The sequence below is a fragment of the Methylomonas defluvii genome (assembly GCF_033949435.1).
Taxonomy (GTDB): Bacteria; Pseudomonadota; Gammaproteobacteria; order Methylococcales; family Methylomonadaceae; genus Methylomonas; species Methylomonas defluvii.
Genome location: NZ_JAXARY010000012.1, coordinates 115,343 through 163,451, shown reverse-complemented (window position 1 = coordinate 163,451; position 48,109 = coordinate 115,343). Strand labels below are relative to the sequence as shown.

General features: G+C 52.9%; 36 protein-coding genes and 1 pseudogene (1 of these 37 only partly in view). 25 read left to right on the top strand and 12 right to left on the bottom strand.

The annotated features are described in order from the left end of the window. Nucleotides 1-240: 240 nt before the first annotated feature. Complete coding sequence (locus QLH52_RS14250) at nucleotides 241-597, bottom strand: Imm51 family immunity protein (protein ID WP_033155298.1); 357 nt, start codon at nucleotides 595-597, stop codon at nucleotides 241-243. Nucleotides 598-861: 264 nt separating this feature from the next. Here QLH52_RS14250 and QLH52_RS14245 point away from each other — a divergent pair, with 264 nt between their 5' ends. The 11 genes and pseudogenes from QLH52_RS14245 (at nucleotide 862) to QLH52_RS14200 (ending at nucleotide 17,772) form a co-directional block, all read left to right on the top strand. Then, complete coding sequence (locus tag QLH52_RS14245) at nucleotides 862-1,902, top strand: M14 family metallopeptidase (protein WP_205450687.1); 1,041 nt, start codon at nucleotides 862-864, stop codon at nucleotides 1,900-1,902. A 102-nt stretch (nucleotides 1,903-2,004) separates the two neighbouring features. Further along, nucleotides 2,005-3,375, top strand: coding sequence for a hypothetical protein (locus QLH52_RS14240; protein WP_319962000.1), 1,371 nt, complete (start codon nucleotides 2,005-2,007; stop codon nucleotides 3,373-3,375). A gap of 9 nt (nucleotides 3,376-3,384) precedes the next feature. Further along, the gene (locus QLH52_RS14235) at nucleotides 3,385-4,866 is read left to right on the top strand and encodes an N-acetylmuramoyl-L-alanine amidase (RefSeq protein ID WP_319961999.1); all 1,482 of its coding nucleotides are present in this window, start codon (nucleotides 3,385-3,387) and stop codon (nucleotides 4,864-4,866) included. Nucleotides 4,867-5,100: 234 nt separating this feature from the next. Further along, on the top strand, nucleotides 5,101-6,243 hold the full coding sequence (locus tag QLH52_RS14230) for a response regulator (protein WP_319961998.1): 1,143 nt from the start codon (nucleotides 5,101-5,103) through the stop codon (nucleotides 6,241-6,243). Between the two features lie 48 nt (nucleotides 6,244-6,291). Further along, nucleotides 6,292-10,215, top strand: a complete 3,924-nt coding sequence (locus QLH52_RS14225) for a PAS domain S-box protein (RefSeq protein WP_319961997.1) — start codon at nucleotides 6,292-6,294, stop codon at nucleotides 10,213-10,215. A 555-nt stretch (nucleotides 10,216-10,770) separates the two neighbouring features. Next, complete coding sequence (locus QLH52_RS14220; protein ID WP_171695860.1) at nucleotides 10,771-11,697, top strand: LysR substrate-binding domain-containing protein; 927 nt, start codon at nucleotides 10,771-10,773, stop codon at nucleotides 11,695-11,697. Between the two features lie 231 nt (nucleotides 11,698-11,928). Beyond that, nucleotides 11,929-12,444, top strand: coding sequence for an RNA polymerase sigma factor (locus QLH52_RS14215; protein WP_319961996.1), 516 nt, complete (start codon nucleotides 11,929-11,931; stop codon nucleotides 12,442-12,444). A 68-nt stretch (nucleotides 12,445-12,512) separates the two neighbouring features. After that, nucleotides 12,513-12,671 (top strand): annotated as a pseudogene (locus tag QLH52_RS24635) (FecR/PupR family sigma factor regulator); the annotation flags it as partial. 135 nt (nucleotides 12,672-12,806) lie between these two features. Continuing rightward, entirely contained in the window at nucleotides 12,807-13,784 is a 978-nt protein-coding gene (locus tag QLH52_RS14210; protein ID WP_425257523.1) for a FecR family protein, read from the top strand. Nucleotides 13,785-14,142: 358 nt separating this feature from the next. Further along, a complete protein-coding gene (locus QLH52_RS14205; protein WP_319961995.1) occupies nucleotides 14,143-16,572 on the top strand; it encodes a TonB-dependent siderophore receptor in 2,430 nt (809 codons plus the stop codon). An 18-nt stretch (nucleotides 16,573-16,590) separates the two neighbouring features. Then, a complete protein-coding gene (locus QLH52_RS14200) occupies nucleotides 16,591-17,772 on the top strand; it encodes a PepSY-associated TM helix domain-containing protein (RefSeq protein ID WP_319961994.1) in 1,182 nt (393 codons plus the stop codon). Nucleotides 17,773-18,215: 443 nt separating this feature from the next. On the opposite strand, the gene QLH52_RS14195 is transcribed toward QLH52_RS14200, so the two are convergent. Together QLH52_RS14195 and QLH52_RS14190 are read right to left on the bottom strand one after the other, a co-directional pair. Further along, the gene (locus QLH52_RS14195) at nucleotides 18,216-18,503 is read right to left on the bottom strand and encodes a type II toxin-antitoxin system RelE/ParE family toxin (protein ID WP_319961993.1); all 288 of its coding nucleotides are present in this window, start codon (nucleotides 18,501-18,503) and stop codon (nucleotides 18,216-18,218) included. Between the two features lie 15 nt (nucleotides 18,504-18,518). Next, nucleotides 18,519-18,791 carry a type II toxin-antitoxin system ParD family antitoxin gene (locus tag QLH52_RS14190; protein ID WP_319961992.1) on the bottom strand — a complete coding sequence of 91 codons (273 nt, stop codon included), beginning with the start codon at nucleotides 18,789-18,791 and terminating at the stop codon, nucleotides 18,519-18,521. Between the two features lie 296 nt (nucleotides 18,792-19,087). On the opposite strand from QLH52_RS14190, the gene QLH52_RS14185 reads away from it, so the two are divergent. After that, nucleotides 19,088-19,330, top strand: a complete 243-nt coding sequence (locus QLH52_RS14185) for a DUF2281 domain-containing protein (protein ID WP_033155290.1) — start codon at nucleotides 19,088-19,090, stop codon at nucleotides 19,328-19,330. Then, complete coding sequence (locus QLH52_RS14180) at nucleotides 19,330-19,728, top strand: type II toxin-antitoxin system VapC family toxin (protein WP_033155289.1); 399 nt, start codon at nucleotides 19,330-19,332, stop codon at nucleotides 19,726-19,728. The genes QLH52_RS14185 and QLH52_RS14180 overlap by 1 nt, the downstream gene beginning before the upstream one ends. Before the next feature lie 9 nt (nucleotides 19,729-19,737). Here the strand turns inward: QLH52_RS14180 and QLH52_RS14175 are convergent, their stop codons facing one another. Together QLH52_RS14175 and QLH52_RS14170 are read right to left on the bottom strand one after the other, a co-directional pair. Further along, nucleotides 19,738-21,159 (bottom strand): Nramp family divalent metal transporter, encoded by a 1,422-nt coding sequence (locus QLH52_RS14175; protein WP_225892873.1) that lies wholly within the window; start codon nucleotides 21,157-21,159, stop codon nucleotides 19,738-19,740. A 119-nt stretch (nucleotides 21,160-21,278) separates the two neighbouring features. Further along, nucleotides 21,279-22,241, bottom strand: a complete 963-nt coding sequence (locus QLH52_RS14170) for a helix-turn-helix domain-containing protein (RefSeq protein WP_033155288.1) — start codon at nucleotides 22,239-22,241, stop codon at nucleotides 21,279-21,281. 320 nt (nucleotides 22,242-22,561) lie between these two features. Between QLH52_RS14170 and QLH52_RS14165 the strand changes: the two genes are divergently transcribed. Continuing rightward, nucleotides 22,562-23,020 carry a hypothetical protein gene (locus QLH52_RS14165; protein WP_033155287.1) on the top strand — a complete coding sequence of 153 codons (459 nt, stop codon included), beginning with the start codon at nucleotides 22,562-22,564 and terminating at the stop codon, nucleotides 23,018-23,020. 12 nt (nucleotides 23,021-23,032) lie between these two features. Further along, on the top strand, nucleotides 23,033-23,593 hold the full coding sequence (locus QLH52_RS14160; protein ID WP_101055304.1) for a hypothetical protein: 561 nt from the start codon (nucleotides 23,033-23,035) through the stop codon (nucleotides 23,591-23,593). A gap of 98 nt (nucleotides 23,594-23,691) precedes the next feature. Here QLH52_RS14160 and QLH52_RS14155 read toward each other — a convergent pair whose 3' ends face one another. After that, complete coding sequence (locus tag QLH52_RS14155) at nucleotides 23,692-23,898, bottom strand: DUF1289 domain-containing protein (protein WP_101055306.1); 207 nt, start codon at nucleotides 23,896-23,898, stop codon at nucleotides 23,692-23,694. A gap of 420 nt (nucleotides 23,899-24,318) precedes the next feature. Between QLH52_RS14155 and QLH52_RS14150 the strand changes: the two genes are divergently transcribed. From QLH52_RS14150 to pbpC, 4 genes are all read left to right on the top strand, one after another. Continuing rightward, nucleotides 24,319-26,718, top strand: coding sequence for a TonB-dependent receptor plug domain-containing protein (locus QLH52_RS14150; RefSeq protein ID WP_319961991.1), 2,400 nt, complete (start codon nucleotides 24,319-24,321; stop codon nucleotides 26,716-26,718). A gap of 420 nt (nucleotides 26,719-27,138) precedes the next feature. Next, nucleotides 27,139-33,567, top strand: coding sequence for an alpha-2-macroglobulin family protein (locus QLH52_RS14145; protein WP_319961990.1), 6,429 nt, complete (start codon nucleotides 27,139-27,141; stop codon nucleotides 33,565-33,567). A gap of 158 nt (nucleotides 33,568-33,725) precedes the next feature. After that, nucleotides 33,726-33,857, top strand: a complete 132-nt coding sequence (locus QLH52_RS24630; RefSeq protein ID WP_319961989.1) for a BrnA antitoxin family protein — start codon at nucleotides 33,726-33,728, stop codon at nucleotides 33,855-33,857. 301 nt (nucleotides 33,858-34,158) lie between these two features. Continuing rightward, nucleotides 34,159-36,459 (top strand): penicillin-binding protein 1C, encoded by a 2,301-nt coding sequence (gene pbpC / locus QLH52_RS14135; protein ID WP_319961988.1) that lies wholly within the window; start codon nucleotides 34,159-34,161, stop codon nucleotides 36,457-36,459. Between the two features lie 96 nt (nucleotides 36,460-36,555). Here the strand turns inward: pbpC and cysZ are convergent, their stop codons facing one another. Together cysZ and mtnA are read right to left on the bottom strand one after the other, a co-directional pair. Beyond that, entirely contained in the window at nucleotides 36,556-37,290 is a 735-nt protein-coding gene (cysZ, locus tag QLH52_RS14130) for a sulfate transporter CysZ (RefSeq protein WP_319961987.1), read from the bottom strand. After that, nucleotides 37,284-38,321 carry an S-methyl-5-thioribose-1-phosphate isomerase gene (gene mtnA, locus QLH52_RS14125; protein ID WP_319961986.1) on the bottom strand — a complete coding sequence of 346 codons (1,038 nt, stop codon included), beginning with the start codon at nucleotides 38,319-38,321 and terminating at the stop codon, nucleotides 37,284-37,286. The genes cysZ and mtnA overlap by 7 nt, the downstream gene beginning before the upstream one ends. A 399-nt stretch (nucleotides 38,322-38,720) precedes the next feature. On the opposite strand from mtnA, the gene QLH52_RS14120 reads away from it, so the two are divergent. The 6 genes from QLH52_RS14120 (at nucleotide 38,721) to QLH52_RS14095 (ending at nucleotide 43,901) form a co-directional block, all read left to right on the top strand. Beyond that, nucleotides 38,721-40,043 (top strand): TRZ/ATZ family hydrolase, encoded by a 1,323-nt coding sequence (locus QLH52_RS14120; protein ID WP_171695847.1) that lies wholly within the window; start codon nucleotides 38,721-38,723, stop codon nucleotides 40,041-40,043. Between the two features lie 142 nt (nucleotides 40,044-40,185). After that, a complete protein-coding gene (ubiG, locus tag QLH52_RS14115; protein WP_171695846.1) occupies nucleotides 40,186-40,893 on the top strand; it encodes a bifunctional 2-polyprenyl-6-hydroxyphenol methylase/3-demethylubiquinol 3-O-methyltransferase UbiG in 708 nt (235 codons plus the stop codon). Between the two features lie 6 nt (nucleotides 40,894-40,899). After that, nucleotides 40,900-41,571 (top strand): HAD family hydrolase, encoded by a 672-nt coding sequence (locus QLH52_RS14110; RefSeq protein ID WP_033155278.1) that lies wholly within the window; start codon nucleotides 40,900-40,902, stop codon nucleotides 41,569-41,571. After that, nucleotides 41,562-42,290 carry an SDR family NAD(P)-dependent oxidoreductase gene (locus tag QLH52_RS14105; protein ID WP_033155277.1) on the top strand — a complete coding sequence of 243 codons (729 nt, stop codon included), beginning with the start codon at nucleotides 41,562-41,564 and terminating at the stop codon, nucleotides 42,288-42,290. The genes QLH52_RS14110 and QLH52_RS14105 overlap by 10 nt, the downstream gene beginning before the upstream one ends. 7 nt (nucleotides 42,291-42,297) lie before the next feature. Beyond that, nucleotides 42,298-42,846, top strand: a complete 549-nt coding sequence (sufT, locus tag QLH52_RS14100) for a putative Fe-S cluster assembly protein SufT (RefSeq protein ID WP_033155276.1) — start codon at nucleotides 42,298-42,300, stop codon at nucleotides 42,844-42,846. 167 nt (nucleotides 42,847-43,013) lie between these two features. After that, nucleotides 43,014-43,901 carry a GGDEF domain-containing protein gene (locus QLH52_RS14095; RefSeq protein ID WP_033155275.1) on the top strand — a complete coding sequence of 296 codons (888 nt, stop codon included), beginning with the start codon at nucleotides 43,014-43,016 and terminating at the stop codon, nucleotides 43,899-43,901. Between the two features lie 40 nt (nucleotides 43,902-43,941). Here the strand turns inward: QLH52_RS14095 and QLH52_RS14090 are convergent, their stop codons facing one another. The 4 genes in view from QLH52_RS14090 to kdpB are tightly spaced (at most 24 nt apart) and all read right to left on the bottom strand, a layout consistent with a single transcriptional unit that may run on beyond the window. Continuing rightward, the gene (locus tag QLH52_RS14090; protein WP_101055320.1) at nucleotides 43,942-44,640 is read right to left on the bottom strand and encodes a response regulator; all 699 of its coding nucleotides are present in this window, start codon (nucleotides 44,638-44,640) and stop codon (nucleotides 43,942-43,944) included. Nucleotides 44,641-44,664: 24 nt separating this feature from the next. Continuing rightward, complete coding sequence (locus QLH52_RS14085; RefSeq protein ID WP_319961985.1) at nucleotides 44,665-47,403, bottom strand: sensor histidine kinase KdpD; 2,739 nt, start codon at nucleotides 47,401-47,403, stop codon at nucleotides 44,665-44,667. Beyond that, nucleotides 47,400-47,990: a potassium-transporting ATPase subunit KdpC gene (gene kdpC, locus QLH52_RS14080; protein WP_319961984.1), complete on the bottom strand. Its 591-nt coding sequence runs from the start codon at nucleotides 47,988-47,990 to the stop codon at nucleotides 47,400-47,402. The genes QLH52_RS14085 and kdpC overlap by 4 nt, the downstream gene beginning before the upstream one ends. 10 nt (nucleotides 47,991-48,000) lie before the next feature. Continuing rightward, nucleotides 48,001-48,109, bottom strand: partial view of a potassium-transporting ATPase subunit KdpB gene (gene kdpB / locus QLH52_RS14075; protein ID WP_319961983.1) — the end only. 2,003 nt of this gene lie beyond the right edge of the window; only the last 109 of its 2,112 coding nucleotides appear in the window; its start codon lies beyond the right edge, outside the window — the gene reads right to left on this strand; the stop codon is at nucleotides 48,001-48,003.

Genomic DNA, 48,109 nt, shown 5'->3' with positions numbered 1-48,109 from the left:
CCAAATCAGCGGTTTGTACTTCTTCTTCGGCCCAATTGCTCATCGCTGTTCTCCATCATCTATATGCCTCATGCCTCCTGGTAGTTTAGTCGTTGGGAGACTTGTGTATAACGATGAGCGCTCCGGCGTGGGAACAGGGGCTCGACGCTCCAGCGTCCTGGTGCGTACCGCTGGAGCGGTGCGGGCTACATTCCCACGCTGGAGCGTGGGAATGATAAACAACTGTTCTACGCCAACCGATCAATCAAGTTCAGCCCGTGACAGCAGATCTCGAAGTACCTCTTCGTTGTTAAAGGCCAATGACATTGCTTTTCCGAGACGTTCCAGCGCGGAACGTGATCCTTGTGCGGAAAACATTCCCGCCTCCGGATCGAAATCGAGCTCATCTTGTAAATCGGGCAGTTGTTCGAATAGTATGACTTGAGCAATTGAGTTCCAGTCGTAACCGTTGCCATTCCAGCCTTCGTCAGCCCGCTCTTCGAATACATGCAATTTCTCAACCATATCCTGGTCGGAAAGTATTAGAGACCGGTATTCTCCCGAGTCCAGAAGAATGAACGGCGCATAGGTAGTCTTGTCTGTATTGTCTTTATCCATAAGGACCTCGGGATGTAAATTTAGTGAAATGTAGCGGGTGCGTAGATCGGAAATGCCATTCGCCTTTGCCCTGAGGATACTGAGTTTAACGAAGGGCCAGCCACCTCAGGCTTCGACGAGCTCAGCCCTAACGGGGCACCAGAGATAAATAGGGCCGGGTTAATAAGGCTGTGGCCGGGTAAGCATAGGTGGTTTTCCCGGTTTCATTTATGTCAGCCTGAAAATAACGATAGAATCGCTCCAAGCAAATCAGTTAAATTCGTTATGCCACAGATTTCACGCGCCAATTGCATCCCCAAACAATTCGACAGCCTGCCAAACGGTTTGCTGGATATTTCGGTTAATAACCTACACACCCTAATCGCCGAACCAACACTATTCCACCTCCCCGGCAAACGCCCGGAAACGTTATTCGTCTCGGTGCTGCTGCACGGCAACGAATTCACCGGCTTTCTGGCAGTACAAAAGCTGCTGCAAAAATATCACGGCCAAAGCTTGCCGCGCGGCTTGACGCTGTTTTTCGGTAATACCCAGGCGGCGCGTTTTAACCTAAGACGGCTGGATGGCCAGCCGGATTTCAACCGCATCTGGCCCGGCACAGCGCTACCCGAGTCGCCGGAGACGGTTTGGGCGGCGCAGATCTGCCAGATTATGCGTGAACGCAAGGTGTTTGCCAGTGTGGATGTGCATAACAATACCGGCCTGAATCCGCATTACGCCTGCATCAACAAATTGGATAAGGATTTTCTGCATCTGGGTGCGCTGTTCGGCCGTTTGCTGGTGTATTTCACCCATCCCAAGGGTACCCAATCCAGCGCCTTTGCCGAGTTTTGCCCGGCGGTGACCTTGGAATGCGGCCGTCCCGGCCAGCCGCACGGTACCGAACATGCTTTTCAATTTCTGGACAGTTGCCTGCACTTGCATGAATTTCCGGCCCAACCAGTCGCGAAGCAGGATGTGGATATTTATCACACGGTGGCGCAAGTGACTGTTGCCGAAAATGTCCGTTATAGCTTTAGCGATGCCACTGCCGATCTGCTTCTTGATCCGGAATTGGAAAGTCTGAATTTCACGGAGATTCCGGCCGGTACGGTGTTGGGCACAACCGACTGCGCCAGGATGCCCTTGATTGCCAAAGACAACGACGGTAAGCCGGTTACGGAGCAATTCCTGACTGTTACGGATGGCCAAGTGCAAATCACTCGGCAAACAATGCCGTCCATGCTAACGCTGGACGCACGAGTCATCCGCCAGGACTGTTTGTGTTATTTGATGGAGCGTTTGGCTGTGGAGACTGGCATTTGAGTTTGTGCTGCTGCTGGATCGGCAGAGCCAAAATCCTGGACGCCGCCTTTGCGGGAATGTTAGATTCATTCGGCCGCAACGGCCTTCCAAAGGAGAAGAATAATGTTGAAGTCACTCGACGTGTTACTGGGTTTATCGGTGGTGATGTTGATCGTCAGCATGGCGGTGACCTTAATCAGTCAGGGCATTTTGAATTTACTGGCCAGCCGCGGCCGCAATCTGCGCACCGGTTTGGCCGACTTGCTGGAATTGTTGGATGCCCGCTTTTCCCGAACCGAGGCCGAGGCCATCGCCGCCTTAACCCTGACGCAACGGACTATCGGCGGCCGCTGTCGCTGCCGACTGCCGGCGTGGTTGCAATTTTTTCAGTTCGGCGAAGTGATCCATCGCGAAGAATTTATCAAGATTTTGCTGGATTTAGCGGCTGGCTACGATGTGTCGATCAAAACGGAATTTGAACAGATCAAAGCCAGGCTAGCCAATAAAACCATCAATGTTGGCCAGGCCACGGAAGCGTTGGAAAGCAAACTCCTGGAATATCCGCTGTTTTTTAAGCGCCTGGATATTGAAGCTTTGCTTGCCAAGATCAAAAAAGAAAAGGCCGAAACCAAAAAACAACAGTTTCAGCAGTTGGAGAAAATCGTCGCCGGACAAATCGATCTGCTGGACAAGTTGAAATCGGTATTGCACGACAATGGTATCGAAGATCCGGCCGCTACCTTAAAAAATGCGCGGATGCTGGCGCTGGAATTTGAAAAATCCAACCCGGAACTGGCGCACGACGTGCGCGAGGCCAATGCCTTGCTACAAGAAGCATCCAGCGATTTTCTGGCGAACATTTGTTTGAATTTCGACCATTTGCTTGACCGGGTCAGTGTCAGATTTATCGCTACTACCCGCGTAGTCAGCGTGATCAGCGCCACCCTGGTAGCGATTGCGTTGCAGTTGGACACCGTGTATTTGATCAATCGGCTGTCCATGGACGAGCAAATGCGCGCGACTTTTGTGGCATTGGCCCCTTCGCTAACGGAAGATCAGCAAATAAAAGAGGCGGTTCAACCGGCTACCGCCAAAGCTACCGGAGAGCAGGATACCGAGACCTCGGCTGACGAGACTGTTAAAGCCAAAGAAGGCCTCGAGATGGAAAAGCAAAAGTATTATCTGAATTTTCTAGCTCAACAGGGCTTGATCAGTTTGCCTGTTGATCGGGAGAGTTGGTGCAAGCATTGGAAACTGGTAAGCATTCCCGGTTTGATTCTGTCGATTTTTCTACTGAGTCTGGGCGGGCCGTTTTGGTATAACGCTTTGAGTAAGCTGGTGCAATTGCGCTCCGGCCTTGCCCGCAAAGATGATGAGCAGAAAGCTATTCGCCAAACCACGCAGACTGCGGGCGGCGAACCTCAAACCCCCGGCACTTTGCCGGCATCCAATCCGTTACACGGCGAACGTGGCGATCTGAAGGCGCAGGGCTGAGGAGGCCGTATGGATAAGCAATGGATAGGCTGCGCGCCGGGTAATTTTCGGGTCGGTCGCCCGGCTGGCTTCAAACCGGAAATTATAGTTTTGCATACGACTGATAGCACTTTGGCGAATGCCGCTATGTGCTACAACAAGCCGGGCACGTTGCAGTCTGTGCATTATGCCATCGGCAACAACGGTGAGATTCATCAATACGTCCAGGAAGCCGACACGGCATTTCATGCCGGTTTGGTGGTCAATCCGGCTGCCGAATTTATCAAGCAGCGGCCCAACACCAATCCCAATTTTTTCTCGATTGGTGTTGCCTTAGAAGTGTCGGTGCTTGGCCCGCCTACGGCCACGCAATTAGCGGCATGCTCGAAATTAATCAGGGAAATTGCCGACCGCTGGCGGATTAGCGTCGATGCGGATCATGTGTTGTCGCATAGCGCGATTCGCGCCTCGGTAAACTGTCCCGCTGCCAATGTCGATATTGCCCAGCTGATTGCCACTGCGGTGCCGGATCCGGCAACCAATTTAGTGGCCGGCAAGCCAATCGGCTTGCTGAGTAAAGTAAATCTCCGCAGTAGCGCGTCTGTCAGCGCACCGGTGCTGCGCGTCTTGGATGCCGGCAGTAAAGTCGAGGTTGTCAGCTTTACGGCGGGTGATGTGGTGTCCGGCAACGGCTATTGGTATCAGGATAAAGACAATTGTTTTTTCTGGGCGGGGGCCACAGATCGGCCCAATCCGCGGATATTGCTAACGCCGAACGAAGACGAGGCGAGCACCGATACTATGCTGCTCATTGACCAAGCTGCCGCTACGGCTGCAGGTTTGCAGATCAATCGCTCCCGATTCCGTTTGCCGGCTGGGCAGTTTTTTCCCGAGCGGCCGAAAAAAGATCTGATTGTTTTGCACTTCACGGCGGGTTCGTCTGCCAAGTCGGCGTTCGATACCTGGATCGGCGATGCCCAACATATCGCCGCAGCTTATCTGGTGGATGTCGACGGCACGGTCTATGAAGTGTTCGATCCGACGCAGTGGGCTTATCATCTGGGGGTGAAGGGATTTAACGGCCGGCTGGATCAGCGCTCGATAGCGATAGAAATTGCCAATGTCGGGCCATTGCGGCCGGCGCCGGATAATCCGGAAGTCTTGAATTGGTGGCCGCCGCGTCGGGGCCAAACCCAGTTATTCGGTACTCAATACTGCGACAAAACCCAAACCGATAAATATAGGCAAACCAGCTATCGGGGCGAGCAGTATTTCGCTACTTTTCCCGCGCAGCAGGTAGGAGCGATTCGCTTGCTGCTGAACGATTTATGCGGGCGATTCTCCATACCGAAAACCTTGCCTCCCAAAGCCAAGCAATTCGAACGCGATCTGGATTTTTTCCAAAGTTATTCCGGTATCGCCAGTCATGTGAATTTTCGTAGCGATAAATGGGATATAGGCCCGGCCTTCGATTGGGCGGCGTTGGCTATTGCCAATGCGCACGGCGCCTGATTCGCGCTTGTATACGCCAATCCCGCTGGTGATCAGGTATTTTTGGCGCCTTATCACAAGCTTATTATCACAACCGATGCGGCCGTCACAGTTCTGCCCGGCCGCCGGCATGAATGTTCGCTGCGGCTGTTAAGATGGTTTAAGTAAGCGGTCGGGCAATTTTGGCCCGGACCGCTATGCTTATTTGGCACACGCTATCGCCTCACCCGCAAATCCAGCAACCCAGGAAATATCATGCCCGAAAAACCGTTCTGTATTTTTGTAGTGGATGACGATGCTCTGTTGCGTTTGGTCATAACCGACCAATTGCAGGGGCATGGCTATCAACTCCACGAGTTTGCCAATGGCGAGGAATGTTTGGCCGCCATGGATTTGGCCCCCAATCTGATTTTGTTGGATATTGAAATGCCGGGCCTCAGCGGTATCGAGGTATGTCGGCAGATTCGCGCTGACGGCAATGACGATGTGCAGGTCATGTTTGTGTCTGCCCACGACGATCTGGAGATTTTACTGACCGCGTTCGATGCCGGCGGTAACGATTTTATTCCGAAAAATGCCAAAAAAGACGTGCTTCTGCGCAAGGTCGATTTGGCCATCGAAGCCGAGCAGCAAAAACGGCAACTGCAATCGCAACTGTCTTATGCGCAAAAAACCGCATTTACCGCTATGTCCAGTTTGGGCGAAACCGGCACGGTGTTGCAGTTCTTACGCTCATCGTTTCAATGCAATACGTTTCAGCAATTGGGTAGTTTGTTAATCGAGACCTTGCAGCAATACGATCTAAACGGTTTGGTGAAATTGACCGATACCGTGAACGAATACGACTTTAGTCCGGAAACAATCTGTACGCCGCTCGAAGCCTCCATCCTTACCTACGTGGCTAAGTTGGGCCGGATTTATCAGGCTGGTGATCGCTTGGTGTTTAATTTTCCGCACGTAACGCTATTGGTGACCGGCCTGGATACCGACGATCCGGATGCGATTGGCCGATTGCGCGATCATCTGGCGATACTTGCCGAAGGTGCCGGTGCCCGTATCGAAGCCATGATCAGCGAACAACAACGCCTACAGGAAGCGAATGCCCGCCTGGAAGGCGTGAGAGAGTTGACCGATTTATTGATCGAAATCGAGGCCAATCAACAAAGTAATCACTCGCAGATGGTGAATTTAGCCGAACAGCACAAAATGAACATGGAAAGCGCCTTTATTCATTTGGGGTTGACCGATAGCCAGGAGTTTTTGCTACATGGTTACGTGGACGAACTCACTTCGCAAATGGACAACCTGTTCGAGAACGATAACAGGCTGGCCTTACGTTTGAACAAAATTGTCGAAAAACAAAAAGCCTTGCTGTTATCGGCCCAAGATCGCCGCTAACTCCCGTCCGAATCGCTACCGATCTAATATTCGCATCGAGGATTGCCTATGCAAGCTTTGTTTTCGCCCGCCGTGGCGCTGATGAATCGATTGAGTTTCAGCAAGAAGTTTGTGGTGATAGGTTTTCTGTCGTTGCTGGCGGTTGCCGTGGTGTTTTACGCTCTGTATCAAAGTCTGAACCGGGTGATATTGGATTCAGAGCGCGAGCTGCAGGGACTGTTACAAATCAAGCATATTACGCAGACCATGCAATCTGTGCAGCAGCATCGCGGTATTACCGTGGCGGTGCTCGGCGGCATAGAGAGTTTGCGGGATAAACTTGACGTATCGGAAGCCAAAGTCGCTGCGGCCTTATCGGCTTTGGGGCCAACGCTGGCGGCGGATTCGTTGACCGCTGCGGCATACGCGGATATAAAAAACGATTGGGAGCAACTCCGGCAAAACGCCGCCAACCAAAGCATTGAAGAAAGCTACCGCTTACACAGCCGTTTGGTCGAGAAGTTATTGGATTTAGAAGAACTGATTGGCGAGGAATCTTTGTTGTTCACCGACTCGAATCTGGATTCCTACCATCTGATCATGCTGGTAACCGAGCAAATGCCAAAGGCCCTGGAAGGCGTTGCGCAATTGCGTGCGTATGGCATTGGGATACTGGCCAAAAAGCAGATTAGCGCTCAGGAAAAAATCGAAATTTACCTGATTAAGGACAGAATCGAATCCGGCATCAGGGTCATTGAAGAAACGACTCATGATTTTAAACGCTATAAACCGGAATTGCACCCAATACTCGCCACCACCAGGGAAAATATTGTCAACGCAGCCAGGCTGATTACTCAGCATGTCATTGCCGATATTGTGGAGGAAAAATTCTCCATCAATCCGGAATACTTTCATTCCACCGTTACCTTAGCGCTGGATACAGCGTATGCGGAAATTTACGACAGTTTTATCCCTGCCGCCGAACAACTGATCGAGGCCAGAATTGGCGTGGCGAAAACCACGCTAGCGCTGAGTATCGGCATCCCCGGCTTTATATTTATGCTGATCATTTACTTTGCGATTGGCGCGCATCTTGCAGTGAGCCGATACGTGGAGAGGCTGGCGAAAACGGCAAAAGCGTTTGCCGGCGGCGATTTTCAGCAAAGAATGCCGTTAACCCTGCGTGATGAAATCGGGCAGGTTGCGGAGAGCTTTAACGAGATGGCTGATGGCTTTGCGGCGCTGTTGGCTGCGAGGCGCGAGGACGAGATCCGCATCCGCAGTATTGTCGATACCGCGTTGGATGCTTTGGTGCAGATGGATGCCGATGGTTTTATCAATGGCTGGAATCGCCAGGCCGAACAGATATTCGGTTGGCCGGCCACCGAAGTCTTGGGCCGCTTGTTGCATGATGTGATTATTCCGGAGCGTTACCAACAAGCTCATCAGCAAGGCATACGGCGCTATTTGGATACCGGGCGCGGAACGGTGTTAAATCAGCGAATTGAAGTGGTGGCGCTGCACCGTGACGGGCATGAGTTTCCGATTGAATTGGCCATCACCCCTAATAAATTGGCAAATGCTGTCGAGTTCAGCGCCTTTATCAGAGACATTTCCGCGCAAAAACAGGCCATACAAACTTTGCAAGCCAGCGAACAGCGGCATCGGGCGCTGTTCGAATCGTCGCGGGATGCGCTGATGACCCTCAGTGCCAGCCGTGGCTTTATCTCGGTTAACCCAGCGGCACTCAATCTGTTTGCTTGCCGGGATGAACAAGCGTTTTTAGCGCAAACCCCGGCCTCATTGTCGCCGGAATTTCAACCAAACGGCCTATCATCCGCCGAGCTGGCCAATGAAAAGCTCGAGCAGGCCATCGCCGAAGGCTCGGTGATCTTCGAATGGTTGCACCAACGCTTAACCGGCGAAACCTTTTACGCCGAAGTGCAACTCAGCCGGGTGGAGATCGACAACGAAATTGTGCTGCAAGCCACGGTGCGCGACATCAGCGAAAAAAAACGTGCCAAAGCGGCACTGATGACCAGCGAAGCCAGGACTAGGGCGGTACTGCGGACCATGTCCGATGCCGTGGTGTTGATTGATAACAAAGGCATCATGCTGCTGGTTAACGACGCCATTAGCGATTTGTTTGGCTATGAGGAAGACGAGTTATTGGGGCAAAATGTGAAGATGTTGATGCCGGAGCCTTACTATTCCGAGCATGACGGTTATTTGCGCCGGCATCTGGACAATATCAAGGAACGGGTGATGATCGGCCGGCGAATCGAAGTGGAAGGCAAGCGTAAGGATGGGCTGCTGGTGCCGATAGAGTTGAGCGTCAACGAATTGATGGACGATTTTGGTAGCACTTACATTGGGGTTATGCGTGACATTAGCCATCGCAAAGCGGTAGAGCAAGCGCACGAAGCCGCGCGTTTGGAAGCCGAACACCTGGTGCATATGAAAAGCGAGTTTCTTGCCAATATGAGTCATGAAATTCGTACCCCATTAAATGCCATTATCGGCCTGGCCAAAATGAACCTGCGCGACAATGCCGGGCGCAATATGCAGGAAAACAGCGCCCGTATTCATGATGCCGGCATGCATTTACTCAGTGTGGTCAACGACATCTTGGATTTCTCCAAAATAGAGGCCGGCAAGATGACCTTAGACGAGCATCCGTTTCGTCTGGATGCTTTGATACAAGACGCCCTCAGTCTGGTGGATATGCGTGCCAAGGAAAAGCAACTCGATTTAATAGTGCATCGTCCCCAAGATTTGCCGGAATGGGTCAATGGCGATCCGTTGCGCTTAAGGCAGATTTTGGTCAATTTATTGTCAAATGCGGTGAAGTTTACCGATCATGGCTATGTCAGCCTGGAAATTTATCGGCAGAAAGATATGACGGACATCAGCGTCACGGACAGCGGTATCGGCATGACCGCCGAGCAGATTGGTCGCCTATTTACCGCTTTCCAGCAAGCGGACAACTCTACCACCCGTAAATTCGGCGGCAGTGGTTTAGGTTTGGCGATTAGCCGGGATCTTGCCAACTTGATGGGCGGCGATATTGTCGTTAAAAGTACCTTGGGCGCAGGCAGCAAATTCACCCTGACTGTACCGCTACCGGCCACGGATGCCGGTGTCGAGCATTCGGTCAATTATCATCAGGATAATGGCGGGCGTCTGCGCGGCTTTAGAGTATTGGCGGCGGAAGATGTCGCTTTAAATCGATTGGTGTTGGAGGATTTGCTGAGCCACGAAGGCGCGCACGTGACTTTTGCTGAAAATGGCCAACAGGCGCTGGATCGCTTGGAAGAAGTCGGCTATGCCGGTTTCGACGCGGTGTTGATGGATATTCAGATGCCGGTGATGGATGGCTATCAGGCGGCGCGGCGTATTCTGGAAATTGCCCCGGATTTACCAATCATCGGTTTGACTGCTCACGCCATGCCCGAAGAGCGGCAACGCTGCCTGGAAACGGGCATGCGGGATCGCGTTACCAAACCGATCGATGCCAACGCCCTGGTCGCTGCATTGCGGAAGCATGTCTCCGTGATCAAAGTATCTGACGAAGTAAGCGGAAAAGGCGCCGCAGCTGTAATCGAAAATCCGGAAACAGCAAATGAGCCAATGGCGGCGGTAATTACTGAAGGCTTGATCGATTGGGTGGCCTTGCAGCAACGTTTTGATGGTCGTCAGGCCTTTATAGACAAGTTGATTGACAATGCGCTGGACGGCGCGCAGCAGGCGAATGTCGATAAACTAAGACTGGCCTCTCAGCAGCGCGACTATGCCGCCATTAAATTTGTCGCGCATAATTTGAAAGGTTTTGCCGGCATTTTCGAGATTCAGCAAATACAAAGCTTGGCGCAGCAAGCCGAGTTGGCCGCCAAGGATCAAGCCGATGAGGCGATGGTGCTGGCGGAGGCTTTGGCCAATGCGCTGGAAACGACTCTGGCGGAGTTGCAGCGTAAACGGACTGTCGCTGGTTAGGGTCTCCGAAACTATTTTGCCATCAGCCAATTCGTTCGCAGCCTCGGAGAGGCCGCTTTCACGGTAGTGGCGAAATTTAAGGGGCGACCGCTCGTCATCATCCCAGGAAAGGATTTCTCGGTCCTATATTGCACACCGTTATCCCTTTCGTATCCTCAGGGGCATAAAGGCTGAGCTCGTTGAAGCCCCGGCTGGTTTGCATTCCGCAGGTTCTGTACCCGCAAGGGCATTAAGGCGAACGGTAGTTAGTGGCCGGGTTAATAATCATCGCTTGATTGCCCCGATGTGCTCAGACTGGTGACGAAAAAAATGGCGGGTCTATGCAACCCGCCATCAAAACATCCCTGTCGCTAGGAGGAGGTTTGCCTCTCACTAACAAAAGCCGACAAAATCACCTGGTCGATTTGTCATGTTAATGAACGGAACCTCTAAATTAAAACGATATAATGTGATTTTTATATCGAAAGAATAGATTGTCATTGCAACGTCGAATTACAGTATAGGTTAGTAATAAAATTTTGCTTTGAATCCCGGAATTTTTTTAGGAGCACGCCTATGAATCTTAATCAATTGGAATTGCTGCGAGTTTTGCAGGAAACCGATTGCAACTTGAGCAAAGCCGCGGAAAAAATGCACGTGGTGCAGTCGGCGGTCAGTCGGCAACTCCAGTTGTTTGAAATAGAAGTGGGCTCGCCGCTGTTCGTCAGACAGGGAAAAAAGCTGACGGGTCTGACGCCCTTGGGCGAAAAGATCATGGAAGAAGTGGATTTAATCAATCAGGCTAAAAAAAATATCCAACTGATTGCCGACGACTTTCTGGAAAATAGTAACGGCACCTTACGGATAGCGACTACTCATACGCAGGCTAAATATTTACTGCCGGAACCGATAGGCCGGTTTAGGCGCAAATATCCGGGCATTAAAATCTATATGGTGCAATCGTCGCCGGATAATCTGATTAATTTGTTACATAGGCATCAAGCCGACATCGCCATCTGCACCGAAAAACTGGACGAAGACGACAAATTAGTGGTCAAGCCCTGTTATCACTGGCATCACGTTGCCGTGGTGCCACTCGGTCACCGGCTGGCGGAAGGCGAAATAAGCCTGCAACGGCTATCAGCTGAGCCGATTTTGACTTACACCCCTGGTTTTACCGGTCGCTCGACGATAGAAAAAGCCTTTCATAACGCCCATTTACCACTGGATATTACCTTGGCGGCGGCCGATTCCGATGTGATAAAAACCTATGTGCGTTTGGGAATGGGCGTGGGGATTATTGCCGGTACGGCTTACGAAGCCAGCAAGGATGCCGATTTGGTCGCTCTAGACCTGTCGGGCTTGATACCCAGTTCCACAACTAAGATTGCTTACCTGAAACAACTGTACGTACCCAATTACTGTCGATATTTTATCGATGAATTGCTGGCGGAAGCCGCGCGGAAAAGCCGGGAAAGAGGCGAGGGGTTTGACGAATGTTAAGCTGTCGGACCATGGCTGTGGGTGGGCCGTCTCTGTCGGTTAGGTGTAGCAAATATGTGTGAAACGGGGGGCTAGATCAGCTTTATTTAACATAGATTAATAAAAAACTATCGGATTTGGCGTCTTGCCAATTTTCTAGCTGTTTGATTGCGCAAAATATTTCTAGTCCGGCTTTAAATTTGCTGGTTACTTTCGGTTTAAGCCCTGATACCGAAACCCTTAAGCCGGCAAATGTCTTTTCCAGCCCATCAATCTCTCCAAGAGCTATACGTCAGTTGCCACGGCGAGTTGGAGACTGTGCTGTATTCGCGTGTACGCTGCCGGGAAACCGCCGCCGACATTTGCCAGGAAGCGTTCGTGCGCTTATGCCGCAGCGAGGACTTGGGTAACGTCGGCAATCTAAAAGCCTATCTATTCCGTACCGCGCAAAATCTGGTGATTGATTACTATCGCAGTCAAACCGTGCGCCATGCCACGCTAGTGTCGTGGCCGGACGATACGCCGCCGGAAGTGGAAGACCTGCGCTGCGCGGAAACCGTGGCGCTGGGCGAGGAGGATTTGGACCGCCTGATAGAGGGCATGAGCAGCCTGTCCCCGTTGTGCCAACGCATTTTTTACCTGAACCGCTTCGAAGGCCTGAAGCAGCGCGAAATCGCCGAAACCCTGAATATCTCGGTTCGCACCGTCGAAGAGAACATCAAAAGGGCATTGCTGCAGTGTGCTAAAACCCTGGATGGATTCGAATAGCGACTGTGGTTTAGGCCTCCGGCCTCGTCTATGATATATCTCCCCCACCGTTTAACCAGGAATTAACCATGTCCACCGAACCGATGCCGGATGATGCCGAGCGTTTGCTGGAACAGGCTTGCGCTTGGTTAAGCCAATTGCATTCCGGTGATTTTTCCACGTCCGCGCGGCAAGAGCTGAATGCCTGGCGCGCCGCCGACAGCGCCCACGAACAAGCGTGGCAACGCGCCCAAGCGCTGTGGGCAGGTTTGGGACAACTGCGCGGCCGCCGCAGCATTCCCGGTGCGCAACCCTTGCCGGGGGAGGGAAGCTTAGCAGCCAAAATACAACCCTCTCTCTCTGGGAGAGGGCAGGGTGAGGGGATGCAAACTAACGCTTTGACGCATTTTGATTCCCTCGCTCCAAGCCTCTCGGTAATCGATCCCGACATTACCCTATCTTCTGTATCGATGCAGTCGTCCCGAGAAGAAAGCGAGCTTTTACGACAGTCTCCAGGGCGAGGCGGCAGGCAAGCTAAGGCAGCGGATGCGCTGGCCGCAAGTCCGGTTGCCATGCTGGATTCCCGTCGACGCGGAAATGACAGCCCCAGGGATTTTAAAGTCCGGGTCAATACCAGAACCCGCCACCGTGGCCGATCTTTCCGTTTGGCTGTCGCCTGCTGTGCAATGCTGGCAGTCACGCTCACCGCGCTGTATCCGCCGGCATTCTGGCGGGCAGACTATCTCACCGGTAAGGGCGAGCAGCGCAGCGTGACCTTGGCCGACGGTTCGCGAGTAATGCTCAACACCGCCACGGCCCTGGCCATCCACTTCGATGCCGGCACGCGCCGGGTGGAGCTATTAGCCGGCGAAGCCTTTTTTGACGTGGCTAAAAATCCGCAACGGCCGTTCGTGGTCACTGCTGCCGGCAGCGAAGTGCGGGCAGTGGGCACCGCCTTCGCCGTAAAGCGACAATCCGAGCAAACCGAAGTCGAACTGGTCGAAGGGATTGTTGAAATACAAGACGCGGGGCAGCAACACCAAGAACGCCTGACGGCGGGACAGTCGGCGTCGATAGGCGCCAACAGCATTGCCCTAAAAAGCGCCGGCCAACCGGACAGCATGGCGCTGTGGCGGGCCGGCTATCTGCAATTCGACGGCTTGCCGCTAAGCGATGCCATTGCCCAAATCAACCAATACCGTCCCGGCCGCGTCGTGTTGCTGAATACCGCGTTGGCTGACAAACGCATCAGCGGTCTGTTTCGCTTGGACGCGCTGGATCAAGCCATCGCCAGTTTGAAAGCAGCAGTACCGGAGCTGCAGATTGTAAGTATTACGCCCTATTTGGTGGTGCTGCGCTAGACGTTGTTACTTCCCCCTTTGAAAAAGTACCCTCGGGGGCATAAAGGGGATTGAGGGGGGATTTATCTAAAAAATCTCCCCTGGCCCCTCTTTTTCAAAGAGGGGAAATAAAACCATCGAATCCGAGCCAGCGACGTCCACTTCCCCCTTTGAAAAAGGGGGACCGAGGGGGATTTAGTCTCAACTACTTAGGTAAACACTGTCCCGCTTTGCCATCGCCAATTCAATTTTCCATTGCCTATTTCCCCCCAATGTAAAAAATTCAATGGCCGACTGATGTGGGTTTTCAAAAAGTTTCCGTCTTAACTAACACCAGCCCAATTGCTGCCGTGTAATCAGACCGAAACCAGGAGAATCCATGTCCAACGCAAAGCATTGCAAACCCGTCTCAGCCGGCAAAATCCGGCGCCATGCTGCCAAAGCCGCCTTGCTCGCGGCGCTGATCTCGCAAACCGCCCTCGGCGAAGCCGCCGGCAAACACCATTTTGACATCCCCGCCCAATCGCTGAACCAGGCCTTGCTGATGTTCGGCAGGCAAAGCCAGCAGCAACTGATGTACGGCACCGACATTGCCGACCATCTGCGCAGCCGCGCCCTACAAGGCGACTACACCGCCGACGAGGCGATCAGGATATTATTGGGTGACGCGCCGCTACAGGCCGTGACGACCGGCGAAGGGGCTATCACCTTGCAGCCGCGAGCGGCGGAACTGCACAACAATCTAGGGCCGCAGACCATGCCGGCGGTGCAGGTGGTAGGGAAGGCGGTTTATGATTCAACGGATCCATATAACCCGGATTACCGTTTGCCCAATGCTTCTACAGCAACTAAGACTGATACGCCGATTATGGAGACACCGTTCTCGGTACAGGTGGTGCCGAAACAGGTACTGGAAGATCAGCAGGTAGTGCGTTTGGATCAAGCAGTACGCAACGTCGCCGGTGTTAATACCAGTTCGTTAAATCAAGGGACCACCGACGGATTCATTATTCGCGGATTTCAAAACAATATTACGTACCGAGACGGCATGTTGTTGCCAACCATTTTGGGTGGCGGAACAACCAAGCGCGAGATGGCCAATCTTGAACGAGTAGAGGTGCTGAAAGGTCCGGGATCGATATTGTTTGGCCGTTCCGAACCGGGTGGAATTATCAATATGGTTACTAAGCAACCGCTGTCGACGCCATATTATTCGCTTCAACAACAGTTCGGTTCTTACGACTTTTACCGAACCACAATTGATGCCTCCGCGCCGCTAACCAATGACGATACCTTGCTGTACCGGTTGAACCTGTCGTACGAGAACGCGGGATCGTTCCGTGATTTTGTCGACAATGAGCGCGTGTTCATTGCGCCGGTCTTAAAATGGAATATCAGTCAGCGCACGCAAGCGACGTTTGAATTGGAATACCAACACTTTGACGAAACCAATGATCCAGGAATTACAAACATTGGCACTCGTCCAGCCAATGTACCAATTAATACCGCTTTGCACGAGCCGCTTCTGAGTAAAAACAAAGGGGACAGGGTATTAGTTGGGTTTAATTGGTCGCATGAGTTTAATGACAACTGGAAAATTAGCCATCGGTTTAACTATGAAAATTATGATTTCAGCACCATGTCTTTATTTTTTGGTGCCGCCAGTAATAACGGGGATGTTGACAGGTTTTTGAATCTTGGGCCGGAAAATGACTCCGGTCGATATTTTAATAGCTTAAATTTGTCCGGCAAAATTGATACAGCTGGCGTGCACCATCAGCTTCTGCTTGGGTTTGATCATTTTATAATTGATGATAAATTTGTTGGCAACTGCTGCCAATCCGCACCAAGTTATAATATTTTTAGTCCGTCATATTTAGCCAATGTGCCGGTGCTGGATTCCGCAAATTCATTTAAAGGCAGCTATACCCAAGACTGGTACGGTTTATATATTCAAGATCAAATTGAGTTGCCTTACCATCTGCATGCATTGGCCGGAGTTCGATACGACAGCGCTCAGGGATCAGATAACATACTTGGCAAGGTGACTTCCGATGAAGATTATCTGAGCCCAAGAGGGGGATTACTCTGGCATCCTATGAAGTGGTTATCAGTATACGGAAGTTACACTGAAAACTTCGGCCCCTCCAGCACCTTATTTAGATCTGACGGTTTAAGGCTACCCCCGCAAACAGCACAACAGTGGGAAACCGGCATCAAAACCGAGTTTTTTGACGGACGATTAAGCAGTACGATTTCCTATTTTGATCTGACAAAACAGAATATTCGCGTAGCCGGCATTCAGGCACCGCTATTTCTCCCACGTGCCGCCGGCGAAGCGGAAAGCCGTGGTGTCGAGTTCGAGCTGTCCGGCGAGATAATGCCCGGCTGGAATATGATTGCCGCATACGCCTACACGCCTTTCGCAAAAATCACCAAAGACAATGACAGTAACGGCGGCCCGGCTAATACCGGAAAGCGGTTGTTTCTCGCCCCCGAACATTCAGGTAGTTTTTGGAATACCTACGAATTTCAAACAGGTTCTTTACACGGTTTAAAGTTTGGAGCCGGGGTATCTGGTGTGGATCAGCGTCAGGGCGATGCGGATAATTCTTTTCAATTGCCTGGATATATGACAGTGGGTTTGCTAGCTAGCTATCAAATGAAGATTGGAAAAACCAAACTCACCACGCAAATCAATGCCGATAACTTATTGGATAAAGGCTATTACGGGGGCACTAACAGCGGCAACTTTATCGCAATCGGTGCACCGAGAAGTTTTATGGGGTCGATTCGTCTTGAGTATTAATTTCAGCATTTTATATTTATGTTGATACCGGCAAGAAAACACCGCCGAAAATTCTGGCTGTTCCTGCATCGTTACTTGGGTTTGTTTGCCGGGGCCATATTCGTGATTATCGGTTTGACCGGCAGTATTTTGGCTTTTGGACATGAACTGGACGAGTGGCTGAACGCGGATGTCAGGGCCATTAGCCGGCAAGCGTCCACTGGCCGGGCGCCACTGGACGCCATCGTCGCGGCGGGCATCAAAGCCCTGCCGACCGGCGCGAAAGCCATCAATCTGGATTATCCGCGGCACGAAGGTTTAGCTTTTGCGCTGTGGTTTGAGCAAACTTCGCCGGGCCGGGATTATCCGGAACGCCACCAAATCTTCATCGATCCCTACCGCGCGCAAGTTACCGGCCAACGTCTGCTAATCGATTTTCACAGGATTTGGCGCGATCCGCTGCTGGATTTCGTATTGCGGCTGCATTACTCGCTGGGTTTCGGCGAAAATGGAATGACACTGATTGGCTGGGTGGGCATTGCGATGTTGTTGTCGGTACTGGCGGGGTTGATCGTCTGGTGGCCGCTAACCGGCAAGTTTCGCTCGGCATTGACCTTAAAACCTAAAACCAGCCGTGAGCGCTTGGTTTACGACTGGCACAAGATATGTGGTGTCTACGGCAGCATCGTTTTGCTCGTGATCGTCGCGACTGGCATTTATCTGGAATTTCCCATTTATGGCCGAGGCTTGGTTGGTTTATTCTCACAGGTTGCCTCGCCGTGGCCGGAATATGCCAGCCGACCGCCGCAGAATCTCGACACTCCCAAAACCATCAGCTTGTCCGAACTGGAACAGATCGTTGACGCAAATTGCCCCGAGGGCGACTTTCGTTACATCGTGTTCCCAAACGATGCAACCGGCAGTTACGAAGTTGGTAAACGAGCGCCCGGTGAACCGAATCGGCTTCAAGCGCAACGGCGGATTTGGATCGATCAATATAGTGGTGAGGTTCTGGCGTTACGGGACCGATCCTCACAATCCAGTGGTGATGTTTTTGTCGAATGGCTTTATCCATTACATACAGGTGAGGCATTTGGCCTAACCGGGCAGTTAATCATTCTACTAATAGGCTTCGTGCCCTTGTTGCTGTATGTCACCGGTGTAATACGTTGGCTGCAGAAATGCCGCGTCAAGCGCTTGGAGGGAGGCGGATGCCGCTAGGGCGCCCACGTACCTAGAGGTGATTTACCGCGTACTTTGAGCTGGCGCATATACAGTCCCCCAATCTTGTTTACAACAATCCATTGCGGCCAAGTCCGCGACGGTTAGACTGTGTAGGGCATTATTTTTGCGGGGAGATATGGACTTTAAGCTTAGTAGCCTGGCGTGAATGGTGTTTTGCTATTCACGAAAGCTTCGTTAGCTTGGGCGTCAACCAAAATGCTTTGCCCTCAAGGCTGTTAGCTTGATGCGAAAGGCTATCGTGGCTCGGGTCCAAGCTTAATTGCCTTGAACGCAAGGCTTTTAGCTCGATTCGCAAGGCTATGTAGGTTCACGCGCAAGCTTTTATACCTGGCGAGGATAGCGAAAAACTTCGTGCGCCAGTCTAAATGCCTTGCGCACGAGGCCAAAAGCCGAAGCGGAATACCAATGTGCATCGGCGACTAGATCACGTTGGGTAAATCCCTGGCGCCATGAATGACGCGAACTATCTGCACGCCATCGGTTAGGGTTCTGTAAAGGATAAGGTATTTGCCCGATATAAAATACCGTAGCTCCGGTGCAATATCCGGACGGTAACGACCCATCTGGGGATTGTCTGCCAGCATGATGAAACGCTGTTCCAGATCATCCAATACTCTATCAGCCGCAGGAGGATTGTCTTGGGCAATGTAGAGCCATATCTCAATTAAATCTTCTTCGGATTGAGCAGTACGCTGGACGCTACCCATGGATAGTTTGCCGTATTATTTAGTGGATGATGCAAGGCGTTTTCTGGCCTCCATCTTAATGGCATCCATATCGGTAAATTTTCCAGAGCCGCTATCAATACCTGTCTGCCAAAGACTTTTCAGTTCTTGAAGTTCACTTTGTTGCAACAACCGTTTAGTTTTCCAGTCACGCAATGCTTCACGAATGAGTTCGCTGGAGCTGGCGTATTCACCGCTTTCAACACATTGCCGCACAATAGTCGCCATTTCGGGTGTTAAAGCGATAGATATTTTTTCGACGTTGGCCATATTTATTACCTCCAGCGATGATGGTAGTAATGTTTCACACTATCTGCAAATGATTCTTGAGCAACTACCGATTTTGGGTTCTGGTCTGCAACCTAAGCTCTGTTGGCTAGATCCATACGCTGATTCCTCGCAAGTTTGGAGGGTGCGAACACTACCAAGCCCTCAATATATCGCGTTTTAGCAAATTCCCTTTGTGCTTCTTACGAATTTACGCTATAGGTTTAGGCTTGTAGCTGCCAGTACTGGCGGATAGGATATTCTTAGACGTGATACCGACTTAGCTCAGGAAATGACCAATGAACCTAGCCGAAACTATTTATAAACACAGTTTAAATCTCCCGGAATCGGCTGCTCGCGAAGCCTTGGATTTTATCGAGTTTCTGGAGCAACGTTATTCAATGGATCAGCCGCAAACAGAGCAGAAGAACGATACAGCGGCCTTTCTGGCTGCATTGGCTGGTGGTTTAAGCGAAGATTTTCCGGATGATATTAGTGATGCCGATTTAGGAACTGACACACTCAGAGAGACTTGGGACTGATGGCTTATTTATTGGATACCAATGCTGCCATTGCACTGTTGAAGGAAAATCCAAACTTGCTTAATCATGTTCGTCACGTAGGTAGGACATCATTAAAACTGTGTGCGCCTGTCGAAGCGGAGTTGTGGTTCGGTGTGGCAAAAAGCGTTCGGCAAGAACAAAATCGCTCCCGCCTGCTTACGTTATTAGAATGGGTACCAAGCTTACCCTTTGCAGGCCCGGCAACACAGCGTTTTGGTGAGATTCGGGCCTTTTTGGCTAGTCAAGGGACACCCATAGGCCCGTATGATTTGCAGATTGCCGCTATCGCTGTTGCCAATGACTTAACGGTTATAACGAATAATACCCGGGAATTTCAGCGGGTGCCGGGTCTCAAATTAGAGGATTGGCTGTCGTGACGAACCGGCTCAAAGTTTAAGGCTGGCCTTTAAATACAACAATGCCAACAGCAAATACACCACAAAGCTCAAACCCAACAGCCACGGCTTACCTTTAGGTCTGGCCCATGCCGGCAAATGTGGCGGCAGCATTTTGTGGTTGATCAGATACAACGCCACCGGGAACATGATGGTGCCGCCGAAGCCGATGATCGCGCTGGTTAAAATCAGCGGGCCAGGGGCGTCGAGTTGCATGGTCAGCGAGGTGATGACCGTCAATAAGCCCAGAAAGATGTAATACCAGCGCCGGGCCGGCAGACGGCGGCTTTTCGGAAACAAGGTCAAAATAATATCGGTCTGGATACGGCTGACCGCGTCGGCGGTGGCCAGCCAGGTGTCGGTTAAAAACGCGGCCGCCACCACCAAAAACAGTAAGCGGCCTATCTCGCCCCAACTCACCGCAAAAAACTGGCTTTGCACCACCGCCAGTTCGTATTCCTGCGGCAGCAAACCTTTGGGAAACAACAGCGCATAAGCCAGCAGACAGGTCATCAGCGTGGTGAGCAGATTGCCGATAATGCCGACCAATATGTCCGCGCTTAAAAACCGTCGCCAGGTCGACCAGTTTTTTGCGCTTTCCGCTTCGTCGGCGGGCAGGAAGCCGTCGCTCAATACAGCTTCTTCTGCACCTCCCAAGCCGGTGATACGACCCACCAGGCCGGCCATGCCCGCACCTTTGTCGCGCAACCAGTAGGAATAAAACAAAATCCAAAAGCCGCCCAGCCCGGCAAAGGTAATTGCGGTTAATAACTTGCTGGCATCGGCGCTGTCCCAGGGGCGCGGCATCTCGCCGACCGGGCCGAGCAGGCCCAAACTAAACGTCGGCAGGGCCTTAAGCACATCGCTTTGCAGGCAGGCTGACATTAAACCGACCACGGTCACTACCGCGACCAGTTTCATAAAGCGCTCTATCAGGGTGTAAACCACGCCGCTGGCCAGAATCGCGGTAATGAACACCGCAATGGAAGCATAGCCCCAGAACAAGCTTTGCCCGCGCTGGGTCCAGCCTGTCGGCCAGTGCGTCAATTCCGCCATCGCCGTGCCGCCGGCCGAAGCAAACGCACCGAACCACAAGAACGACACGGTCATCAGCAGCCACAGAAAGATCCCAAAGCCGCGATGCAAACGAATAAATCCGTGGAAAATGCTTTCGCCGGTCAGCATCGTGTAACGGCCAATTTCCAGGTTCAACGGATATTGCAGCAAACAGGCCGGGACCAGCAGCCATAAAAAAGTCAGGCCGTATTTGGCAATCATGTAAGGCCACCAGATCAACTCGCCGCTGCCTTGCGCTAGCGCCATCCACACCACGCCGGGCCCAAGCGCCGCCCACCAACCGGGGAAGGCTGGGACACTTTGGCGGGGGAGGGATTGCAAGTCGGTATTGTTCATGGTTTGCAAAAATGAAAGCTTTGTTGGAAAAGCCGCCATTTCCGCAAATTTGCTTGGATTTGGCAAATCCTGTTAACAACAGGATGTGTTACTGGTGGAAATGGGAAAACCAGGGGTTTTCAGCGTTTCTTGGAAATTTGTTTGGGTGAGACGCCAAAATGTTTACTAAAAGCCAAGCTGAAGTTGCTGGTGTGCCTGTAACCCACCATCTCTGCCACCAAGCTGACGGGTTGCCGAGTCGACGCCAATGCGCGATAAGCATGCTGCATTCTGATCTCGGTCACTACGCCATAAGGAGAGTTATTAAAATAATGTTGGAACAGATTTTTTAACTTGAACGGGGAGATGCCTAGCGTTTTTGCCAGCTGTTCCAGCGACGGTGGGTCTTGGTAATGCAGTTCGAGGATCTCGCGAGCCTGGTCCGCCATGCGCCGGCTGGCTTCATCGAATCTGGAATAGCCATATTTTTCAGGCCGGCAGAGTTCGCTTAGTTCGTTAGCCAGTATCGTCATGACATGGCCGTTTAAGGTTAGCGGTGCTAAAGGGGCGCTGAGGTCACATCCCAGTAATTGCCGGGCAGAAATCGTGCTTTGAGTATGGCTTGGCCGGCTGCTTAACAGTTGCAAGGCATTGTTCCGGAAGAAAAATGCCGATTCATTTTCGCCCAAATAACGGTCCATCCAGCGCTTGCCGATTGAAAAACGCAATTGCTTTATAGGCTGATTTGCTTGGTACCGGCGTTCGCCGTGACTGCTGTCGAAACTGGTAATCGTGGTATGGCCTGCGCTGAATGTCAGCTCGTGCTTGTCGCTGTCGATGAAGCGGGTGTGACCGGTTATCCCAAGCGTTACTACCAGGCGTGGTTCGCCGAAATCGATTTTGCTGGTGATCGCCAGATCGTGCAGGGGGTGATAGGTCGTTTCTATGTAACTCAGGGACGGATCGAGCTGAAAAATTAGCGATCTGCCCTCGCCAAGCTGAGAAGGTAAGGATTGACGCCAGCAATGTTGTTGCTGACCGGGTTGCATAGATAATTCGTCACTGTGCAGCCTTTTGTATCCCGCCTTTTTTCTGTCGGTCATGTCGTGAAATGTCCTTGGCCTGGAAAATTTGCCCACCTCTTTTGGGCATACGACTTACTTTTACAATAATTTGTGACATAACACTAATTTTTAGCATAAATCGGTTTGAATCGGTCTGTTTTACCGGACGAATTGGATGCGTGTTTTCTCTTATCTTGTTGTTTTATATGTTTTACTAAATCGGTGGCATAGGGATTGATAGGTAGTTTTGGGTTGCTTCCCTACTTAAGCCTCAGATTGCGCGGAATCGCAATCAGCAGGAATGATTAGGGGTAATTCGCCAATCACAAAATAACTATCAAGATTTTCGAGAGGACACGATGAAAAACTTTAAATATCTACTGCTCGCTGCCACGTTGGGGCTGTCCAGCCAAGTTCAAGCCGCACCAGGTTGTAGCGCCGCTAATTTGAACGGCAGCTATGTGCTGTATCAAAACAGCGTGGCGCTGGCTAATCTGCATACCGGACGGTGTGAAATTACGGTTCTTAACGGCGTCGTCGGCGGTTCATGCGCATTCACTACCACGCAAAGCGGAATTATTACCCCTGGTTTCGCCGGCCCGGTCAGCGGTACCGCCACCATGAACACCGATTGCTCGGCCGTGGCACAATTAGATTTTTCGCCGGCGCCGAACGTCACCGTGCAATCATTCTTTGATTTGCAATTTACCCCGGACAAACAATCGTTTATCGGGCAATGGACCAATAATTTCGGCTTATTGGGCACCTCCTCCGGTACCCGTTTCTCGCCGTTCCTGCCCTCCACACCCGCGCAATAAGGCCTGCTGATTATGACAACTAAATCTATAAAGCTGGCCTTGGCGGTTGCGGCCGCGTTATTGGCGCCCGGCGCTAACGCGGCCGTTTACAATTTTGTGCAAACCGGTTTTGACGACGGGGCGACCATTTCCGGTAGTTTTACCGTGAATGACGCCAATCACTCCGGGCAAATTAACGTGGGAAGCGCCAATTTCGGGATGAATTTCAATGAAATCTCGGCGTTTTCTTTGTCGTTCTCGGGTAACTCTATCGTCGCTGCGTTTACTCATAACCTGGCTGATTTGTCGGCGATGGTCTACAACCTCAACAGCCCGTATCTCGGCGACGAGATTAACGGCGCGCAACAAGAACTGATTGCCACCAATTACTTTGGCACCACTGGCTTTGATTATTACAGCGGCATGGGCTTTGGCGGTTTCGGCGGCGCGGTATTCGATAAAGCCAACAATGCAACATCTTACAGCTACGAATTGGTGTCGGTAACGCCAGCCGCCGTGCCGGTTCCTGGCGCAGTTTGGTTGTTTGGATCGGTGCTGACCGGGTTTATCGGTATGAAGCAGCGCAAAGCTTGATAGCCGGTTGCAAGGCTTGGTTAGCAAAAACGCCCGTTAAGGGCGTTTTTTTTACTGATCGCTCCTTGTTGAAGTGGGGCGCAATCAATTCGTAACGGTCAGGCAGTTTTTTGCAGCTTTTTCAAAATGCTTTTACTGATCCGTTCCACAAAGTCTTCGGGATTTTCGTAGTCATGCTCCCGGATAAACTCCACGACCGATGACACCAATTTTTTGGTGTCGGTGATTTCCTGGTGCGATCTGCCGCAACCGCCGCAGTGGGTGCCTTCGGATGTGCATTGGTCGATACAAGGTTGGTATTTCATAGAGTGTTCTCAAAGGTTAATGGCTAAATGGTGATTATTGTAAGTGGCGGCAGTGAGTTACCGCAAAACTTAACGCTAACATCGGGTCTTTCGATTCTGATGTTTGGCAAATTACTGCTTACGTTGTTTTGATCACTGTTGTCATGGCAGCATAAGTTATTGAAATTTATCAAATATTAAGTTAAATAACATAGTTCAATAACTTGAATTAAATAATTCTAATATTACAATATAGTTCGCTTTAATTTGTTATAGCTAATTGACCGCTTCAGGCTTCCGGCAGTAGTCAATCATAAAAACTGTTTCGACATTTCACAGAATTCCAGCTTTTTTGACGGTTTCAAGAGTGGAAAGGTCTTGATGATCTTGGTAGGGAGCAATAGCAAATTGACGTTATTTTTGACTTTCGAAAGGCGAATTATGAAAAAAATCTGCACAGACAATCAACAAACGGTCCGGCACGTCCCCTCGTCAGTAACAACAGGTCTCGGCTTATTGGGTTTGTTGGCGACTGGCATGCTGCCTCTCGGCTTTAGCTCGGCGGTTAGCGCCGATGACACAATCGAAAACTCACTGGATGATGAAGTGGTACTGGAAAAAGTCATCGTCACCGACAAGTTTCCAGGGGTAAAAGCGTTAAATGCTTCAGACATGGAAGCGGATATTCTCACCAGCAAGCGCGCGGCGGTCAGCGATACCGCCAAACTACTGGAAGATACGCCTGGGGTGAGTTTATACGGTGCCGGCGGTGTGTCCAGTTTGCCGGTGATACACGGTTTGAACGACGACCGGGTGAAAATCGACATCAACGGTATGACGCTGACCTCGGCGTGCGCCAACCACATGAATCCGCCGTTGTCATATATCGACCGCAGCAATATCGGCAAGATCACCATCTTGACCGGTGTTACCCCGGTGAGCTTGGGCGGCGACAGTATCGGCGGCACGATTTCCGTGCAAACGCCCGATCCGGTATTTGCCGAGCCGGGCAAGGATATTTTGCTGGACGGCAGCGTATCCTCGTTTTACCGCAGCAACGGCGACGCCTTTGGCGGCAGCATCGCTGCCGGCGTGGCGACGCAAAACGTGCGGCTGGACTATACCGGTTCGCACACCGAAAGCATGAATTACAACGACGGCAACGGCCAGATCGTCAAATCCACGGCTTATGAAAACCAAAACCACTCGGCGGCCTTGTCGTTCAAAACCGATAAACATTTGGTCGTCATCCGTGGCGGTCAGCAGCATATTCCGTTCCAAGGCTTTCCCAATCAGCGGATGGACTTGACCAACAACGACAGCATCTTCGGCAATATCATGCACAAGGGCAGTTTCGATTGGGGTTCGCTGGAGAGCAAATTCTATTTCGAAAGCACCCAGCACAGCATGGACATTGGCGAGGACAAACACAGCCAGTTTCTGGATGGCACCGCCAGCGGCGGCACCTTTGCGCCGCCCAACGATCAGATGCCGATGGAAACTCGCGGCCGCAACCTGGGGTATAAAATCCAAGCGGAAATTCCGTTCAACAAACGCGACACCTTCCGCATCGGCAACGAATATCACAGCAACAAAATCAACGATTACTGGCCGGCGGTCCACACCAATACCAGCATTGCCGCCAATAACACCGACGCCCGCAGCGCCTATTGGATGATGGCGCCGGAAGCTTATTTGAACATCAACAACGGCGAACGCGACCGGGTGGGCTTTTTTGGCGAGTGGGAAGCCAATTGGGATGCCAAATGGCGTAGCTTGTTGGGTCTACGTTACGATCACACCACCACCAATACCGGCGATGTTCAACCCTACAACCCCGATTTGATCAACACCGGTCCGACTCGTACGGTGGATAGAGCCGGGGCAATCACTGCATTAAACGCCGCCAATGCCTTCAATGCCCGCGACCGAGAACGCAGTAACGATACTTTCGATGTCACAGCTCTGGTGCAATTCACCCCCAACGACATGAGCCAATACGAATTGGGCTACGCCCGGAAAAACCGCGCGCCTAATTTATACGAACGCTACGTATGGGGGGCGCGCAACATGGACATGGCGATGATAGGCTGGCATGGCGACGGCAACGGCTACGTCGGCAATATGGATTTAACCGAGGAAACCGCGCACACCGTCAGCTTGACCGCCGCATTCCACGAACCGAAAAATAATCTGTGGGAACTGAATGTCACGCCGTATTTCACCTACGTGAACAATTTCATCGATGCGGACCGCTGCGTCAGTGCTTCCAATGCGGCGGCCAGCGGTTGCAAAGCCACACCTCAAACCGCCACCAACAGCTTCGTCTATCTGCAATATGCCAATCACGACGTCCGGCTGTGGGGGATGGATGTATCCGGCCGGACGCGGATTTATAAAGACCAAACCGTCGGTGAATTTGCGGCCCATACCACCATGAGTTACGTGCGTGGCGAGCGCATGGACGGCGGCAATCTGTATCACATGATGCCGTTTAATATGAAACTGAGCTTGGATCACCGTTTGAGCAGCTGGCAAAGCGCCATAGAAATGCAATTCGTCGACGGTAAAGACGATGTACAGGCCATCCGCAACGAAACCGAGACGGCGGCGTACATTTTGTTAAACGCCCGCACCGGCTACGAATGGGGCAAAGTGCGGTTTGATGTGGGTCTGGATAACGTGCTGGATAAACAGTATTACCATCCATTGGCAGGCGCCTATCTGGGCGACCGCTACGGCATGAATCCCACCGCAGCCGCCAATGTCACGGTGCCTTGGGGCAGAAACATCGCAGGCATGGGCCGCTCGGCGTTTGTGGGCTTGACGATCAAGTTTTAATGCCGAGTGTGAGACTCAGTGGAAATTGATTGAACGAAGCTATTTGATTGTTGTGTCACGACCCAGGTGGGTTTTGACACAATGATTGGAAAATACCGGCTTTGGTCTGGCAGAAATTGTGAAAGTTTTCGGTGGGTAACGTTCGGCAAGGATTCCAAAGACACGAGTAAACATGGTGTCACAGTCGCTGAACTTCTCTTTCGGCGGCACCATTGCAGGTCAGCAAAATTCGTTTGGCGACAAAAATAACGGATGGTCTATGCTTGTCGGCCAATAGGCATGGTTTGTGAGTCCTCAGCGAAGCGATGGTGTAAGCGCTCGGATTTTCGGAAATGTCCGGCCAGTCGTTAGTCTATTCGCCTCAGTATTGTATTGTTGGGGAGAAAGGCGCCCTCCAAAGTAGATCAAAAGGAAAAGTCGATGTTAACTATCTCGCTACGCAAGGGATTTTTAAGCGGTTTAGTGGCCTTAGCCTGGCTGTTATTGATGCTGAACGGTTGCCGAGAGGATAGCAAAAGCGTCGCTCCGCCGATGATATATCTGTTGAACCATCAACACTGGACGCCGGTGTTGGTACTGAATTTTACCGATGCCATCGCGCCACCGGATGACAAAAGTTTGCCTTTGAAGGACGGGATTCCGCAACTGGAACCGGCCATGGAGGGTGTGTGGCGGTGGCAGGATCCGTCGCGGTTGGCGTTTTTTCCGGCGAGACAGACGATTACGCCTGATACTAATCTGAAAATTTCTTTGGCTGACGTGAAATTGCATCCCAGCTACAAGCTGGAGCAAGCCGATCTAAAATTCCATACTCCCGAATTGCAAATGATTCGCCACGAATGCCAATGGGTCGATAGTCACGACGCACCCTTGCGGCGTTCGTTGGAATTTAACTTGGAGTTTAATTATCCTTTAGCCCGTCCTTCTTTCAGCGTCGCGATGGCCAACGGCACGGCGATAGAAATTCGTGCCAGTCAAGGCGTGCGTATTAAGGCCAGTAGCGACCAACTGCTGCGTCCGGCCGAGGATTCTGTTATTAAAGCAAGCTTTAAAGCCGGCAAAGTGTGGTTGCTGGCTGTCAATCAGGCCGCGACCGAAGCTGAATTGGCAACTGGTGCCGAATGCGAGTTGCCGATGATACGGGGGGATTGGGATAAGTTCGATGCGCCGAAAGCCGTTACTCCCAGCGTCACCGATATCTGGGCCAATCAATACGACGGCAAAATCAGTGTTCGGCTCAGAGGTACGGATTTGACAGAGTCTGTCAAGAAAACCAAGGCCGGCGAGCCCGTGGCTGCCGGCGTCCGCATCGTGCCCGAAATGGAAGGACAATGGTTCTATGGAGAATCCAAAGGCGATGGCGATTTGGTTTTTACCCCGAAGGCGGCGGATGCGTTGAAACCCGGCCAAGCATATGAAGTCAAGCTTGAGCAATCGGCCTTTCCGGCGCTGAAGTTTGAAAAGCCGCAGTATTCCGGCTACGTGACGATGCCGGATCTAACTGTGTCGGTCGGCAATGTTCGGCTTTACAACGACCCGATAGATGCCAAGATTAAACGCGCCACGGCCATCCTGACTTTCAATTATCCACCGCAACGCGATGGTTTGGCCGCCAAAACAGCGGTGTGGTCGCGGCGTTTGCCGGCTAGAACGTTCCAGGATGCGATCGGCTACGAGCTTAGCTACGACGACAAAAATCCCAAACTGGCCTATCTGAAAACCACGGCATTACACTTGGTCGACGATCCGAGCGAAATCAAGATCGTTGTCGATAAAGGCGTCGTTGCCCAAAGCGGCGGCGAGCCGAGCAAGCAGGAAGCAATCGGCGTACTGGCCGTGCCCAGCGCACTGGATTATTTGAAAATAGAAAGTCTGGCTGTCCAAAGTGTCATCAAGCAAGATGACAGTATCGAACGTTTGCTTGTGCTGAAAACCAATATTGCACTGAAAGACCCGGCCGGGTTGGAAAAAGCCGTCGAAGTCTACGTGTTGCCGGATTGCCGGATCAAAAATCCCGTCAGACCCAAGTTTTGCGCCGAAAAAGATGTTGCCGAATGGCAAAGCGCCAATCAGATCGACTCCGACGTCATTAAAATGTCGACGCCGGCGGCGTTAAAATGGCGCGAATCGGGTAGTGAAGATCCTACGGTTCAGCATTTGAGTTTCGCGGCTCCGGAAAATAGCCGGTTGTTGGTCAAGGTCAACAAAGGCATCGAAAGCCTGGACGGTTTTAAACTGAGCGGCGACGCCCGCTATTTACAGGAATTGGGCGCTAATCAACGCGAGCTGAAAATCCTCCACGAAGGTGCCTTGCTCAGTCTCAGCGGCAATAAACAATTGGGCGTTACCGCGCGCGGCGTGCAAAACGTGCACGTGGAGTTGCAAAGGGTGTTACCGCACAACATGCACCATGTCGTGCATTTCACCTCCGGTAATTTCGAAAATCCCAGCTTCAGCCTGCCAATCGAGCATTTCGCCGAGAAATTCGGTTACGACCAGGCTTTACCCGCCGGCAAGGAAATGGAACGCCAGTATTTCGCGGTGGACTTCGGCCGTTTTACTCGCGACAAAGGCTTTCCGCCGCGAGGCTTGTTCATTCTGTCGGTAGGGGAAAAAAAGCCCGAAGCCTCCAAAGCATGTAGCGAAGAAACTTCAGCCGTTGACGATGTTGAAAACGAGAATGCGGAGCTTATCGAGCCGGGCGACGAGGATGAGCAAAGCCAAGCAGAGTGCGCCGGCTCGGCAAGCGAAGTACCAGTGCTCGGCACCGATAAACGTCTGGTGCTGCTGACCGATATGGGGCTGTTGGTTAAAACCGCCTCCGACGGCAAGCAAGAAGTATTTGTAATGTCCTTTCGCAGCGGCCAGCCGGTCGCTGGCGTGCAAGTGTCGCTGCTGGGCAAGAACGGCGTGGCGGTGTTTTCCGGCAAGACCGACGCACAAGGCAAAGTCATCTTTCCGACTACCGAAGGCCTAAAAGATGAGAAAACCCCGACCGTTTATTTGGCAGAGAAAGACGGCGACCTGAGCTTTCTGCCGTTTAACCGTAGCAACCGACAGCTGGATGTGTCGCGCTTCGATATAGACGGCCTGCGCGATAATGCCGACAGCCTGCAAGCCTTTTTGTTCTCGGATCGCGGCATCTACCGGCCCGGCGACACGCTGAAAATCGGTGCGATTTTGCGCAAACGCGATTGGTCGGCGCTGCCGGCCGGTTTGCCTTTGAAAGCCGTGATCAGCGACCCGGAAAATCAGGAAGTCTGGAGCAAAACCTTGAGTTTCGGCGCCGAAGGTTTCGAGGAAATCGCCTGGACCAGTTCAGCCGCCGGCAAGACCGGTACCTATCGCGTGGAGTTGATCGTTGCTGACAAGAGTAAAAAGTCGTTGGGCAGCACCAAGGTCAGAATAGAGGAGTTTCAGCCTGATCGCTTGCAGGTCAAAACTGAGATTCCCGCCGCGCCGGCCAAGGGGTGGCTATCCCCTGATGCTGCCAAGGCCAAAGTCACGGTCCGCAACCTGTTCGGCACCCCGGCCGAAGGCAATAGCGCCAAACTGCAATTGACCGCAAGGTCTTGGTCAGGCCAAGTGCCGGGTTATGCCGATTACCGTTTCCGGCGTTCTGCGACGGATAGCATCCCTGATGTGCCTCAAGAGTTGGGTGAAACCAAGACCAACGCCCAGGGCGAAGCCGTATTTGACCTGCCTCTGGCAAGCGTTGCCGAACCGGTCTACGAAATAGCGCTGGCCGGGGAGGGCTTCGAGAAAGGCTCGGGCCGCTCGGTGGTGGCCATGACTTCGGCGCTGGTGTCCAAACAGGCTTATATGTTGGGTTATAAACCCGATGGCAGTCTGGATTTCATTGCCAAGGACAGTAAGCGCAAGCTGGATTTGCTGGCTCTGGGCAGCGACTTTCAGCCACGGCAAACCGAAACATTGAATGCCGAGATATTCGAAACCCGCTATGTTTCGACGCTGGTTAAACGCAACGACGGCTTGTATCAATACCAGTCCATGCAACGCCAGGAACTGCGCAAAACTCTGCCGCTGATCTTGACCAAGGGCATGGCCGACTTGATCTTGCCCAGCGACAACCCCGGCCGTTTCTATGTAATCTTCAAAAACACCCAGGGCGAGGAACTGAACCGAGTCGATTACACCATCGCCGGTGCCGGCAACGTCACCCGCAACATCGAGCACAACGCCGAGCTGAATCTGACCCTGAATAAGACCGAGTATCAACCCGGCGAAACTCTGGAAGTACAAATGGTCGCGCCGTATCAGGGCGCGGGTTTGATTACCGTCGAACAGGACGGCGTACTCACCAGCCAATGGTTCAAGACCAGCACCACTGCCTCCCGCCAGCGCGTCGTGTTGCCGAAAAATATCAGCGGCAACGCCTATCTGTCGGTGGCTTTCGTTCGTTCGCTGGATTCGCGGGAAATTTACATGAGTCCGCTCAGCTATGGCGTGGTGCCGTTCAATATCTCCAAACAACGCTATACCCAGGAGATAGCACTTAAGGTGCCGGAGACCGTGCAACCCGGCAAAACGCTGGATGTGGGCTACCGTGTCAAGGAACCGACCAAATTGGTGTTATACGCAGTCGACGAGGGCATTTTGCAGTTTGCCCATTATCAGAATCCGGCACCGTTGGATTATTTCTTCCGCAAACGCGCCTTGCAGGTTAAAAGCCACCAGATTCTGGATTTGATCTTGCCGGATTTTGCCTTGGTACAGCATCTATCTGCGCCGGGCGGCGATGAGGATGCGCAGCTGGGTAAATATAAAAATCCCTTCGCCCGCAAACACAAACCGCCTATGGCGTTCTGGTCCGGCATCATCGACGCTCAGCCTGGTGAACACAGCCTGGCGATTCCAGTGCCGGATTATTTCAATGGCAAAATCCGCGTGATCGCCGTGGCGGCCAATGCCGGCAAACTGGCGGTGCCGGTGGCGAGCAGCGTTGCCAGCCAGGCTTACGTGATCCAGCCGCAGCAACCCTATGTTGCCGCGCCAGGCGACGAGTTCGACATGGGCGTACTCGTCGCCAACAATAGCGGCGCAGCCGGCAATCTGCCCTTGCAAGTCAATGTCGCCGCCGGCGATTCGTTGGAATTGTTGTCACCCAATCCGCAAATTCTGACGCTGGCTCAGGGCCAGGATGGCACGGTGCGTTTCCATGCCAAGGTCAAGGACAACAAACTCGGTCCCGTCGATGTGCATTACCAGGTCTCTGGCGCCGACAAGAGCGCCGATTACCGCGAGGAAATCAGCATCCGGCCGTCGCAACCCTTACTCACGACGCTGCAAGGTGGGGTGCTGACCATAGAGGAACAGCGCAAGGGCAATGTGCGCCAGTTGGACGTGAAACGCGACATGTATGACGCCCAACGGCATGTGGAGTTTTCAGTGTCCATGACGCCGGCAGCCTATCTGCGCGGCATCGTCGATTATCTGAAACACTATCCTTACGGTTGTACCGAACAGATCACCAGCCAAGCCTTCCCAGCGGTGGTGTTGGGCACCAATCCTGAATTGGGTTTGTCGGCCGACGACGTTCAGCAATTGCTTGGCCGCAGCATTCACACCCTGCAAACCCGGCAGAGGCATGACGGCAGTTTTGGTTATTGGACGGTGGCGGACGAAGGCATGCCGTTTTACTCGATGTATGCCACCCATATGTTGATGGAAGCCAAGGAGCGCGGCCATCAGGTCCCGGAAGCGATGCTGGAACGCGCGCTGGGTTTTGCCGACGAGTATGCCCAATCCCGGCAATACCAATTCCTGCAACACGACGCCAAAGCCTATGCGTTCTATCTGTTGGCTCGAAGCGGCCGGAATGTGGCCGAACGCTTGCGGGCTTTCGAAGCCGATCTGCAGGCGCAAAGCAAAAGCAGCGGAAACGCAATAGCTAGCCGCAGCCGTTTCTTCATTGGTGCCGCCTACAAGCTGCATCATCTGGATCAGGATGCCGACCGCCATTTCGGCGAATTCCAGCGACAATGGAAATCCAGCGGCTTGTTGCCCAAGGACATTCATAACAATCCGGAAGATCTGAGTCTATACCTGTATTTGGTCGGCAAGCACATGCCGGAGTTGATCGACAGTCAGGACCCGCAATTCGGCCGCTATCTGCTGGAGCTGGGCCAGGATTTGGTCAAACAGCGGATGAACTCGTTCCGTGGATCGATGGCTTTGCTGGGCCTGGGCAGCTTGTGGACGCGCTTTGAACAGGATCAGCAAAAAACCTTTACGGTGTTGGCCGGCACGCCGCTGGCACAACTGGCCCTGGAAGGCAAAACCATCAAGAGTGCCATGCTGACGCCGGCGCTGCGGCCTTTGGAAATTCGCGGTGAAGGCAGTTGGAATCTGTACTACCAGCTTAGCGAACGTGGCTACGACAAAGCCGCGCCCGCCACAGCCATCGTCGAAAAGCTCAGCATTACCAGGCAGTTGCTCAACGATAAAGGCGAAAAAGTCGACCACATCGGATTGCAGGACAAGCTGTACGTTCGGGTGGGCCTGCATCCTGATCGGGCGATGAAGGACGTGGCGGTGGTGATGCTGATCCCCGGCGGTTTCGAAATCGACCTGAGCGAGCAAGGCTTGGCCGAGCGCAAGTCGCTGCCTATAGACAAGAAACCGCTCTGGCAGCCGGATTACATCGACGTACAGGAAGATCGTTTAGTGATGTTCGGCGCGCTGGACGGCGGCGAAAAATATTTTGAGTTCCGCTTGAAGCCCTTGAACTCAGGCACTTACAAGGTGCCGCCTGTGTTTGCAGAGGGGATGTATGACAGCGAGATTTTGTTTAGAGGATTGGGGGACGTGGTGAAGGTAGATGAATAATAAAAAAGGAAGATACTTTATGGATGCTGATTGCGTACTCAATTGTTCTTTATCGCTTGGATGCGGGAACGCAACGCAACGGCTAAAGCCGCCGCAATCGTTTACCTATTTATTCCATTTGTTAATGGTATTGACCTTCGTGCATCTGCCGGGCAACCTTGCTCATATCACCAGCTATTGCTCGTTTCGATAAGGATGTACTGGAGGCCTTCCTTGCCAGAGGCTGTGGCTGGCAAACGCGGATGAATGATGTGCTGAAAGGCTGGCTTAATGAGCATGCGGCGGATTAATAAACAGCCATATTGAACAGGATTCCTGGAAGCTCTGGAGTCCAGCTTTATCGAAGGTTTACGTGCGGAAAAAACCTCAAGTAAGGTATGGAAGTGGGGATTGCCTGGTACGAAAATGCCGAAAATTGGGCGGCGGTTAAACGGCGAACGCTGGATGCTGGGTCGCGGGCTGAATTTTTTTTCCAAACTGCTAGGCAACGGTCAGGCAATATTTGCTTAACGGATCAGGTTAGATGCGCCGACAAAATCTCTCAAAATGGAGGTGAATTGTCGCCGCTTGGTCTCTATTTCACCAAAACTAATGAAATTTACCGCCAAGGTTTTGAAATCCTCGCCGGCCAAACGCCTGCTGTTGGCGACGGTTTTACTGACATTGCTGATCTGGCTGGCACAGGGCTTTAGCCCGCAACCGTTGTTGGTCAACCGAGCCAACGGCTCGTATGTCGTGACCGACAACGATGGTCGCTTGCTGCGATTGAGTCTAACGTCCGACGAAAAATACCGGCTGTGGACGCCATTGGCAGAACTGCCGCAATCCTTGCAAGATGCGACGCTGCATTACGAAGACCGCTGGTTTTACCAGCATCCCGGTATCAATCCGGTGTCGCTGTTGCGGGCGGTGTGGAGCAGTTTGATCACGCAAGATCGTCGGATGGGCGCATCTACGCTGAGCATGCAATTAGCGCGGCAGCGCTGGCGCTTGAAGACCGATACCGTAGACGGCAAGTTAAAGCAAATGGCTTATGCCTTGTGGTTGGAGCGGCATTTCACTAAAACGGCATTGTTGGAAGCCTATCTTAATCTGGCGCCCTATGGCGCCAACATTGAGGGCGCCGGCGCGGCGGCCTGGGTTTATTTCCACAAGCCGGTTTCGGCGCTCAATCAAGACGAGGCGCGGGCTCTGGCGCTGATACCGCAAAACCCCCACGCAAGGGCACCTATGAATCCTGCTGCACGGCAAAGGCTGCACTTGGCCTGGCAGGCGGCATACGGTAACGATCCCGGATTCGACCGTCTCTGGTTCAGGTCGCGTAAGGAGCTGCCGTTCGGCGCGCCACATTTCGCCGAACGATTGCATAGTCTACATCCTGAATCGGCAACCTTGTCGTCAACGTTGGATGGCACCGTGCAGGCACTAAGCGAGGAATTGCTGGGCGGTTTTCTGCGTCAACATAGATTACAGGGCGTAGCCAACGCCAGTGTGATGGTGTTGCATGCGCCGAGTATGGCGGTGTTGGGCTATGTTGGTTCGGCGGATTATTTCAACGCCGATATTCATGGTTACGTCAATGGCTTGAAATCGCCGCGTTCGCCAGGATCTACCTTGAAGCCCTTCATTTATGCTCAGGCCATCACTCAAGGTCTGATCACGCCGGATACTCGTCTAAAGGATACGCCGTTGCGTCTGGGCGACTACCAACCGGAAAACTTCGAGCGTAACTTCTACGGCCCGCTGTCGGCCACCGAGGCCTTGGTGCGCAGCCGAAATATTCCGGCTATCAGCCTGTTGGCGCAGTTGCAAAAACCGACGTTTCACCAATTTCTACTTCAGGCCGGCATAAATATCCCCAAACAGGCCGCCAATTACGGGCTGAGTCTAGCGATAGGTGGAGCAGAGATCTCCATGGAGGATTTAATGAAACTGTACGGCATGTTGGCCAATGCCGGTGAGTTGCGGGAATTACGGTGGTTGAATCAGGAGGATCAACCTGCAGGTAAGCCGCTGTTGACGCCGGAATCGGCGTTTCTAGTCGGCGAAATGCTGGAAAGCAATCCACGCCCGCAACGCAGTTTTGGCGGACGCAGTTTCGGTCGACAACGGGCCGTCGCGTGGAAAACCGGTACGTCTTCCGGCCTGAAAGATGCCTGGGCCATAGGCGTCATGGGCGATTTGCTGGTCGGTGTCTGGGCCGGCAATTTTGACGGCAGCCCCAACCGCCACTTGGTCGGACGAGAATTGCTAGGGCCGCTGTTGTTCGATATTCTGGATGCCGTCGCCATGGAGCGGCCGAGTCCTGTCGATAAAATTCCGCCACCTGGGTTGAAACGCATCGAAATCTGCCCGTTGTCGGGACAACCGGTATCTGATTGGTGCCCACATCGCAAGGAAGGCTGGATTATTCCAGGCGTGTCGCCAATTAAAACCTGCACCTTGCATAGATCGATACGTATCAACCCGGCCAACGGCTTACGAAAGTGCCCGGAAGACGATACGCCAGGCGAAACCCGTGTCGCTGAATTTTGGGATAGTGACGAGTTGGAGGCGTTCCGTCAGGCCGGCATCCGCCATGACAATCCGCCACCTTTCGAACGCTTATGCGAGCAAAGTCCAGCTGTCGATGTGGTAATCGATTCGCCCAAAATAGTGTCTCCGCAACCAGGGGTGAGCTATCCGGTACGCGGCGGGCAGCAAAACGGCATTGAATTCAGCGCTATCGCCGCCGGTGGTCAGCATCGTTTATTTTGGTTTGTAGACGATAGTTTTGTAGGTGAAGGTGCTACTGTGTTGTGGCCGGCGAAACCCGGCCGCGTCGAGATCGTCGTGGTTGACGATCAAGGGCTCTCGTCAAGTTTAGTGGTTGATGCAACACGGGTAGAATAGGCTACGAGTTACTCTACGCTAGCGAGGTTTAGGTGTTGGCCGTCACTCAATAATATGGATTTGAAAGCACGGTTTATTTGATTTCGGAATGCAACGCTAATCAGGCGTCTGCTCGGCCTCCGACAAACGGTATACATAAATCGTCGCACCTATCACAGCAGCTTGGCCCATTAATAAATTCACGATAGGCAGCGTCAAACCCAGGCCGGTCAAGCCGCCGAAGCTTAATACGCCCCAACGGGTTTGTTGCATGAATTGTTTTTGTTCGGGAAACGGCAGGCCGCGTTCTTCCAGCGGATACGCCAAAAACTCCATCGCGATGCCCCAGGCCGCAAACACCGCCCATACAAAGGGCGCGATCAGATTGACGACCGGAATCAAAAACAGCAGCAGCAAGGGCAAGACGCGCAGCAACAGATAGCCGACCCGGCGCAATTCGCCGAAAAACACCTTATCCCAAGGCAGTTCGGCTTTGACCACGCTGCCGCCGCTGATCAGTTGCAGCGTCTTAGCGGCTAGCTGGCTGTAATACGGCGCGGCGATCAGATTGGCAAACAGGGTGAAGGTAAAGAAGCCGATCACTAAAAAGCTGACAAAAAACAGCGGCCATAAAATCCAATTTAGCCATGACAACCAGTCCGGGATAAAGGAATGAATCAAAGCCGATACCGAATGGTAGCCCAGCACGAAGGCGCCGGTGTACAACACCATATTGATGAACAAAGGTATCAATAGGTATTTGCGCAATTCGGGGTGGGTGAGCATTTTCACGCCCTGCCACAAGCAGGTCAGCGCAAAGACAGGGTTATTGCCGCGCGGTATATTTAACATGGTGCCAAGCTCCTTACCCCGTGCAGGCCGGGATCGATAACCACGCCGCGTTCGGTGACGATGGCGCTAATCAGGGCGGCCGGGGTGACGTCGAATACCGGGTTCCAGGCGTTCACCAGAGAGCCGTCCTCTACGTAACAATCAGCCAATAATTCTTTGGGATTGCGTTGTTCGATTTCGATACTGTCGCCGTTCTCCATGCTGAAATCGAAGGTGGAGGAGGGTGCAGCTACCATCATTTTCACCCCGTGCTGTTTTGCCAACACCGCCAGCGAATAGGTGCCGATCTTGTTAGCCACGTCGCCGTTGGCGGCGATGCGGTCGGCGCCCACGATGATCCAATCGATTTTGCCGGATTTCATCAGCCAGGCCGCCGCCGAATCGGCGATCAGCGTAGCCGGAATACCGTCCTGCGCCAATTCCCACACCGTCAAACGCGCGCCTTGCAGCCAGGGCCGGGTTTCGTCGGCGTAGACGTTGTGCAATTGACCGCGCTTGTGCAAGCTGCGGATCACGCCCAGTGCGGTGCCGTAACCGCCGGTGGCCAGCGCGCCGGCGTTGCAATGCGTCAATACCGCTTTAGCATTGCCGATGACATCCGCGCCGCGTTCGCCCATGGCGTGATTGGCGGCGATGTCATCGGCGTGAATTTGCTCGGCCAACTGGCTCAGCGCCGCGATCGGTTCCGCCGGATTTTCCGCTAACAAGCCGCGCATTTTATCCAGCGCCCAGAACAGGTTTACCGCCGTCGGCCGGGACGCGGCGAGTTGTTGAATGTCTTCGGCAACGGCAGCTTGCCAATCGGCCTGCGGATAATGCTGCATCGCCGATAGCACGACGCCGTAGGCGGCAGCGATGCCTATGGCCGGGGCGCCGCGCACCCGCATTGAGGCAATGGCCTCGGTAACGCCGGCGGCATCGTTGTATTCGTCGTAAGTGATGGTTTCCGGCAGCAAGCGCTGGTCCAGCACTTTCAGGCTGTGTCCGCTCCATTGCAAGGCTTGTACGGAAAGTTTTTGCGTTGTAGTCATGATGATTTCGTCTAAATCTATATTTGAGGAGGTTATGAAATGCCCGGCAACTGCTCTTTTCCCTATGCGCTTGAGGTAAAAGCGCGGCCAATTTGCGTTGAAAAGGCAAATCAGATGCGGCGGTAGTCCGTTGTACGAGTGCTATTTTAAGGTGTTTTTGCACTTACTGCCGGGGGATATTGACTTCCCGTTGGCTGCGATCCGTGTCAATACAATCGCGGGGGTTGGGTTTTCGCGCAGGCGAGACGGTAAAGCGCCCCCGTCCCATTCCGGCATCATGACGTTCAACAAAATTAAATCGGGGTGTGGGTCGGAGTGGGTGGCGGCCTGCGCTGTTCTCCGCAGGCGAGCAAGCCGGCTAACGAGGTATAATCGCCGCTTTGCATATCGGGAGAACCCATGCTGGTCGACCTTCTCATTCAAGCCCGTTGGATAATACCGGTAGAGCCGGCGTCCGAAATCCATGAGCACGCCAGTCTTGTGATAGATGACGGCAGAATTGTCGATTTGTTACCGACCGAGCAGGCCATGTCAAAGTACCAAGCCCGACAGCTCGAAGTGTTGGATCAGCATGCACTGATTCCGGGTTTGATTAACTGCCATACCCACGCCGCGATGTCCTTGCTGCGCGGGATTGCCGACGATCTGCATCTGATGGATTGGCTGCAAAACCATATCTGGCCGGCCGAGCAAAAATGGGTCAGCGAAGCATTTGTCAGGGATGGCACCGATCTGGCGATTGCCGAGATGCTGCGCTGCGGCACGACCTGCTTTAATGACATGTATTTTTTTCCGGAAATCGTCGCGCAACAAGCCATGCAACACGGCATACGCGCCAATATCGGTTTGATCGTGTTCGATTTTCCGACCGTCTGGGCGGAAAACGCGGACGCCTATCTGACCAAGGGTTTGGCGCTCCACGAGCAACTCCGGCACGAAACTTTGATCAGCACCTCGTTTGCGCCGCACGCGCCATACACCGTGTCGGACGGACCGTTGCGTAATGTCATCACCTACGCCGACGAGATGAATCTGACCGTGCACATGCACCTACACGAAACCGCCCACGAAGTCGACGAGCAAAAAGGTAAAAACGGCCAAACGCCGCTACAGCGTTTACATGAACTGGGTTTGTTGACGCCGTCGTTTATCGCAGTGCATATGACGCAATTGTCCAGCGAGGACATCCAACTTTACGCGGAAACCGGCGGCCACATCGTGCATTGCCCGGAATCCAATTTGAAATTGGCTAGTGGCTTTTGTCCGGTGTCGGCGTGTCTGGCTGCGGGTATCAATGTGGCCTTGGGCACCGACGGTGCCGCCAGCAATAACGATCTGGATATGCTGTCGGAAATGCGTACCGCAGCCTTGCTGGGTAAGGGGGTAGCAGGCGATGCCAGCGCGGTATCGGCGACGACAGCGTTGGAAATGGCGACTATTAACGGCGCCAAGGCCTTGGGTTTGGACGCTGAAATCGGTTCACTGGTTATCGGCAAAGCGGCCGACGTGGTAGCGATAGATCTGAGTGAACTGGAAACTCAACCCTTGTTTAATCCGCTGGCGCAAATCGTCTATGCCGCCGGCCGGCATCAGGTGACTGATGTTTGGATTAACGGCAAGCAGTTACTGCGCAAGCGCGAATTGACCTCGTTTGATGTTCCGGCTCTGCGACAAAAAGTCACGCTTTGGCAAGAACGCTTGCAAGAACATCCCGCGAATTAACAGCCATTTTAGAAGTCGCCGAGAGGCCTTGTTAAAGGCCATTCAAGCCGTGGTACTGAATTCAAGATCAGGGCCGGAAGTTGGCACATGACGAATAACCTAGTAATACAGTAAACTATAGCCCCATGAACAGGTTGGCATTATGACAGCGACAGAAAACGTACATCCTCACGAAATTCATAAGTTTGGCTCGCAAGCCGAGCGTTGGTGGGATCCGAACGGCGAATTTAAAACCTTGCATGACGTCAATCCTTTGCGCTTGCAGTTCATTCAGCAATACGCCGATTTGTCAGGCAAGCGGGTGGTGGATGTCGGTTGCGGCGGCGGGATTCTTACCGAAGGTTTGGCGAAAGCCGGCGCGGATGCCTTGGGTGTGGATTTAAGCGAAGACTTGCTGGATATTGCCGATTTGCATGGCCTGGAAACCGGCGTCAACGCCAGTTACCGGAAAATCAGCGCCGAACAACTGGCCGAGGAACAGCCGGCCGGCTTCGATCATGTCACCTGCATGGAAATGCTGGAGCACGTGCCTGATCCGGCATCCATCATTGCCGCGTGCGCAACACTGGTTAAGCCCGGCGGCATGGTGTTTTTCTCGACATTGAATCGGGTGCCGAAAGCCTGGTTGCTGGCAATTGTCGCGGCCGAGCATGTGCTGAAAATGGTACCCAAAGGCACGCACGACTATAAAACCTTTATCAAACCTTCCGAGCTTGGGCAAATGGCTAGAAACGCCGGACTGGAACTGCAAGGGATGGTCGGTATCGAATACAGTCCGTTTAGCAAGCGCTTTAGTTTGGGTAAAGATATAGACGTCAACTATATAGCGGCGTTTCAGCGCCCCGAGTAACGCAGCATGACTGGATTTAAACTGGATTGCGTGCTGTTTGATCTGGACGGGACCTTGGTCGATACCGCACCCGATCTGATCGCCTGTTTGAACAAGACGCTGCTGGCCCACGGTTTTCCGGAAGCGCCTGCGGAGACAGTGCGGCCCTTCATTTCCCACGGTGCCATGCCGATGATCAGGCATTGCGTGAGCGTTGAAGACAGCTTGGCGCAGCAGATGCTGGCCTTTATGCTGGATACCTACGAACAGAATATCGCCGAACATAGCCGTTTTTTTCACGGCATTGCCGATAGTTTGGAAGCGATAGAACAACTGGGTTTGAAGTGGGGCGTAGTCACCAACAAAAAATCCCGTTTTACCGTGCCCTTGATGGAGGCGATGCAACTCAGCGACCGAGCCGCCTGCATTATCAGTGGCGATACCACTGCCAATAGCAAGCCGCATCCGGAACCGATGTTGGCCGCCTGCCGTCAAGCCGGGGTAGCGCCGGAGAATTGCGTGTATATCGGCGATGCGATACACGACATTACCGCCGGCAAACGCGCGAATATGAAAACCCTGGCGGCACTATACGGTTATTTGCAAAGCGACGATCAGCCCGATACCTGGGGTGCCGACGCTTTGATCGAACAGCCGCCTCAATTGATGGAATGGATACACGCTAATTTATGTCATTAAGCAATAAGGTTTTACTGATTACCGGAGCCGGCGGCGGTCTGGGCGGCACGGCGGCGCTGGCATTAGCCGGGCAGGGCGCGCAAATCATTCTGCTGGATAAAAGCATTCCCAAGCTGGAAAAAATCTACGATGCGATTGTCGCTGCCGGCGGTCCTGAACCGGTGATGTATCCCTTCGATTTGGCCGGTGCCAGTGAAGCGCAATACGAAGAAATGGCCGAAGCGATAGCGCAACGCTACGGTGCTTTGCATGGCGTATTGCATGCGGCCGTGGAGTTTAGCGCTTACAGCCCCATCGCCAATTACAAAACCAAGGATTGGGGACATGCCTTAAACGTCAACCTCAGTGCGCCTTTCCTGTTGTGCCGGGTGTTGTTGCCTTTGCTGCAACGCAGCGAGCATGCTTCCATCGTGTTTATTTCCGATTCCTCGGCGCGTAAAGTCCAGGCTTATTCAGGTGCTTACGGCGTAGCGAAAATCGCGCTGGAAGGCTTAGCCGGTATTCTGGCCCTAGAACTGGAAGCAGCTGGAAAAATCCGTGTTAATACTTTGGTCCCGGGACCGGTGGATTCGCCATTACGGAAGAAAGCTTTCCCGGCCGAAGATAAAACCAGGCTGCCAAGCATGAACAGCTTGGACCCGCTGTATGTTTACTTATTCAGCGACGCCAGTATCGGCAAGACCGGTCAAATTATTGACGCCCAAACTTTCAAACCTTAAGAAACTTATGGCAGACAGAGAAGTTGTATTTTTAACCCGCGACGTCAACATCGTCACCATTCCGGACGGCAACCACGGCACCTTGAGTAAAGGTCAGGAAGTGACCATCCATCAGGCCTTGGGCAGCAATTACACCGTGGTGACCGATTACGGCCATATGGTACGGATCGCCGGGATTGACGCCGATGCCTTGGGCAAGGAAACCCAGCATTTGCATACCCTAGTGTCGGAAACCGACAGCAAGGCGGTGGAAAAGAACTGTTGGGAAGTGATGAAAACCGTCTACGACCCGGAAATCCCTGTCAACATCGTCGATTTGGGTTTGGTTTACCATTGCAGCGCCAAGCCTAACGCCGATGGTGGCAACGATGTGCATATTCAGATGACCTTGACCGCGCCCGGATGCGGCATGGGTCCGGTCATCCAAAGCGACGTGGAAAAATGCATCCGCGCCTTGCCCGGCGTCAGTTCGGTTGATGTCGAAGTGGTGTTAGATCCGCCCTGGTCGCGGGAAATGATGTCGGAAGTCGCGCAAGTACAGTTGGGTTTGTTTTAAAAGTCGGCAAAGGGAGGCGGCGGCAGCTAAGCGGCGGAAAATTGCCGCTTGCTGAAGAAAACTGCGGTTGTTTGTGTTTAAGTCATTGTATTTTATAAATATAAAATAATTGGCACGCTCTTGGCTTTATTCTCCTTGAAGTTTGATTCAAGACTCGGGGAACCGTCATGAGAGATAAAGCAGCCGATTTAGCGATAGTCAGTAATAAAACCTTTGAAGCGTCAACCGCTGTCAATTTGCATCACTACGATATCAGTAGTGCTTTGCAGACTTCATTGGAATTCAACGAGTTGATCGCCATTTTCTGCGACAAAATTCAAAATACCATTCCGCATAACGGCTTTGAATACATCAACGAAGATTTCGATTTGGAATTCAAACGCGGCGTGATGGCCCGCCACTCTTGCAGCTATGCCCTAAAAGTCGAAGAGCAGCAGCTGGGCGAGTTGAAACTAACCCGTAGCAATCGCTTCAGCAAAGATGAGCTGAAAATGCTGGAAAGCCTGTTGTGTTGCCTGATTTACCCACTAAGAAATGCCACCTTGTTTCAGCAAGCATTGAAAATGGCATTCACCGACCCTTTAACCAAAACCAATAACCGCACCGCGTTTAACGACTGTTTGCTGCGCGAAATCAAACGTGCGCATCGTAATTCGCAGCATTTGTCGGTGATTTTTGTGGATGTCGATCACTTCAAGCATATCAACGACGATTACGGGCATGCTTGCGGCGATTTGGCTTTGTCGTCATTGGCCGGCTGGTTGAAAGACAGTGTGCGCGGCAGCGACGCGGTGTTTCGTTACGGCGGCGAAGAGTTTGTGATTTTGCTGAGCGATACCGACATCGACGGTGCGATGGTGATAGGCGAGCGCATCCGCGCAGATATTGAATCGCACACTTTGGCTTATGGCATGGACGTGTTGAATCTGACCGCCAGTTTGGGAGTTGCAGCCTTAAAAGGTAGCGATAGCCCGGAATTCTTGCTCAAACGGGCCGACGCCGCGATGTATCAAGCCAAACAACGCGGTAGAAACCGGGTAGAAGTGGGATATTGATTCGGTTTTCGCACTGCGGCCATCAGACGGCGATAGTCGCTTAACCCACTTTAAAGCGATAGCCCACACCCGACTCGGTCAGCAAATATTTCGGCTGAGTCGGATCGCTTTCCAGCTTTTGCCGCAATTGGCTCATGTAAATCCGCAAGTAATGCGGATTTTCCTGATACGACGGCCCCCACACTTCCTTCAAAATTTGCTGATGCGTCAAAACTTTGCCGGCATGCTTGATCAGCACGCAGAGCAAGCGGTATTGAATCGGCGTCAGATGAATGTCGTTGCCATCGACGCTGACTACCCGATTGCGCAAATCCACTTTCAGTGCATCAACGACAAACACCTCGTCCTGAGCATGTTCCGCCGGTCGGCTGGCATGCCGCAAAGCCACCCGTATGCGCGCCAACAGCTCGCCAAATCCAAACGGCTTGGTTAGGTAATCGTCCGCGCCAGCGTCCAAGGCGTCGATTTTTTGCTGTTCGTTACTGCGCGCCGACAGCACGATGATAGGCATGGCCGACCAGCCGCGCACACTCTTGATCACCTCGACGCCATCCATATCCGGCAAGCCTAAATCCAGAATCAGCAAATCCGGTTTACGCACGCCGGCTTCAATCAGGCCTTGTTTGCCGGTCTCGGCTTCGAATACCGCAAAGTCGTGCGTCGCCAGACTGGTACGCAAAAAGCGCCGGATCGGTGGATCGTCTTCGATCACGATAATAACGGGATGCGTTTTAGCCATGGCCAAAATCCAGTGGGATTATGTTCATTCCTCCGGCTCCATAAGCGGAGGGGATTCGTCGTTGGGTAGCGCGAAGGTAAAGATCGCACCGCCCCCCGGTTTGTTGTTAGCGCGAATCCGGCCGCCATGCACTTCGACAATGGCTCGGCAAATCGCCAGCCCCAAGCCGACGCCGCTTTGCGCCGATTCATGACGGGCTTGGTAAAATTTCTCGAACAATTTATCCTCCAGACCTTTGGGAATACCGGGGCCGTGATCGGCGACCGAAATTTCCATCGTATTGCCGACGTATTGGGCAAACACTTCAAGTTCGGAACCCGCAGCGGTATAGCGCACGGCGTTTTCCAATAGATTAATCAACACCTGCTCTATCATCACCGCATCGACAAACACCAATGGAATGCCGGGCGGCAGGCTGACGCTGACCTTTCGTCCGGCCAAGTGTTTTTGCAAACGGGTCAGCACCGTGCCGATAATTTCTTCGACAGGATGCCACTGTTTGTTTAATTCCACCACGCCGGCGTCGAGTCTGGCCATGTCCAGAATATTATTCACCAAATTGGCCATGCGTTCGGCTTCATCATAGATGGCACGGCCGAGTTCCAGCCGGTGCTGGGCTTGTAAATGGCCTTCGTCTTCGACTAAGGCGCTGGCTGAGCCGATGATCGTCGACAACGGGGTCCGCAAGTCGTGAGAAATTGCGCTGAGTAAGGAGTTGCGCAGCCGTTCGGCCTCGATTTGTAATTGCGTTGATTTGGCCTGTTCGGCAAAGCGTAAACGGGCGACGGCCTGGCCGATTTGCCGCAAAAAGGTTTCCAGTAATTTTTGCTGCTCCGGCAAAAACACCCGGCGTAAATTGACCGGTAACAGCGCCAATACGCCGATGGCCTTGTCTTCGTCTTGAATCGGAAAATAAATCGCCGCGCTGCCGGGTAAGGTATGGGTGCCGTGCCCGGCCATTTCGTTATGATCGTAGACCCACTGCGCCACACTCAAATCCGTGCCGCGCAAGGATTGAGGCAGGCTGTGTTGTTTGGGATAGACCAGCCGTCCGCCCGCGTTGGCAAATAAAATGACATTGCGGCTGCTGAATTCGGCGTATAGATGTTTAACAGCGGTCGCGACGATCTGCTGTTCGCTTTGCGCCACCGCCAGCTCCTTGCTCATCGCGTATAAGGCCGCGGCGCGGCGTTCGCGATGCGCGGCAACCTTGGCCTGCGCGCGGACGTTGACCATCAGATTGCTGATGACAAAAGCCACCACCAGCATGGCCAACAACGTGATCAGATATTGGCTATCGGCTACCGACAGACTGTAGAAAGGCTGCACGAACAGCACGTCGAATACGCCGACGCTGAGCAAGGAAGCCAACACCGAAGGCCCGCGCCCGAAATGGGTGGCGACAAACACCACACCGAGTAAATACACCATCACCACATTGGCCAGTTCCACCTTGCCGAACAACATCTTGCCCACCGCCGTGCAGAGCAAGGTCACTCCCATCGCCCACAGATAGCCGCGATAGCGTCGGCGAGTTTTACTGGGGATGCGTTGTCGCAGGCCGGGCAGGGGTGATTTCTTGAATAAAGACAGCTCGGCTTCCAGTTCCTCGCGTTCGCCCAGTTGCGGGCTGCCCAGCAGGTAAATATTGATATTGTGAGCGTGGCTGATCAGCACATCCACCACGGAACCCAACAGCCAGCGCCGCCAGCCGCGCCGGCTGGGCTTACCGACCACGATTTTGTTGATATTGCGTTCGCGGGCAAAGCGGATGAGCGCTTCGCTCATCTCCGGCGCGCTGAGTGTCACCGTTTCGGCGCCAAGCTGTTCTGCCAGCCGCAAAACCCGCAAAATACCGTCGCGCTTTTCGGCGGGCAAGCGCGCTAATTCGGGCGTTTCCACGTATACCACGATCCAGGCCGAGCGCAGACTAGTCGCCAAGCGCTTGCCGGCTCTGACCAGACGCTCAGCCAGCACATTCGGGCCGATGCACACCATCAGCCTTTCGTTGACCTGCCAGACTTCGCGAATCGCATTGTCTTCACGATAATCCAGCATCTGCGCGTCGACGCGATTGGTGGTTTGCCGCAAGGCCAGTTCGCGTAGCGCAATCAGATTGCCTTTACGGAAAAAATTCTGAATCGCGTGTTGGGCTTGCTGCGGCAAATAGACTTTGCCTTCTCGTAAGCGCAGCAACAATTCGTCCGGGGGCAAATCCACCAGCTCGACTTCGTCGGCGTCCTCGAATACTGTGTCCGGCACAGTTTCCCAGATACGGATGCCGGCAATCTGCCCTACATCGTCGTTCAGGCTTTCCAGGTGTTGCACGTTCAGCGCGGTATACACATCAATCCCGGCTTCCAGCAATTCGCGAATATCTTGCCAGCGTTTCGGATGGCGCGAGCCGGGGGCGTTGGTGTGCGCCAACTCGTCGACCAAAATGATGGCCGGCCGGCGTTTTAAGGCCGCATCAATATCAAACTCCTGCAACACGGCGCCTTTGTAGTCGATCTTGCGGGTTGGGAGGATTTCCAAGCCCGCCAACAGTGCTTCGGTGTCCGCACGACCATGGGTTTCTACCAAGCCGACGATCACATCGAGATTTTCCGCGCGGCGTTCGCGCGCCGCTAGCAACATCGCATAGCTTTTCCCGACCCCGGCCGCCGCACCAAAAAAAATCTTCAGGCGGCCGCGTTTGGCCTTGGCTTTGTCGCGTTCGACGCGGGCCAGAAGTTGATCGGGGTCCAGGCGTTGTTCGTTCATGGTCTGGCGGCTTGCGAGTAGGCGTCCAAAGCCAGATTTAAACTCAAGACATTGACTCTAGGTTCGCCGAATATTCGCCATTGCCTTGGTTCGCTATGCGATTCGACCAAATCCCGAACGACACTTTCCGGCAATTTGCGCGCTTTGGCTACGCGCTTGATTTGGTAATGGGCCGCCGCAATACTGATGTGCGGGTCCAATCCGCTGGCGGATGCGGTAACCAAATCCACAGGCACCAGAGCACGATTGTCCGGGTCGAGTTGCTGTAGTGCTCGAATGCGCAGTTTTACCGCGTCGCTCAAGGCCGGATTGGTCGGGCCGAGGTTGGAACCACCGGAGGCGGCGGCATTGTAAGGGTAGGGCGCGGTCGCCGACGGCCGGCCCCAAAAATAGCGGGCCTGGCTGAAGCTTTGACCGATTAGAGCAGAGCCGATGGCTTGGCCTTGTTTGTCTTGTATCAGGCTACCGTTGGCTTGGGCAGGAAAAACGCTTTGCGCCAGCAAAGTAACCAGCGCCGGATAGAGGCCGCCGGTGAGAAAGGTCATGAGCAACAGGAGGGTGGCAGCAGGTCTGAAATAGCTTGTCATGTTGTTCTCCCTACACCAGATTCATCGTTACCAGAATTAAATCAATCGCCTTGATACCGATAAACGGCACTATCAAACCGCCAACACCGTAGACCAGCAAATTATTTTGCAACAGTTTT

Bases quoted from the DNA above. Each gene is read 5' to 3' on its own strand.
- sufT (WP_033155276.1), top strand. From the start codon at position 42,298: ATGGCAGACAGAGAAGTTGTATTTTTAACCCGCGACGTCAACATCGTC.
- cysZ (WP_319961987.1), bottom strand. From the start codon at position 37,290: ATGTTAAATATACCGCGCGGCAATAACCCTGTCTTTGCGCTGACCTGC.
- QLH52_RS14105 (WP_033155277.1), top strand. From the start codon at position 41,562: ATGTCATTAAGCAATAAGGTTTTACTGATTACCGGAGCCGGCGGCGGT.
- QLH52_RS14175 (WP_225892873.1), bottom strand. From the start codon at position 21,159: ATGAACAATACCGACTTGCAATCCCTCCCCCGCCAAAGTGTCCCAGCC.
- QLH52_RS14110 (WP_033155278.1), top strand. From the start codon at position 40,900: ATGACTGGATTTAAACTGGATTGCGTGCTGTTTGATCTGGACGGGACC.
- QLH52_RS14195 (WP_319961993.1), bottom strand. From the start codon at position 18,503: ATGGGTAGCGTCCAGCGTACTGCTCAATCCGAAGAAGATTTAATTGAG.
- QLH52_RS14150 (WP_319961991.1), top strand. From the start codon at position 24,319: ATGAAAAAAATCTGCACAGACAATCAACAAACGGTCCGGCACGTCCCC.
- QLH52_RS14185 (WP_033155290.1), top strand. From the start codon at position 19,088: ATGAACCTAGCCGAAACTATTTATAAACACAGTTTAAATCTCCCGGAA.
- QLH52_RS14160 (WP_101055304.1), top strand. From the start codon at position 23,033: ATGACAACTAAATCTATAAAGCTGGCCTTGGCGGTTGCGGCCGCGTTA.
- QLH52_RS14235 (WP_319961999.1), top strand. From the start codon at position 3,385: ATGGATAAGCAATGGATAGGCTGCGCGCCGGGTAATTTTCGGGTCGGT.
- QLH52_RS14210 (WP_425257523.1), top strand. From the start codon at position 12,807: ATGCAAACTAACGCTTTGACGCATTTTGATTCCCTCGCTCCAAGCCTC.
- QLH52_RS14145 (WP_319961990.1), top strand. From the start codon at position 27,139: ATGTTAACTATCTCGCTACGCAAGGGATTTTTAAGCGGTTTAGTGGCC.
- QLH52_RS14120 (WP_171695847.1), top strand. From the start codon at position 38,721: ATGCTGGTCGACCTTCTCATTCAAGCCCGTTGGATAATACCGGTAGAG.
- QLH52_RS14170 (WP_033155288.1), bottom strand. From the start codon at position 22,241: ATGACCGACAGAAAAAAGGCGGGATACAAAAGGCTGCACAGTGACGAA.
- QLH52_RS14230 (WP_319961998.1), top strand. From the start codon at position 5,101: ATGCCCGAAAAACCGTTCTGTATTTTTGTAGTGGATGACGATGCTCTG.
- kdpC (WP_319961984.1), bottom strand. From the start codon at position 47,990: ATGACAAGCTATTTCAGACCTGCTGCCACCCTCCTGTTGCTCATGACC.
- QLH52_RS14200 (WP_319961994.1), top strand. From the start codon at position 16,591: ATGTTGATACCGGCAAGAAAACACCGCCGAAAATTCTGGCTGTTCCTG.
- QLH52_RS14245 (WP_205450687.1), top strand. From the start codon at position 862: ATGCCACAGATTTCACGCGCCAATTGCATCCCCAAACAATTCGACAGC.
- QLH52_RS14205 (WP_319961995.1), top strand. From the start codon at position 14,143: ATGTCCAACGCAAAGCATTGCAAACCCGTCTCAGCCGGCAAAATCCGG.
- QLH52_RS14215 (WP_319961996.1), top strand. From the start codon at position 11,929: ATGTCTTTTCCAGCCCATCAATCTCTCCAAGAGCTATACGTCAGTTGC.
- QLH52_RS14095 (WP_033155275.1), top strand. From the start codon at position 43,014: ATGAGAGATAAAGCAGCCGATTTAGCGATAGTCAGTAATAAAACCTTT.
- QLH52_RS14165 (WP_033155287.1), top strand. From the start codon at position 22,562: ATGAAAAACTTTAAATATCTACTGCTCGCTGCCACGTTGGGGCTGTCC.
- QLH52_RS14250 (WP_033155298.1), bottom strand. From the start codon at position 597: ATGGATAAAGACAATACAGACAAGACTACCTATGCGCCGTTCATTCTT.
- QLH52_RS14240 (WP_319962000.1), top strand. From the start codon at position 2,005: ATGTTGAAGTCACTCGACGTGTTACTGGGTTTATCGGTGGTGATGTTG.
- QLH52_RS14190 (WP_319961992.1), bottom strand. From the start codon at position 18,791: ATGGCCAACGTCGAAAAAATATCTATCGCTTTAACACCCGAAATGGCG.
- mtnA (WP_319961986.1), bottom strand. From the start codon at position 38,321: ATGACTACAACGCAAAAACTTTCCGTACAAGCCTTGCAATGGAGCGGA.
- QLH52_RS14225 (WP_319961997.1), top strand. From the start codon at position 6,292: ATGCAAGCTTTGTTTTCGCCCGCCGTGGCGCTGATGAATCGATTGAGT.
- pbpC (WP_319961988.1), top strand. From the start codon at position 34,159: ATGAAATTTACCGCCAAGGTTTTGAAATCCTCGCCGGCCAAACGCCTG.
- QLH52_RS14090 (WP_101055320.1), bottom strand. From the start codon at position 44,640: ATGGCTAAAACGCATCCCGTTATTATCGTGATCGAAGACGATCCACCG.
- QLH52_RS14180 (WP_033155289.1), top strand. From the start codon at position 19,330: ATGGCTTATTTATTGGATACCAATGCTGCCATTGCACTGTTGAAGGAA.
- QLH52_RS14085 (WP_319961985.1), bottom strand. From the start codon at position 47,403: ATGAACGAACAACGCCTGGACCCCGATCAACTTCTGGCCCGCGTCGAA.
- ubiG (WP_171695846.1), top strand. From the start codon at position 40,186: ATGACAGCGACAGAAAACGTACATCCTCACGAAATTCATAAGTTTGGC.
- QLH52_RS14155 (WP_101055306.1), bottom strand. From the start codon at position 23,898: ATGAAATACCAACCTTGTATCGACCAATGCACATCCGAAGGCACCCAC.
- QLH52_RS14220 (WP_171695860.1), top strand. From the start codon at position 10,771: ATGAATCTTAATCAATTGGAATTGCTGCGAGTTTTGCAGGAAACCGAT.